The organism is Nonomuraea sp. AD125B, from assembly GCF_041402765.1.
Lineage (GTDB): Bacteria > Actinomycetota > Actinomycetes > Streptosporangiales > Streptosporangiaceae > Nonomuraea > Nonomuraea bangladeshensis.
Genome location: NZ_JBGLOU010000013.1, coordinates 114,305 through 169,035 on the forward strand (window position 1 = coordinate 114,305; position 54,731 = coordinate 169,035).

The window sequence follows — 54,731 nt, forward strand, 5'->3', positions numbered from 1 at the left end:
AGAGCGTCATCGAGGCCATCCAGGAGCTCATCGTCTCCGGCCAGCTCAAGCCCGGCCAGCACCTGGTCGAGAGCGAGCTGGCCGACCTCCTCGGCGTCTCGAGGCAGCCGGTGCGCGAGGCGCTCCAGCAGCTCAGCGGCGAGGGCTGGGTGGACCTGCACCCCGGCCAGGGCGCGTTCGTGCACGTGCCCACCGTGGAGGAGGCCGACCAGCTGCTCGCGGTCCGCGCGCTGCTGGAGACCGAGGCGGCGCGCCTGGCCGCCCAGCACGCCGGCGAGGACGGCGTGAAGCGGCTGCGCGACCTCTGCGCGCGCGGCATCGCGGCCGTGCGGGCCGACGACGTGGACGCCGCCGTGGCCACCAACTCCGAGCTGCACGCCCTGGTGACCGCGCTGTCCGGCAACAAGGTGCTGGCCGAGCTGACCAGCCAGGTGGCCAGGCGGGTGCGGTGGTACCACACGCCGGTGGCCCGCCAGCGCGGCATGGCCTCCTGGGAGGAGCACACGAGCCTGATCGACGCCATCGAGGCCGGCGACGAGCGCCGCGCGGCGAAGGTCATGCGCGAGCACACCGAGCACACCCGCGTGTCCTACATGGAGCAGCGGGAGAAGGAGCCGGTCGAGCCCGCTCCCAAGCCCGTGCGCCGGCGCCGCCGCACGGCCGGCTGAATGCCGTTTGACCTGACGTTCACATCGTGACACCCGCCCGGAAACACCTCCGCCGGAGGATGGGGCGGCACGGATGGGAGGTGCATGACCATGAGAGCGTTCCTCCGCTTTCTCCTCGCGGAACCCGCGGGCTCGCCGTCGGACGGCCGCGCGATCGGCCTCGGGCTGAGCACGGCTCTGCGCAGGCAGGGCTCGGCCGACGACGCCGAGCGCTACCTGCGGCTGTGGGCCACGCCGGGCACGACGTCCGGGCACGACGTCCACGAGAGCCCGCGGCACTGAGCCGCGGCGGAAGCGGCACGCCCCCGCCGCGGCCCGGCGCCGCTACGACTGCCCCGATGACCGGCCCGATGACCGGCCCGAGGACTGGCCCGCCGGCTCCGGCTCGCGAGCTCTCCTGGCGTCGCGGGCCGACTTGACCAGGCTCAGCACCGTCGTCACCGCGAGGGTGCCGACGATGACGCCGAGGGAGACCATGATCGGCACCTCCGGCGCCCAGGACACGCCGTCGTGGTGCAGCGCCTCCATGATGAGCTTCAGCCCGATGAAGGCGAGCACCACCGACAGCCCCTTGCTCAGGTAGACGAGCCGGTCGAGCAGCCCGCCGATGAGGAAGAAGAGCTGCCGCAGCCCCATGAGGGCGAAGGCGTTCGCGGTGAACACCAGGTAGGGCTCCTTGGTGAGCCCGAAGATGGCCGGGATCGAGTCGAGCGCGAACAGCAGGTCGGTGGTCCCGATGGCGACCATCACGATCAGCATCGGGGTCACCAGCCTGCGCCCGTGGTGCACGGTGAGGCGGGCGCCGTGGTAGGTGTCCGTGGTCGGCAGCACCCGCCGCACGGTCCGCAGCGCGAGGTTCTCGGAGAACTCCGCCTCCTCCTCGTGTCCGATGAGCTTCCACGCGGTGTAGACGAGGAAGGCGCCGAACACGTAGAAGAGCCAGTCGAAGCGCTGGACGGCGCCCGCGCCGGCCGCGATGAACGCCCCGCGCATGACCAGCGCCAGCACGATGCCGATGAGCAGCACCTTCTGCCGGTACTCCCGCGGCACCCGGAACCTGCTCATGATCAGCAGGAACACGAAGAGGTTGTCCACGCTGAGCGAGTACTCGGTGATCCATCCCGCGAAGAACTCGCCGCCGTGCGCGGGGCCGGACAGCAGGAGCAGTCCGGCGCCGAAGGCCGCGGCCAGTCCGACGTAGAACGACACCCAGCCGACGCACTCGCGCATCGACGGCTCGTGCGGGTTGCGGGCCACCATCCAGAAGTCGAACGCGAGGACCGCGGCGAAGCCCCCGAGGGTGGCCGCCCAGATCCAGAAGGGCAGGTTCACCGCCTGCTTCCCTTCTTTCCTGCACGCAGCGTCGTGGCGTACCTGACGTAGACGGCGAGCAACTCGGCCGCCAGCGGGTTGACGGCCGCGCGGTGGGACAGCCAGTACGGCATGAACCGCTCGTGCAGCCAGACGAAGCCGATGGCGAAGCCGAGCCCCACCATGGCCTGGTAGGCGAGGAAGGGAAGCACGCCGTCGTGCATGCCCACCCCCGCCACGCTCTCCTGGAGCAGCCGGGACAGCGGGAAGGCCGCCATCCAGTACAGGCCGGCCGGCCCGAAGGTGCCGGGCCGGAGCACGCCGTGGCCGACGAGCACGCCGAACAGCCCGCCGAAGAGGGCGAGCGGCGTGGCCAGCGCCAGGGCCGCCTGCGCGGCCAGTCCGGTGGGCGCCCCCGCGAACAGGGTCAGCCCACCGGCCATGGCGCCGGCGACGGCTCCGATGGACGCCCCTGGCAGGGCGAGCTCGAAACTGTGCCGTCGCTCCATCAGCCCACGACCACGCCGTAGGCGAAGAGGCTGTAGAACAGCATGCCGAGGTAGAACACCGCGCCGAAGCCGATGATCACGTTCGACCACCACCGGGGCCTGATCGGCTTGGGCAGCATGCGGTTGTTGACCAGCAGCAGCGTCACGCAGTACGCCCCCATCGCGAACGTCGACAGGAACGCCAGCGTGTCCAGGATCCCGCTCGGCCCGTCGGCGGGGCCGAAGAGCAGGATCAGGATCCCGAAGAGGATCACTCCCCACAGGAAGATCGCGTACAGCTTGGACATGCCGAGCTTCTTCGCGCCGGGGATGAAGTGGAAGGTCATGTCCGCCTGGCCGCGCGAGAACGAGTCGAACAGGCCGAGCGTCGCGTTCAGGCCGATCAGCGCGATGAACCCGAGGAACACGACCCCGAGAACCGAGCTGCCCGCCGAGGAGACGGCGTTCGACATCGCGGTCAGCGCCACCTCCCGGTCGTCGCCCTGAATGACCTGCCGCACGCCCGGGTCGATCCGCACCGCCGCCTGCGCGATCACCGTGAAGGAGATCGTGACCAGCATGGTGATGCCCCAGAACAACAGCAGCGCGTCGAAGGTGACCCAGCGCCGCCAGCCCTTCCACTTCGCCATCTCGGCCGGGTCGGAGGTGTCGAACATGAACCCGCGGGCGGGCCGCTCCTCCTCCTCGCCGGCGTGCCGCAGCCCGCGGATCTGCGGCTGGTGCGCGCCCATGCCGGCCCCGGAGTCACGCAGGTGCAGCGTGTACCACATCTGCTGCATGCCGGAGGGCCCGGCGAACGCGCACGCCCCGACGATGACCGGGAACCAGGCCGCCGACATCGCCTGCGGCGGCAGGTAGCCGAAGGAGAACATGCCGGTGATCGTGGTGACCACGTCGCTCCAGGAGCCGACCATGGCCGCGACCACGGCCGTGCCGAGCACGAGCGCGCCGATGAGCAGCGACAGCACGTTCTCCAGGAGGTTGTAGATCACCTTGGCGAGGGTGAAGACCACGCCGACGAGGATCAGCCCCGCGATCGCGGTCACCATCCACGGTATGCCGGTGATCTCCTCGAACGCCGCCGCCCCCGCCGACAGGTGCCCCGGCCAGATGTAGACCGCGACGGCGACGACGAAGAAGAACCACATCAGCGGCTTGAACACCCGGGCCGCGCCGGAGAAGATGCTCTCCCCGGTGGCCATGGCGTAGCGCGCCATCTCCAGCATGACCACGGCCTGCAGGGTCACGCCGATCAGGAACAGCCACCTGATCTCCGGCCCGAACAGCAGCACCAGCCGGGGCCACATGTACGACTCGCCCATGCCGACGCCGAGCGCGACCAGGAAGACCGTCGGCCCGAGCAGGTGCACCGAGGGCGGCGCGTCGGGGAGCTTCCTGATGGGCATCGGCTCCAGCCGGCCCGCCTTCCATACTCGTTGATCCTCCACCGGCGGCGTGGCCGTCGCCGGTGGTGTGTTCGATGTGTCCACCTACGGACCTCCTGGGGGGTGTGTTGCCTTCCTCGTGCGCCCCGATCTAGCCCCCTCGCCTCGTCCTGCTCCGCCTGGCTCTAGCGCAGCAGTCCGGCGGCCCTCGCCCAGCGGTACTTGGCGCCGAGGACCGCGACGGGCTTCTCCGTCGTGTACGGGTACGCGACCACGCCGTGCTCGAACAGGTACTCGCTGGCCTCCTCAACCTCCGTGTCCCCGGCCAGGGACGCCACGACGGGCTTGACGTTGCCCTTCTCCCTCTCCTCCGCCACCACCCGCGCGACGAGCTCGGCGAAGACCATCGGCGGCGTCACGATCGTGTGCCAGTAGCCGAGGACGAGCGCGTGGACGCGGTCGTCGCCGAGGCCGAGGCGGATCGTGTTCTCGTAGGTCGCGGGCGGTTCGCCGCCGGTGATGTCGATGGGGTTGCCGGCCGCGCCGAACGGCGGGATGTAGGCGCGGAAGGCGGCGTCGAGGTCGGGCGGGATCTCCATGAGCGTCAGCCCGGCGTCCACGCAGGCGTCGGAGAGCAGCACGCCGGAGCCGCCCGCCCCGGTGATGATGACGACGTTCTCGCCTTGGGGCGCGGGCATGAGGGGCAGCGCGCGGGCGTACTCCAGCATGTCGTTGAGCCCGGGGGCGCGGACCACGCCGGCCTGGCGGAGGATGTCGTCGTAGACCTTGTCGTCGCCGGCCAGCGCGCCGGTGTGCGAGCCCGCGGCCCGCGCGCCCATCGCGGTGCGCCCGGCCTTGAGCACGATGACCGGCTTCTGCCGGACCACGCGGCGGGCCGCGTCGACGAAGCCGCGCCCGTCCTTGAGGTCCTCCAGGTGCATGGCCACGGCCTTGGTGTTGTCGTCCTGCTCGAAGAAGGTGAGCAGGTCGTCCTCGTCCACGTCGGCCTTGTTGCCGACGCCGACGATGGCGGACACGCCCATCCTGGTCGTACGGCTGAAGCCCAGGATGGCCATCCCGATGCCGCCGCTCTGCGAGGTCAGCGCGACGCTGCCGCGCACGTCGTAGGGGGTGCAGAAGGTCGCGCAGAGGTTCTCGGGCGTGTAGTAGTAGCCGTAGATGTTGGGGCCGAGCATGCGCACGCCGTGCCGCCTGGCGATCTCGACGATCTCCTGCTGCCCCTCGACGTTGCCGGTCTCGGCGAACCCGGACGGGATCATCACCGCCCCGGCCACGCCCTTCTCCCCCACCTCCTCCAGCGCGGCGGCGACGAACTTGGCGGGGATGGCGAAGACCGCCACGTCCACCTCGCCGGGCACGTCGGCGACGCTCTTGTACGCCGGCAGCCCCATGATCTCGTCGGCCTTCGGGTTGATCGGCAGGATCCGGCCCCGGTAGCCGCCGTCGATGAGGTTGCGCATGACCGAGTTGCCGATCTTGCCGGTCTCGGCGGAGGCGCCGATGACGGCGACGGAACGCGGCCGGAAGATCCGCGTCATCTGCCGCAGGATCTCTTCCCTGGGCAGCCGGGTGACCTCCTCCGGCCGGTCGCCGACGATGATCCGCACGTCGGCGGCCACGGCTCCCCTGGCGTCGGCGAAGACCGGGTTGAGGTCCACCTCGACGATCTCGGGATGGTCGGTGACCAGCCGGCCGACGCGCTCGATCAGCGCGGCCAGCGCCGCCCGGTCCACGGGCTCGGCCCCGCGCGCGCCGCGCAGCACCTCGGCCGCCCGGATGTCGTCGAGCATCGCGAGCGCGTCGTCGCCCGAGACCGGGGCGAGCCGGAAGGTCACGTCCTTCAGCACCTCGACCAGGACGCCGCCGAGCCCGAACGCGACGACCTTGCCGAACGTCGGGTCGGTGACCGCGCCCACGATCACCTCCAGGCCGCCGCCGACGAGCTGCTGCACCTGGACGCCGTCGATCCTGGCGTCAGGGGCGTGCGCGCGGGCGTTGGCGAGGATGGTGTCGTAGCCCTGGCGTACCTCCTCGGGGGTCCGCAGGCCGACCAGCACGCCGCCCGCGTCCGTCTTGTGCAGGATGTCCGGTGAGACGATCTTCAGGACGACCGGGAGCCCGATCTTCCCCGCGAGCTCCGCCGCCTCCTCCGCCGAGCCGGCCAGCCCCTCGCCGGGGGTGGCGATGCCGTACGCCTCGCACAGCAGCCGGCCCTCGGGAGCGGTCAGCGCGGCGCGCCCCTCGGCGCGGGCCCGCTCGATGACGTGCCTGGGATCCATTCAGATGACTCCGTTCGCCTTGAGCTCGGCCAGCTCCTCGGTGCCGACGCCGAGCCGGCCGTAGATCTCCTCGTTGTGCTCGCCGAGCAGGGGCGGGGTGCGGACCTCCACCGGCGAGTCGGACAGCTGCAACGGGCTGGCGACGGTGACGAAGTCGCCGCGCTCGGGGTGCGGGACCGTGACGACGATGCCCTCCTCGCGCAGGCTCTCGTCCTCCACCAGCTCCCGGGTGGACAGGATCGGCCCGCACGGGATGTTCGCGGCGTTGAGCCGGTCCAGGACCGTCCACTTGTCGTGGCGGATCGTCCACTCCTCGATGAGCTGGAACATCTTGTCCAGCTTGGACAGGCGGGCCTCCGGCGTCGCCCACTCGGGGTCGTCGGCCAGCTCGGGCCGGCCGATGATGCCCGAGAGCGGCTGCCAGCCCACCGGCTGGACGATCACGTAGATGTAGTCGTTCGGGCCGCCGGGCGCGCAGCGCACCGCCCAGCCCGGCTGGCCGCCGCCGCTCGCGTTGCCCGAGCGCGGCACCTCGTCGCCGAACGTCCTGTTGGGGTACTCACGCAGCGGGCCGTGCGCGAGGCGCTGCTGGTCGCGGAGCTTGACGCGGCACAGGTTCAGCACGGCGTGCTGCATGGCCACCTGCACGCGCTGCCCGCGCCCGGTCCGCTCGCGCTGGTAGAGGGCGGCCAGGATGCCGGACACCGCGTGGATGCCGGTGCCCGAGTCGCCGATCTGGGCGCCGGTCGCGAGTGGCGGGCCGTCCTCGAAGCCGGTGGTGCTCATCGAGCCGCCCATCGCCTGGGCGATCACCTCGTACGCCTTGAACTTCGCGTACCGGCCGGCGCCGAAGCCCTTGATCGAGGCGTAGATCAGGCGCGGGTTGAGCTCCTGGAGCCGCTCCCACGGGAAGCCCATGCGGTCCACCGCGCCCGGCCCGAAGTTCTCCACCAGGACGTCGGCGTCCTTCACCAGCTCGGTGAAGAGCTGCTTGCCGCGCTCGCTCTTCATGTTGAGCGTGATGCTGCGCTTGTTGCAGTTGAGCATCGTGAAGTAGAGGCTGTCGACGCCGGGCACGTCGCGCAGTTGCTGCCGGGTGATGTCGCCGGTGGGGGCCTCCAGCTTGACCACGTCCGCGCCGAGCCAGGCGAGCAGCTGGGTGCACGACGGGCCGGACTGCACGTGCGTCATGTCGAGGATGCGGACGCCTTCGAGAGCCTTCATCGTCTGACCGCCCTTCGCGGGTGCGCCGTCACTTGTGCGCCGTCACTTGTACATGGTCTGGTTCATGGTTCCGGGGGCGTAGACCTCCGGATCGACCCAGACGTTGATGAGGGCGGGCTTGCCGGACTCGCGCGCCCGCTCCAGCGCGGGGCGGATCTCGGCCGGGTCGCGCACCTCCTCGCCGTGGCCGCCGAGGAGCTTGGCGAAGTCGCCGTAACGGATGTCGCCGAGGGTGTTGCCGACGCGGGCGCGGTCCTCGCCGTACTTCGCGGCCTGGCCGTACCTGATCTGGTTCATCGAGGAGTTGTTGCCGACGATCCCGATGAACGGCAGGTCGAAGCGGACCATCGTCTCGAAGTCCCAGCCGGTGAGGCTGAAGGCGCCGTCGCCGAACAGGCACAGCACCTCCTTGTCCGGCCGGGCCTTCTTGGCCGCCATCGCGAAGGCCATGCCGACGCCGAGCGTGCCGAGCGGGCCCGGGTCCATCCAGTGGCCGGGCGACTTGGGCTGCACGACCTGGCCGGAGAAGGTCACGATGTCGCCGCCGTCGCCGATGTAGATGGTGTCCTCGGTGAGGAACTCGTTGATCTCGTGGACCAGCCGGTACGGGTCGATCGGCCGGGCGTCGGAGTGCTGGCGGGGCAGGCGCTTCTCGTAGGCCGCGGTCTCGACCGCGCGCAGCTCGTCCATCCACGCCTTGCGCTTGGCGGCGGCGTCGCCGATCCGCCCGCTCGCGGCCTGCGCCGCCGCCGACAGCACGAGACCGGCGTCGCCGACGATGCCGAGGTCGATGTCGCGGTTCTTGCCCACCGTGCGGTAGTCGAGGTCGATCTGGACGACGGTCGCCGACGGGGACAGCCGCTTGCCGTAGCCCATCCGGAAGTCGAACGGGGTGCCGACGATGATGATGAGGTCGGCCTCGGTGAAGGCGTAGCGGCGGCTGAGCTGGAAGTGGTGGGGGTCGCCGGGCGGCAGGGTGCCGCGGCCGGAGCCGTTCATGTAGGCCGGCACGTTGAGCGCCCGGACGAAGTCGATGGCCGCGTCGGTGGCCCGGCAGGTCCAGACCTGGCTGCCGAGCAGGATGCACGGCTTCTCGGCGTGGGCCAGCAGGTCGGCCAGCCGCTCGACGGCCTCCGGGTCGCCCTGCTGGCGGGTGGAGGCCCGGTAGTGGCCCGCCTTCGGGATGCGGGCCCTGTCCAGGGGCACCTTCGCGTCCAGCACGTCACGCGGGATCTCCAGGAACGACGGCCCCGGAGCGCCGTGGTAGCACTCGCGGAAGGCCATCGACACGAGGTCGGCCACCCGTTCGGTGCTCGGCACCGTGGCGGCGAACTTCGTGATCGGGGCCATCATGTCCACGTGCGGCAGGTCCTGCAGTGAGCCCATCTTGTGCTGGCTCAGCGCGCCCTGGCCGCCGATGAGCAGCATCGGGCTCTCCGCCCTGAAGGCGTTGGCCACACCGGTCACCGCGTCGGTCGTGCCGGGGCCGGCGGTGACGACCGCGCAGCCGGGCCGGCCGGTGATGCGGGAGTGCCCGTCGGCGGCGTGTGCGGCGACCTGCTCGTGGCGTACGTCGATGACCTCGATGCCCTCATCGACGCAGCCGTCGTAGATGTCGATGATGTGGCCGCCGCAGAGCGTGTAGATCACGTCCACGCCCTCGGCCTTGAGCGCCTTGGCCACGAGATGACCGCCAGAGATCGTTTCCGACATTCCCTGCCACCCTTCGGAGAGCGCTGTCTTCCGCATACTGCATACCGTATGAAGGCAATGGTTACTCTCTCCCGATCGGCCTGTCCAGCCCCTCAGGGCAACTCGATCAGCTCCACCGGTTCGCCGTCCCAGCCCGGAGAGACCACCGCCAGGGCGTCCGCCAGGGCGGCACCCCAGAGGGATCCCGGCCGGTCATGGCCCACCGGAGCCACGCCTTCCGGCGTGCGGCGGACCGGCACGAGGCGGGTGTCGCGGGGGTGCGCGCGCACGTGGCCGCCCAGCGTGCCGGTCTCGCGGGTGACGGGCGTCCCGGTCAGCCCGCGCAGGGCGGGGACGAGCAGCGTGAGTGCCGCGCCGAGGGCGGCGAACGGGTTGCCGGGCAACCCGGCCACGAGCGGGCCGTGCGGCAGCCGCGCCAGCGCCTGCGGATGGCCCGGCCGGACCGCGACCCCGTCCACGAGCACGTCGGCGCCGAGGGCGGCGAGCACGCCTCGCAGATGGTCGGCGGGGCCCTTCGACGAGGCGCCGCACACCACCACGACGTCCGCTCCCCTTCCCGACAGGGCGGCGTGGAGGGCGGACGGGCCGTCCGGGAGGTGGACGGTGTCGGTGACCCGGCCGCCCGCCCACTCGACCAGGCCGGGCAGGAACGGTCCGATGGCGTCGCGGACGCGGCCCGGGCCGGGACGCCCCTTGTGCACCACCTCGTCCCCGGTGATCAGCACCAGGACACCGGGGCGGGGCCGTACGAGGAGGTCGTCGTGCCCGAGCGCGGCGGCCAGCCCGAGCGCGACCGGCGTCACCGGCGCGCCCGCCTCCAGCACCACGGCCCCCTCGGGGATGTCCTCGCCGCGCCGCCGGATGTGCCGGCCGGGCTCCACGGCCCCGTCCACGGTCCCGGCGCCCGCCACGGCGCGCTCGTACGGCACCACCGCCACCGCCCCCGCCGGCACCGGCGCCCCGGTGGCGATCTCCACGGCCTCCCCCGCCGCCAGCGGGCCGGCATGGGCCCGGCCCCCCGCGAGCACCCGCCCGACGAGCCGCCAGGGCCCGTCACCGGCCACGGCGTAGCCGTCCATCGCGGAGACGTCCACGCCGGGCACCGCCACCAGGGCCCGCAGCGGCCCGGCCAGCCGGCATCCGAGCGCCTCGGCCGCCGGCACCGGCACGGCTCCGAGCGGCTTCACGCTCCCGGCCGCGACACCTCGCGCGGCCTCCCATGACATCGCGTCCACCACTGGATCATGCCGCACAACCGTCATCCGCAAGCTCCTTGACCCGCGTTTTTCCATACTGTATACCGAATGCAAATCCGACGCGAGAACGGAGCGCGCAGCATGAAGGTCGCTGTTCTTGGCGCCGGCGCCATCGGCGCGTACGTGGGAGCCGCCCTCCACCGGGCGGGAGCCGAGGTGCACCTGATCGCCCGCGGCGAGCACCTCCAGGCCATCCGCCGCGCCGGTGTGCGGGTGCTGTCCCCCCGGGGCGACTTCACCGCCCACCCCCACGCCACCGACGACCCCACGGAGGTCGGGCCGGTGGACCACGTCTTCCTGGGCCTCAAGGCGAACAGCTACGCCGCGGCGGGCCCCATGATCGCGCCACTCCTGCACGCGTCCACGAGCATCATCGCCGCGCAGAACGGCATCCCCTGGTGGTACTTCCACCGGCTCAAGGGCCCCTACGAGGGCTACCGCATCGAGAGCGTCGACCCCGGCGGCGCGGTCACGGCCGCGCTGCCCCTGCACCGGGCCGTCGGCTGCGTCGTGTACGCGGCCACCGAGATCGAGAGCCCCGGCGTCATCCGCCACCTGGAGGGCACCCGGTTCTCCATCGGCGAGCCGAGCGGGCTGCTCACCGACCGGTGCCGGACCTTCAGCGAGGCCGCCGTCGAGGGCGGGCTGAAATGCCCCGTCGAGCGCGACCTGCGCCGCGACGTGTGGATCAAGCTCATGGGCAACATCGCCTTCAACCCGATCAGCGCGCTCGCCCGCGCCACGATGGCCGGCATCTGCCGCCACGACGGGGCGCGCGAGCTGGTCGTGGCCATGATGCGGGAGACGGTGGAGGTGGCGGGGCGGGTCGGCTGCGACCCCGGCGTCTCCATCGAGCGCCGGCTGCGGGGCGCGGAGAAGGCCGGCGAGCACAAGACCTCCACGCTCCAGGACCTGGAGAAGGGCAAGCCGCTGGAGCTGGACGTGCTCCTCGCGGCGGTGGTCGAGCTGGCCGACCTGACCGGCGCGGACGTCCCGACGCTGCGGGCGATCCACGCCGTGAGCGACCTGCTGAACGCGAACCTTGTCCGCGCGGTGTAGCTCCGAATACCGTAGCCTGTATACAGAATGGAGGGATCATGAGCTATGACCGCCTGACCCGTCCACTGGTGCGCGAGAACGGCGTGCTGCGCGAGGCGACCTGGGAGGAAGCGCTGGACCGCGCGGCCGAGGGCTTCCGCCGCAACGTCGCCGAGCACGGCCCCGACTGCTTCGCGATGTTGTCGTGCGCCCGCTCCACCAACGAGATGAACTACGTCGGGCAGAAGTTCACCCGCGTGGTCATCGGCACCAACAACGTGGACTCCTGCAACCGCACCTGCCACGCCCCCAGCGTGGCGGGGCTCTCCGCCGTGTTCGGCAGCGGCGGCGGCACCTCCTCCTACCAGGAGGTCGAGGACACCGACGTGATCGTCATGTGGGGGTCGGCGGCCCGCAACGCCCATCCGATCTTCTTCCAGCACGTGCTGAAGGGCATCAGGAACGGCGCCAGGATGTTCGCCGTGGACCCGCGCCGCACCGGCACGGCCCAGTGGGCCGACCTGTGGCTCGGGCTCAACGTGGGCACCGACATCCCGCTCGCCCACGCCGTCGCCCGCGAGATCATCCACGCCGGGCTGCACAACGAGGCGTTCATCGAGCGGGCCACCGTGGGCTTCGCCGAGTTCAAGGAGTGCGTCGAGCCCTGGACGCTCACGACCGCCGAGCAGGTCACCGGCGTGCCGGCCGCGGCGATCAGGGAGCTGGCGCACGCGTACGCCCGCGCCGACCGCGCCCAGCTCTGCTGGACGCTCGGCATCACCGAGCACCACAACGCCACCGACAACGTCCGGGCCCTCATCAACCTGGCCCTGCTGACCGGCCACGTCGGCCGCTACGGCTCCGGCCTGTCGCCGCTGCGCGGCCAGAACAACGTGCAGGGCGGCGGCGACATGGGCGCGATCCCCAACCGGCTGCCCGGCTTCCAGGACATCCTCGACCCGGACCTGCGGGCCCGCTTCGAGAGCGCGTGGGGCGCCCCCATCCAGCCCCGCTACGGGCTCAACCTCACCCAGATGCTGGAGGCCATGGCCGAGGGCGAGGTCACCACCTGCTACCTCATCGGCGAGAACCCTGTGCAGTCCGAGGCCGACTCCCTCGCCTGCGCCAAGCGCCTGGCCATGCTCGACCACCTGGTGGTCCAGGACATCTTCCTCACCAAGACCGCCCAGATGGCCGACGTCGTGCTGCCGGCCAGCGCCGCCTGGTGCGAGGCCGAGGGCACGTTCACCAACAGCGAGCGGCGGGTGCAACGGGTCCGCAAGGCGCTCGAACCGCCGGGCGAGGCCCGCGACGACATCTGGATCCTCTGCGAGCTGGCCCGCCGGCTCGGCCACGACTGGGCCTACGACGGCGCCGAGGAGGTCTGGAACGAGCTGCGCTCCCTGTCGCCGCAGCACCGCGGCATGAGCTACCAGCGGCTGACCGAGCTGCAGGGCATCCAGTGGCCGTGCCCGTCGGAGGACGCGCTGGAGCCGCCGTACCTGCACGGGCGGCTCTGGGAGAGCGACCCGGAGCGGCGGGGCGCGCCGGCGCCGTTCGCGGTGCTGGAGCACTCGCCGCCGGTGGACCTGCTGGACGAGGAGTATCCGCTGCGGCTGACCACCGGCCGCCGCCTCGACTCCTACAACACCGGCGTGCAGTCGTCCGGGTTCGCCTCGCCGCTGCGCCGGGGCGAGACCGTCGAGCTGTGCCCCGAGGACGCCGAACGGCTCGGCGTCGCGGCCGGCGAGGACGTACGGATCACCTCGCGGCGCGGCTCGGTCGTCGCGCCCGTCTTCATCGACCCGGCGCTGCGGCCCGGCCTGGTGTTCATGACCTTCCACTTCCCCGACGACGTGGACGTCAACTCGCTGACCATCGAGGCCACCTGCCCGATCGCGGGCACGGCCGAGTTCAAGGCGGCCGCGGTCCGCGTCGAGAAGCTCGTCAAGGCCGGGTGAGGCATGGACATCCGATTCCGCGACGCAGAACCGTCCGACGAGGAGCGCGCGGCCGTCGACGCCGTGCTCGGCCCGCCCGCCACCGGCTGGGAGGGCGGCGCCAGGTCCGCGGCCGACCTGCGCTTCGCCGCCCGCGCCGAGCCTCGGCGCGACCTGCTGCTGCCCGCCCTGCACGCGGTCAACGACCGGGTGGGCTGGATCAGCGAGGGCGCGCTCGACTACGTCTGCCGGCGGCTGACCGTGCCGCCCGCGGAGGCGTACGGGGTGGCGACGTTCTACTCGCTGTTCTCGCTGCGGCCGCGCCCGGCGCGGGTGCTGCACGTGTGCACCGACCTGGCCTGCCAGGCGAAGGGCGGCCGGCGGCTGCGCGAGCAGGTCGAGGAGCGGCTCGGCCCGCCCGGCGAGACCTGGCAGGAGAGCCCCTGCCTCGGCCTGTGCGAACGGGCCCCGGCCGCGCTCGCCCTGGAGGCGGGGACCACGCCGCGCGCCGAGGTGTACGCCCCGGCCGACGCCGACGCCATGGCGAGGACCCCCGCCGACGCGGTCGCCGGCTCCCCCAGCCCCAACGGCAGCGGGCCGCGCCTCGACGTGGCCGGCGACGCCCCCGCCGTGGCCGCCGTGCCGCAGGCCGGCCAGGACGGTCTCATCCTGCTGCGGCGGGCCGGCCTGGCCGACCCCGCGAGCCTCGACGACTACCGCGCCACCGGCGGCTACACGGCGCTCCGCCGCGCCTTCGAGCTCGGCCCCGCCGGGGTGATCCGCGAGGTGCTGGAGTCGGGGCTGGTCGGCAGGGGCGGCGCGGCCTTCCCGACCGGCCGCAAGTGGGACGCCGCCGCCCGCCAGCCCGACCACCCCCACTACCTGGTCTGCAACGCCGACGAGAGCGAGCCGGGCACGTTCAAGGACCGGGTGGTCATGGAGAACGACCCGTACGCGCTGGTCGAGGCCATGACCGTGGCGGCGTGGGCGACCGGCTGCGCCCGGGGCTACCTCTACGTCAGAGGCGAGTACCCGAGGGCGGCCGCCCGCCTGGCGCACGCCATCGCCACCGCCCGCGCCCGCGGCCTGCTCGGCCCCGACATCCTCGGCAAGGGCTTCTCCTTCGACATCGAGCTGCGCCGGGGCGCGGGCGCGTACATCTGCGGCGAGGAGACCGCGATCTTCAACTCCATCGAGGGGCACCGCGGCGAGCCGCGCAGCAAGCCGCCGTTCCCCGTGGAGAAGGGCCTGTTCGGCAAGCCGACCGTGGTCAACAACGTCGAGACGCTGGTCAACGTGCTGCCGATCCTGGAGCGCGGGGCGCGGGCGTACGCGGCGGCCGAGCCCAAGCTGTTCTGCGTCTCCGGCGCGGTGGAACGGCCCGGCGTGTACGAGCTGACGTTCGGCGCGACCCTGCGCGAGCTGCTGGAGCTGGCCGGGACCACCGGCACCACCCGCGCGGTGCTGCTCGGCGGGGCCGCCGGGGCGTTCGTCACAGACCTGGACATCCCGCTCACCTTCGAGGGCACCAGGAACGCGGGCGCCACGCTCGGCTCCGGCGTGGTCCTCGTCATCGACGACACCGTGGACCTCAAACAGCTGCTCCTCCGGATCGCCGAGTTCTTCCGCGACGAGTCCTGCGGCCAGTGCGTGCCCTGCCGGGTGGGCACCGTACGCCAGGAGGAGGCCCTGCACCGGCTGTCGCGGCGGGTCTCGCACGACGACCTGGTGCTGCTGCGCGACGTGGGGCGGACCATGCGCGACGCCTCGATCTGCGGCCTCGGGCAGACCGCGTGGAACGCCGTCGAATCGGCCATCGACCGCCTGGGAGTGTTCGAATGATCCCGCTGCAGCCGCCCCGGCGGCTCATCGACGTACAGATCGACGACGAGACCGTACGCGTGCCGGAGGGCGCCACCATCCTCGACGCCTGCCGGGCGGCGGGCAAGGACGTGCCCACCCTCTGCCACGGCGACACCCTCACCCCGAAGAACGCCTGCCGGGTGTGCGTGGTGGAGGTCGAGGGCGCCCGTACCCTCGCCCCCGCCTGCTCGCGCAAGGCCGAGCCGGGCATGAAGGTCGGCACCGGGACCGAGCGCGCCCGGCACAGCCGCAAGGTGGTGCTGGAGCTGCTCGGCTCCTCCGTGGACATGTCCACGACGCCGCGCGCCGCCGAGTGGAACGCCGAGTACGGCGCCGACCCCGCCAGGTTCGGCGCGGACGCGGCCACCGTCGAGCAGCCCGCCAAGGTGGACAACGACCTCTACGTCCGCGACTACAGCAAGTGCATCCTCTGCTACAAGTGCGTGGACGCCTGCGGCGAGCAGTGGCAGAACACCTTCGCCATCGGCGTCGCCGGCCGGGGCTTCGACGCGACGATCTCCACCGAGTTCGACGCCCCGCTCACCGACTCGGCCTGCGTCTACTGCGGCAACTGCGTCGAGGTCTGCCCGACGGGCGCGCTGTCGTTCAAGACCGAGTTCGACATGCGGGCTGAGGGCACCTGGGACGAGTCACGGCAGAGCGAGACCACCACCATCTGCAGCTACTGCGGCGTCGGCTGCAACCTCACCCTGCACGTCCAGGACAACAAGATCGTCAAGGTGACGTCGCCGCACGACAACCCCGTCACGAAGGGCAACCTCTGCGTGAAGGGCCGCTTCGGGTACGGCTATGTCTAGGGTCCCCGCCCATGTCTAGGGTCACCGTCAAGCGGCGGATCGTCCGCGTCAAGGACCGGGCCAGGCTGCCGGCCGTCGACTCGCTCGCCGCCGAGGAGCCGCTGGAGATCCGGCTCGACGGCACCCCGCTGACCGTCACCATGCGCACGCCCGGCGACGACTTCGACCTCGCCGCCGGCTTCCTCGTCAGCGAGGGGGCCGTCGGCGCGCCCGGCGAGATCGCCACCATCCGCTACTGCGCGGGCGCCACCGTGGACGGCGGCAACACCTACAACGTGCTCGACGTACGGCTCGCCCCCGGCGTGCCCGCGCCCGAGCCGCGCAACTTCTACACCACCTCCTCCTGCGGCGTGTGCGGCAAGGCGTCACTGGAGGCGGTGCGCACCGTCGCCCGCTGGAGCGCCGCCGACGACCCCGTCACGCTGCGGCCCGCCACGGTGACGAGCCTGCCCGACCGGCTGCGGGCCGCCCAGCGCGTCTTCGACCGGACCGGCGGCCTGCACGCCGCCGGCCTGTTCACCGCCGACGGCGACCCCCTGTGCGTGCGCGAGGACGTCGGCCGGCACAACGCGGTCGACAAGCTCCTCGGCTGGGCACTGCGCGAAGGACGGCTGCCGCTGCGCGGCTGCGTGCTCATGGTGTCCGGGCGGGCGTCGTTCGAGCTGGTGCAGAAGGCGGTGATGGGCGGGGTGCCGGTGCTCGCCGCCGTCTCGGCGCCGTCGTCGCTGGCCGTCGAACTCGCCGCCGAGGAGGGGCTGACGCTGATCGGGTTCCTGCGCGGAAACTCGATGAACGTCTACACGGGTGAAGGGCGTGTCTAATGGCCCGCGCTCCGCGCGGGCGGCTCGGTCGCTCAGATCCGTCGCCTTCCCTTGTCGCTACGGTCGCTTCGCTCCCTGCGCTCCTCAGTCCAGGCGACGGCGCTCCCTCGCAAACCCCTGGCGCGCAGCGCCACCAATCCCGTACGCGCGCAGCGCCCCTCAATCCCATACGCGCAGCGCCCCTCAATCCCCTGTGCGCAGCGCCACCGATCCCGTGCGCGCGGCGCGCCCCAATCCTCTACGCGCCTTCGTAGCTGCGTCCGGGGGACAGATTTTGACAACCGTTTTCATTTTGGCGCATACTGACTCCCATGATGTCAGGATTTTCCCGGCTGGGTGCGCTCGGTCTGTTGACCGCCGGCGCCCTGCTCAGCGCCACGGCCTGCGGCGGCGGTTCCGGTGTGTCCGAGGTCGGCGCGACCTCCGACGGCAAGCCCGAAGTGGTCGCCGCCTTCTATCCGTTGCAATGGCTGACCGAGCAGGTCGGGGGATCCGACGTCCAGGTGACCGGCCTCACCGCCCCAGGCGTCGAGCCGCACGACCTGGAGCTGGGCATCCAGCAGGTCACCGACCTCCAGAACGCCGCGCTCACCGTCTACGTCAAGGGCGTCCAGCCGGCCGTGGACGACGCCGTCGACCAGGAGAAGAGCTTCGACGCCGCCACCGCCGTCACCACGATCCCCGCCGGCGAAGGCCACGAGCACGAGCACGAGGGCGAGGAGGAGCACGGCCACGACGAGGTGGGCTACGACCCGCACCTCTGGCTCGACCCGTCCCGCATGGCCACCGTCGCCGGCAAGCTCGGCGAGCGCCTGGCCGCCGCCGACGCCGCGCACGCCCAGGCGTACCGGGATCGCGCCGCGAAGACGGCCGCCGCCCTGACCACGCTCGACCAGGAGTTCACCAAGGGCCTGACCACCTGCCGGTCCAGGACGATGGTGACGGCGCACGAGGCGTTCGGCTATCTGGCCGACCGCTACAAGCTGAAGCAGGTGGGCATCACCCTCGACCCCGAGACCGAGCCGTCCCCCGCGCGCCTGTCGGAGGTGGCCAAGCTCGCCAGGGCCGAGGGCGTGACCACGATCTTCACCGAGGCCCTGGTGAGCCCGAAGGTGGCCGAGGTGCTGGCGAACGAGGTCGGCGCGAAGACCGCCGTGCTCGACCCGCTGGAGAGCAAGCCCTCCGGTGACTACGTCTCCGCCATGCGCGATAACCTCAAGACTCTTCAAACAGCACTGGGGTGTACGGCATGAGCGAGACGGCCTTCGCGATGACCGGCGGCCGGGTCGCCTACGACGGCAAGCCGATCCTCCGGGGGATCGACCTGACCGTTCACACAGGCGAGGTCGTCGCACTCCTGGGGGCCAACGGCTCGGGCAAGTCGACGCTGGTACGCGCCCTGCTCGGGCTCACGCCGCTCTCGGGCGGCAGCACGCTGATCTACGGCCGGCCACCTTCGCGCTTCCGCGACTGGTGGCGCATCGGCTACGTCCCGCAGCGCCTCCAGGTCGGCGGCGGCGTGCCCGCCACCGTGCGCGAGGTCGTCGCCTCGGGCCGCATCGCCCGCCAGCGCCGCCTGCGCCGCACCAGCGCGGCCGACCGGGCGGCGGTGGCCGCGGCGCTGGAGGCCGTCCGCCTGACCGACCGCGCGGGCGACCCCGTCCAGTCGCTGTCGGGCGGCCAGCAGCAGCGGGTGCTCATCGCCCGCGCGCTGGCGGGTGAGCCGGACACGTACGTGATGGACGAGCCCACCGCGGGCGTCGACGCCGGGACGCAGCACCTGCTCGCCGACACGCTGGCCGGGCTGGTGCTCGGCGGCAAGACCGTGGTGCTGGTCGCGCACGAGTTGGGCCCGCTGGAGCCGGTCATCACGCGCGGCGTCGTCATCGGCGGCGGCCGCATCGCGCACGACGGGCCGCCGCCGCGTCCCGAGGGCGAGTGCGCGCGGCCGGGGCACGAGCACCAGCATCCGCACGCCGCCGAGCCGGTGGCCGGGCCGCTGACCGGGTGGCAGGGGGAACCAAGGTGATCTTCGAACTGCTGGGCGAGCAGCTCTTCCAGCTCGCGCTCGTCGCGGCGCTGCTGGTGGGGCTGTGCGCGCCCGCCGTCGGCACGTTCATCGTGCAGCGGCGGCTCGCGCTGCTCGGTGACGGCATCGGGCACGTGGCGCTGACCGGCGTGGCGCTCGGCTTCCTGACCGGCACGGCGCCGGTGCTGACCGCCGTGCTCGTCTCCGTCGTCGGTGCGGTGGCCATCGAGCTCGTACGCGCGCGCGGACGCACCAGCGGCGACGTGGCGCTGGCGCTGCTGTTCTACGGCGGCATCGCGGGCGGCGTCATGCTCATGGCCGTCGCGCCCGGCGGCAGCAACGCCAAGCTCAACTCCTACCTGTTCGGCGCCATCGCGAGCGTCACCCCGGCCGACATCTGGGTCATCGCCGCGCTGGCCGTGGCCGTGATCGGCGTGGTCGTGATCTTCGGCAGGGAGCTGTTCGTGCTCTGCCAGGACGAGGAGATGGCCCGCGCGAGCGGCCTGCCGGTGCGCTTCCTCAGCCTGCTGATCGCGGTCACGGCCGCGCTGACCGTCGTCATCGCCATGCGGGTGGTCGGGCTGCTGCTGGTCAGCGCGCTGATGGTGATCCCGGTGGCGACGAGTCAGCAGCTCACGCGCGGTTTCCGCGCCACGATGGCGACGGCGATGGTGTTCGGGGTGCTGGCCTCGGTGGGCGGGCTGCTCGCCTCCACCGTGTCCCCGAAGGTGCCGCCGGGCGCCTCGATCGTGCTCATCGCTCTCGCCGGCTTCGTCCTGGCCCTCGCTGTCGGTAAATTCGTACGCCGAGGCCGGAGCGACGAGGAGTCCAGAGTGGGTCCAACAATGCGCGTCGAGGAGGTCGCATGACGACAAGACGCGACGCCGTGCACGACACCCTTCGTCAGAGCGAGGGGTTCCGCAGCGCGCAGGACGTCTACGCGGAGATGCGCCTGCACGGCGCCAAGATCGGCCTGACCACCGTCTACCGTGCGCTGCAGGCGCTGGCCGACAACGGTCAGGTCGACGTGCTGCGCACCGACGACGGCGAGTCCGTCTACCGGGCCTGCGCCAGCGAGGTCCATCACCACCACCTCGTCTGCCGCAAGTGCGGGCGCACGGTCGAGGTGGCCGGTCCCGCGGTCGAGCGCTGGGCCGAGGCCGTGGGCAGCGAGCACGGCTTCACCGAGATCACTCACACGGTGGAGGTGTTCGGCACCTGCGCGTCCTGTTCGCCGTCCGCGCCGCCCGCCGGCTGAGCGCCGCGGCGCGAGCCCCACAGCACGCCGAGCACGATCACCGCGCATCCGGCGAGCTGCCAGGGCGAGGGCCGCTCGCCGAGCGCCACCGCCGACAGCGCCACGGTCGTCAGGGGCTGCACGAGCAGCAGCAGCGCGGTGAGCGCGGCCGGTTGCCGCGGCAGCGTGAACGTGATGAGCGACCACCCCAGCACCTGCGGCCCGAGCGCGAGCAGCAGCAGCCAGCCGTGCGCGGGCCAGCTCGGGGCGAGGTCCGCGCCGCCGAAGGCGGGGCTGAGCGCGGCGATCGCCACCGTGGCCACGACGGTGGCGTGCGCGAGCGGCCCGGCCGCACGGTCCGAGCCGCCCTTCATGAGCAGCAGGAACGCCGCGTACGACACCGATGTGGCCACCCCGGCGAGCACCCCCATGACGGGGTCGTCGCCGTACGCCGCGCTGTCGAACACCCCGGAGATCAGCACCACGCCGCCGAACACCACCGGCGTCGCCACCACGAGCCGCCTCGACGGCCGCTCCCCGAACACCGCCCAGGCCGCGAACGCCACCAGGAACACCTGCAGGTTGCCCAGCACGGTCGCGAGTCCCGCGCCGACGTACGCGATGGCGTGGTGCCAGAACAGCAGGTCGAACGCGAACGTCAGGCCCGCCGCCCAGGCGAGCAGCACCGCCCGGCGCGGCAGCGGGCCGTGCCTGCGCCGCTCCAGCCAGGCCAGCGCCAGCATGGGCGGGATCGCGTACGCGCAGCGGAACAACGCCGACGTCGCCGGCGACACCTCGGCCAGCCGGACCAGCGGCGCGGAGGTGGAGATGACGAGCGCGCCGACGATCGCGATGATCACGATACGACGGTGTGCCCCCATGAAAACCCCCGTGGCCGCAGTAAGAGATACAGTTCGACCACGCTAGGATCCGGCGCGGACAGGAGTCAACATGCCGTTTGGCCATGACATGGTGCATTCTCTGGCCACTGTCGTCGAACTGGTCAACACCTCACCGGCCACGGGCGGCGACGAGGGGCTGCCCGGCCTGGCCGAGCTCCAGGCGTTCGTGGAGTCCCGCGAGGTGAGCGGCATCGGCAAGCTGACGGCCCGCGACCTCGCCCAGGTCCGCGCGGTCCGGGAGGCCTTCCACCGCGTCTTCACCGCGCCCGACCAGCCGACCGCGGTCCACACGCTCAACTCCCTGCTCTCCTCCACCCGCATCACGCCGCGCCTGACCGAGCACGACGGCCACCCCCTGCACGTCCACTACTTCGCCGCCGACTCCAGCCTGGCCGAGCACCTGGCCGCCGACTGCGGGGTGGCGCTGGCGCTGCTGCTGGTGGAGGGCGAGGGCGAACGCCTGCGCACCTGCTCGGCCCCCGACTGCGACCACGTCTTCGTGGACGAGTCACGCAACCGGTCGCGCGTCTACTGCGACAGCCGTACGTGCGGCAACCGCATGCACGTGGCCGCCTACCGCGCCCGCCGCCGCGCCTGACCCCCTTCTGAAGCGCAGGGTCAGTGACCGGGAGCCGTCAGGCAGCCGCCGTCGTTGATGTAGCCGCCCACCTCCACCTTCGACTCACGCTCGTCGTAGAAGCCGGTCAGGCATCCTCCCCGCAGTTCGATGGCGAACACCACGGCGGAGCGAGCGCCCCCCGCCCTGATGATGACGTTCGTCCCCGGTGGAGCGACCGCCCGGACCGCCTTCGCGACGTGGACCTCGCCGTGCAGTTTCCGCTCGCGCAGGCCGGCGAATCTGTCCCGCAGAGCCTCGGCCACCGGCTCGGCCTCCGCAGCCACCTCCGGAGGAAGCGCGGCGCGCTGGCGGTACGCCCTGTTGCCGGCGTGCTTCTGCTCCCAGGAGGGCATCGTCACACAAGGGCTCGGCATCGGCGGCTCAGCGATCTCCGGACAAGGACGTAACGCCGATGGCGACGCCGACGGCCCCGCTCCTCGCATCCGCTCCTCACCGCAACCGCCCAGGACGGCCGACAGCAGGATGGCGACAAAGACGGTCAAGATTCTCATGCCTCAACGGTCGGGCACGACGATCCGGGACACAAGTCGCGTCGGCTCGCCGCCGTTGGGGCGGCGGGCGGATGGTGCCGGCGGTCGCCGCCGACGGGGAGGAGGCGCTGCGCGTGGCCGGGGAGTGCCGTCCGGACGTGGCGCTGGTGGACGCGAGAATGCCCGGGATGGACGGCGTCGAGCTCATGCACCGGGCGGGCCGCGGCGAGACGGTGCTCGCCCCGCCCGTCGCGGACGCCTGATGGCCGAGTCACGGCACCCCTGACCGCACCCGCCTCGCCCTTCATCTCAGGAACCCGGGCGACCGCGCTTGACTCCTTATCGTTCTTCGATACTATCGAGAAACAATAATATCGAGCAACGATATGGAGCTGTGCCGTGTCCCTCGACACATCCGCCTCCCTGAAGTGGACGGCGATCGTCGTCCGCCTCCTCCTGGCGCTGTTCGCCGCCACGCTGGCCTACGAGATCGGGCGTGCGGTCCTGACCGGCGGAGAGAACGCCTCCGGATCCCTCGGCGACCGGAGCCTGGTGTGCGTGGCCTCACCGGGCATCCTTCACGTGGAGGGAAATGTCACCGAAGACCCCCGACGCAGCAAGGCAGTGGCGGAGAGCAGCGGCGCCGACGACAACCCCTATCCCGTGGAGAAGGGAGTCGATTTCGCCCACGGACTGCCCCAGCTCTGCAAGGACGACGCCGGCCTCGGCACGTAGTCGCTCTACCAGACCTCGCGGTTCGCCACCCCGCTCGTCGTGCTCGTCGCCCTCTTCCTCCTCGACCGGCTGATCGCGGACGCCCGGCGGGACAGCGGTTTCGATGAGACGATCGTCCGCAAGCTGCGCTTCCTCGGCGTGTTCCTCATCGCCGGCACGCTCGCGGCGTCGCTTTACACCACAATTGTGGAGACCGGCCTGGCCGTGTCGATGGTGGCCGGGACCGTCAGGGAGGTGGGGTCGATGGCTCTGCGCGGCTGGAGCTTCCCCTGGGCGTACCTGATCGCCGGGCTCGGGCTCGTCGTGATGTCCAAGGTCGTCCGCGTCGGCGCGCACCTGCGCGAGGAACTCGAAGGAACCGTCTGATGTCACCCGCGGAGAACCTCGAGCACGCCATCGAGGTGCATCTGGACCGGCTGCTCGAAGAGCGCGGCATGACGGTGGTCGAGCTGGCCGACAAGGTCGGCATCACCAACGTGAACCTGTCGATTCTCAAGAACAACCGCGCCAAGGCGATCCGGTTCTCGACGCTGAGCAAGATCTGCGAGGTGCTCGGCTGTCAGCCCGGCGACCTGCTGTCCTTCAGGCCCCGCTCCTCGGACTGATCGCGTACGGCCCCGCGCCACCACGCCGGGGCCGTACGCGGCGGTCAGACCTTGTTGGGGAGGGCGCCGCCGTAGCGGCGGTCGCGCTTGGCGTAGATCTCGCACGCCTCCCACAGGTCGCGCCGGTCGAAGTCGGGCCAGAGCCGGTCGAGGAAGACCATCTCGGCGTAGGCCGACTGCCACAGCAGGAAGTTCGAGAAGCGCTGCTCTCCCGACGAGCGCACGAACAGGTCGACCTCGGGGATCTCCGGCTCGTCGAGGTAACGGGCGAAGACCTTCTCGTCCACCTTGCCGGGTTTGACGCGGCCGGCCGCGATGTCCTGGGCGAGTTTGAGCGCCGCCTCGACGATTTCGGCCTGCCCGCCGTAATTGACGCAGAACTGCAATGTGAGCTTGCGGTTGCCGACCGTCATCTCCTCGGCGGTCTGCAGCTCGGAGATCACGCTCTTCCAGAGCCGGCCGGGCCGGCCCGCCCAGCGCACGCGCACGCCCATGGCGTTGAGCTCGTCGCGCCGCCGCCTGATCACGTCGCGGTTGAAGCCCATGAGGAAGCGGACCTCGTCGGGCGAGCGCTTCCAGTTCTCCGTGGAGAAGGCGTAGGCGCTGAGGTAGGGGATGCCCAGCTCAAGCGCGCCCTCGATGACGTCGAACAGGGAGGACTCGCCCGCCTTGTGCCCCTCGGTGCGCGGCAGGCCGCGTGCCTTGGCCCAGCGGCCGTTGCCGTCCATGACGATGGCCACGTGCCGGGGCACCAGCTCTCGCGGGATCGGCGGCGGCGTGGCGCCGGACGGATGAGGGGTCGGAGGACGGACGTTCACACTGGCTCCCTTTCGACGTGTCGGAGAGAGCGTATTCCGTGTTCGAGGTGCCATTGCAGGTATGCGGCGACCAGCCCGCTGCATTCGTTGCGGTGGCGCGAGTCGGAGGCGTCGGCGGTGACCCAGTCGCCGCGCAGCAGCGCCGCCATGAGCCCGATCGTCTCCCCGGCGGGGACCGCCGCCCCGGGCGGGCGGCACGACCCGCACACCACGCCACCCGCGACGATGGCGAACGCCCTGATCGCCGGGGTCTGGCAGCGGGCGCACGCCTCCAGGGCGGGCGCGTAGCCGGCGACCGCCAGCGAGCGCAGGAAGTAGGCGTCGAGCACCAGCCGGGGCTCGTGGGTGCGCTCGGCGAGCGTGCGGAGCCCGCCCACGAGCAGCAGGAACTGCCGCAGCGCCGGCTCCTTCTCCCCGTGCGTCAGCCGGTCGGCGGTCTCCAGCATGGCGCTGCCCGCGGTGTAGCGCGGATAGTCGGCGGCCAGCGCCTCGCCGTAGGGCCTGAGCGTCTCGGCCTGGGTGACGACGTCGAGCGTGCGGCCGGTGTGGAGCTGCAGGTCGACGTGGGTGAACGGCTCCAGCCTGGCCCCGAAGCGCGAGGTGGTCCTGCGCACGCCCTTGGCGACGGCGCGGATCTTGCCGGTGCGCTTGGCCAGGACCGTGACGATGCGGTCGGCCTCGCCGAGCTTCTGCGTACGCAGAACCACGCCTTCGTCACGATAGAGACTCACTCCGACATCTTACGGCCGCCTTGTGTGCCGAGGAGTCCGGCGTTACGGGCATGCTCGGATGACGCGACTTTGCGTGACTCTCACTAGACTTTGACGCCTGTCCCCGCATTACCCGTTGTTCAACCCCCCGCTACCGCCTCGAAAGGGAGTCATGACCCGCGTGGTCCTGCTGGGCGCCTCGCCCGGCCCCGACACCTCTCCGACCGGCCTGAGGCTGGCCGCGCTGCCCGGCAATCCCACCGTGGCCGAGCGGCTGCGCGGCCAGTTGGCTTCTTACGACCCGAGGCCCGCCACCATCGCCGCCGGCGACGTGGCCGCCGCCCTGCGCGCGCTGGCGGAGGTCGCCGAGTCGGCGACGGAGAGCCTGCTCATCATCCCCGAGAACTCGGTCACCCACGACGAGCTGATCTACCAGATCACCAAGACCAAGCGCGGTGCGCTGGCGCTCGTCGCCAAGGAGCCGCGAGCGGGCAGCACGGACGAGGAGGCTCCGGAGGACCCCGCCGAGGCCGAGTCCGAGCTCGTCCCCATCGACGAGGCCGATCCCGAGATCGGCCTCAACCGGCTGGAAGGGCTGCCGGTGCGCGCCCGCATCGGCAAGTCACGGGTGGTCTCGGTCGGCACCGCGACCCACGCCGTGACCCGCCCCAACGGCGCGCTGCTCGGCCCGCTGCACGTCAGCGCGCGCAACGCGCCGGTGCTCGCGGAGACCTGCCGCGAGCTCGCCGCCATGGCCCACACCTTCGGCCCCGACGACGACCTGGTGCAGCTCGTCGTGTTCGGCCTGGTGCGCAACGGCGTGTCGGTCGGCATCAGGGGCCGCCGCGACCTCTTCTACCGCCGGGTCACCACCCAGGAGGAGGTCAACGAGGCCGGCCCCGAGATGGCCGCCATGGACGAGGACCGCGCCCGGCTCAACAACGCGGTCAAGGGCGCCGACGGCTTCTTCACCACCTACTTCGTCTCCACCTACTCCCGCTTCATCGCCCGCTGGGCGGCCCGGCGGGGGCTGACGCCCAACCAGGTCACGCTGATCTCGATCGCGCTGGGCGTGGCCGCGGCCGCCTGCTTCGCGACGGGCGACCGGCCGTGGATGGTGCTGGGCGGGGTGCTGATCTACTTCGCGTTCGTCTTCGACTGCGTCGACGGCCAGGTAGCCCGGTACGCCCGCAAGTTCGGCGTCCTCGGCGCCTGGCTGGACGCCACGTTCGACCGGTTCAAGGAATACGTGGTCTTCGCCGGCCTCGCCCTCGGCTACGTGATCGCGGGCAACGGCGAGGACATCTGGATCCTCGCGCTGGCCGCGCTGGGCCTGCAGTCCATTCGCCACCTGCTCGACTTCTCCTTCGGCGCGGCCAACCGCCGCAAGCCGCCCGCGAAGCTGCCCACGCTGGCGCTCGACGCCCCCGACGACCGCGAGCTGCGGGCCGCGCTGTCGCGCCGCCGGGAAGAGCGCAGCCAGGGCCTGCGGGGCGTGCTCAAGATGTGGACCAGGGCCGGCAGGTTCCGGGCCGTCCACTGGGCGCGCAAGATGATCGTTTTCCCCATCGGTGAGCGGTTCGCGGCCATCGCGATCACCGCCGCCCTCTTCGACGCCCGGATCACCTTCCTGACGCTGGTGATCTGGGGCTCCGTCGCCGCCGCCTACTCCCTCACCGGACGCCTCATGAGGTCGCTCGTATGATCACCCAACCGCAGGCCATGGCCACCCCCACGCCGGACCCCGACGAGGAGCGCCGGCGCATCCAGACCGCCCGCCTGCTCGCCTACCGCGACGACGGCCCGCTCGTCCAGGCGCTGGCGCCCCGGCTGGGGCGGGGCCTGCCGCCCGTGCCGGCCGCGCTCGTCGCGCTGCTCGCCGTGGCCGGGGTCACGGTCGCCGGGCTGCCGGAGTCCGGCCCCATGCTGCTCGTGCCCGTCGCCATCGCCCTGCTGCTCATCCTGCCGACGGCGCCGCGCGACCACCTGGGCCGGCTCGACTGGCTGACGCCGCCGCTGCTGCGCGGCACCGAGTTCCTGGCCACGATCGCGATCGGCCTGGCCGCCGACGCGCCGAAGTGGCTGCTGTTCGTGCTGGTGTACGTGGTGGGCTACCACACCTACGACACCGTCTACCGGACGCGGCAGAGCATCTGGCCGCCCGCCTGGGTGTTCCGGGCGGGGCTCGGCTGGGAGCTGCGGCTGCTCATCATCGGCGTGGGCGCGGCGGCCGGTTTCCTGACGCCCGTGCTGGCGGTGCTGACGGCCTACCTGTTCGTGCTGTTCGCGGTCGAGAGCGTGACGAGCTGGGTGCGTCTCGACAAGGCGAGCGCGCAGGCGGGGGCCGACGCCGAGCAGGACCTGGAGGCGTCCCCCGAGGAGGCCATGGAGCAGGCCACCGGCGAGGCCGAGAAGGCCTGACTCCTGTCGTCGGTCCGGACCCCGAAGCGGAGAGCGCTCTCACCGATTGCTTGACGGGAAGTGAGCCGTGTGCTCAGATCATCCCAGAGAGCGCTCTCTGGCTTTCCCGCCTCCCCGCACCCCCTAGGAGAGACGCGCCATGACAACCTCAGCAAGCAGGCCACGACGCCGTCTGGCGCCCGTGGCCACGGTGCTCACCGCGCTGGTCGCGCTCACCGGTCTCCTGGTCAACGCCGCGGTCAGCGCCTCCGCCGCCGTTCCGGCCACCCCCTCGGGCTGGTCGCTCGTCTGGTCCGACGACTTCAACGGCTCCGCGGGCACCCTCCCGTCCTCCAGCAACTGGATCATCGACACCGGCCACGCCTACCCCGGCGGCCCGGCCAACTGGGGCACCGGCGAGATCCAGAACTACACCTCCAGCACCTCCAACCTCAGCCTCGACGGCTCGGGCAACCTGCGCATCACACCCCTCCGCAGCAGCTCGGGCGAGTGGACCTCGGCCCGCATCGAGACCCGGCGGGCCGACTTCAAGCCCGCCGACGGCCGCATCCTGCGCATCGAGTCCCGCCTCCAGATGCCGAACGTCACCGGCGAGGCCGCCCTCGGCTACTGGCCGGCGTTCTGGGCGCTCGGCGCGCCCTACCGGGGCAACTACTGGAACTGGCCGGCCATCGGCGAGTTCGACATCATGGAGAACGTCAACGGCATCAACTCCGTCTGGGGCGTCCTGCACTGCGGCGTCAACCCGGGCGGACCGTGCAACGAGACCACCGGCCTCGGCGCCAGCCGCGCCTGCCCCGGCTCCACCTGCCAGTCGGCCTTCCACACCTTCCGCTTCGAGTGGGACCGCAGCGTGAGCCCCAACCAGCTGCGCTGGTACGTGGACGGCCAGCAGTTCCACGGCGTCAACCAGTCCCAGTTCGACGCCACGACCTGGGCCAACATGACCGGCCACGCCGGCTACTTCCTGCTGCTGAACGTGGCCATGGGCGGCGCGTTCCCGAACGCGCTCGGCGGCCAGACCCCGACCGCGGCGACCGTGCCCGGCCGTCCCATGGTCGTGGACTACGTGGCCGTGTGGCAGAGCGGCACCGGCAGCACGCCGGACCCGACCATCACCCCGACCTCACCGGGCGGCGTGGACGCCCGCTCCACCATCCAGGCCGAGCGCTACCAGGCCCAGTCGGGCACGATCGTCGAGACCACCACCGACAGCGGCGGCGGCCAGAACGTCGGCGCGATCGGCAACGGCGACTGGCTCCGCTACGACGGCGTGAACTTCGGCTCCACGGCGGCCACCCAGTTCAAGGCCAGGGTGGCGTCGGGCGCGGCGGCCGGGGTCAGCGGCCTGGTGCAGGTACGCCTCGACAGCCCCACGGCCACCCCCATCGGCGACTTCGCGCTCGCGAACACCGGCGGCTGGCAGAGCTGGCGCACCATCCCGGCCAACATCTCCGGGGTGACCGGCACGCACACCGTCTACCTGACCTTCAGCAGCGGCCAGCCCGCCGACTTCGTCAACGTCAACTGGTTCACCTTCTCCACCTCCTGACCGGCGGCCGCGCCCGCGCAGGGGGGCCCGCGCGGGCGCGGCATCCGTCCATCTGGGCAACAATGGGGCGATGAGCGAACTGCCGGTCATCGACATCGCGCCCCTCTTCGGGGAGGACGAGGCGGGCAAGGCCGCCGTCGCCGCCGCCATCGGGGCCGCCTGCCGGGACAACGGCTTCTTCTACGTCGCCGGCCACGGCGTGCCGGCCGGGCTGATCGCCGACCTGGACGCCGCCGCCCGCCGCTTCTTCGCGCTGCCCGAGCCGGTCAAGAACGAGATCGCGATGGACCGGGGCGGCCGGGCCTGGCGGGGCTTCTTCCCCGTCGGCGGCGAGCTGACCTCGGGCCGGCCCGACCTCAAGGAGGGCGTCTACTTCGGCGCGGAGGAGCCGCCGGGCCCGCTGCCGCTGCACGGCCCCAACCTGTTCCCCGCGCAGGTGCCGGAGCTGCGCGAGGCGGTGCTGGCCTACCTGGACCGGATGACCGAAGTGGCGCAGACGGTGATGTCCGGCGTCGCGCTCAGCCTGGGGCTGGCTGAGGACTACTTCCGCACCGGCTATACCGCGGACCCGACGATCCTGTTCCGCGTCTTCCACTACCCGCCCGCCCCGCCGGACCCGGAGAGCTGGGGCGTCGGCGAGCACACCGACTACGGCCTGCTCACGCTGCTCCTCCAGGACGCCAACGGCGGCCTCCAGGTCCGCACCCGGGACGGCTGGATCGACGCGCCGCCGCTGGAGGGCACGTTCGTGTGCAACATCGGCGACATGCTCGACAAGCTGACCGGCGGCCACTACCGCTCGACCCCGCACCGGGTGCGCAACCTCAGCGGGAACGAGCGGCTCAGCTTCCCGTTCTTCTTCGACCCCGGCTGGGACAGCGAGGTGCCGCCGCTCCCCTACGCCCCCGGCCACCGCTGGGACGGCCAGGTGGACTTCACCGGCACCTACGGGGAGTATCTGCTGGCGAAGGTCTCCAAGGTCTTCCCCCGCCTGTTCCAGACCCTCGACGAGCGGCCCGACTAGGCGGACTCCCGCACGACCAGCCGGACCGGCAGCGCCACCGACTCGGTGTGGCGGCCCTCCAGCCGCGACAGCAGCAGCCGGGCCAGCGCCAGCGCCTGCTCGGCCACCGGCACCCTGACCGTGGTGAGCCCGGGGACGACCGCCGAGGCGGCGTCCACGTCGTCGAAGCCCACGACCGCCAGGTCCTCGGGCACCCGCCGCCCGGCCTCCCGCGCCGCCTGCAGCGCTCCGAGCGCGAGCTGGTCGGTGGCGGCGAAGACCGCGTCGAGCGCGGGCTCGTCGCCGAGGAGCCGGCGGGTGGCGGCCGCCCCGGAGGAGCGGGTGAGCTCGGCGGGCGCGAGCAGCGGCTGCCGGCCGGCCCGGCGCATCGCGTCGCGGTGACCGGCCAGGCGGTCCTGCATGGCGACCAGCTCCAGGGGGCCGGTGATCATGCCGATTCGGCTCCGGCCGCCGGCCAGCAGGTGCTCGGTGGCGGCCGCGGCGCCGCCCGCGTTGTCGACGTCCACGTACGGCACCAGCGAGGCGATCGCGGGCTTGCCCAGCAGCACGACCGGCACCCCGGTGCGCGAGAGCCGCTCGGCCAGGGTGTCGCCGCGGTCGGGCGGCAGCAGCACGACGCCGTCCACCAGCCGGGCCTCGACGTGCTGGACGATGCGCCGGTGGCTCTCGGCGGTGTCGGCCAGCATGAGCGTGATCTGCTTGCCGGCGCCTTCCAGGACGCTGGTGACGTACTGGACGACGGCGGCGGTGAGCTGGTCGCCGCCCTGGCGCGGCACGGACAGCACCAGCGCGACGGAGTTCGTGCTGCGGGTGACGAGGCTGCGGGCGGCGGCGTTGGGGACGTACCCGAGCTCCTTGATCGCCAGCAGCACCGTCTCGCGGACCTCGGGGCGGACGGACGCCTCGCCGTTGACCACCCGGGAGACGGTGGCGCGGGAGACGCCGGCGCGGGCGGCCACGGTCTCCAGGGTGGGCCGCTTCGGGCGCGACTCCAGCAGGCCGTTACGCCGGATGACGTCGCGGTACCAGAGCGCGCTGTCCTTCATCCGCCGCCGCTGGGTGGCGAAGTCGACGTGCACGAGGCCGAACTTGCGCCGGTAGCCGTCGGCCCATTCGAGGTTGTCCAGCAGCGTCCAGACGAGGTAGCCGCGGACCGGCACGCCCTCCTGGACGGCCGCGCGCACGGCGCGCAGGTGCTCCTCGATGAAGCTGATGCGCTCGACGTCGTGGATGCCGTCGCCGGTGACGACGTCCACGAAGTCGGCGCCGTTCTCGGTGACCATCAACTCGGTGCCGGGGAACTCGGCGGCGAGGCGGCGCAGCACGAGTGACAGGCAGCCGGGGACGATGGGCCAGCCCATGGCGGTGACCGCCGTGGGAACGGTGCAGAACAGCACGCCCTCGCTGCCCGGGTAGGTGGGGTCGGCGGGCTCGCTGGGCTGGGCCTGCACCACGAGCGGGGTGTAGTAGTTGACGCCGAGCAGGTCGATCGGCCGGCCGATGAGCTCCAGGTCGCCGTCGCGCACATGGTCGAGCCCGGCCGTGCGCTCGACGATGGGCAGCAGCTCGGCGGGATAGGAGCCGCGCAGCATGGGGTCCAGGAACTGCCGGTTGACCAGGGCGTCGATGCGGCCCACCGCCTCGGCGTCCTCCTCCGACAGCGGCCGGCCGGGGTCGCCGACCTGGCCGGGGGTCAGCACCGGCGAGATGTTGAGCACGCCGCCGACCTTCGCCGCGCCGGCCGCGCGCAGGGCCTGGACGCCGAGTCCGTGCGCGAGCAGCAGGTGGTGGGCGGCGCGGAAGGCGTCGGCGGGCGAGGTGCGGCCGGGGGCGTGGATGCCGGAGCCGTAGCCGAGGAAGGCCGCGACCCAGGGCTCGTTGACGGTGAACCAGGTGTCCACGCGGTCCCCCAGCCGCGCGGCGACGGTCGCCGCATAGTCGGCGAAGCGGTGTGCGGTCTCGCGCTCCGGCCAGCCGCCCGCGTCCTCCAGCGCCTGCGGCAGGTCCCAGTGGTAGAGGGTGGCGTACGGGGTGATCCCCGCCTCCAGCAGCGCGTCCAGAAGCCGGTCGTAGAAGTCGAGCCCGGCGTCGTTGGGCTTGCCCGAGCCTTCGGGGAAGACCCGCGCCCAGCTCACCGAGAAGCGGTACGCGGCGATGCCCAGGTCCTTCATCAGCCGCACGTCTTCGCGGTAGCGGTGGTAGTGGTCGCACGCCTCGGCGCCGTCGGCGGAGAAGGTTTCCCAGATGGACCGGCCGCGCCCGCCGGCCGTCGTCGCTCCCTCGATCTGGTAGGCCGAGGTGGACACTCCCCAGACGAAGCCCTCGGGGAAGGCTGCGGTGCTCATTACGGCGGAAACCCTTCGTCATCGATCGCGAGGGACCAGTCTCCCGCGCGCCGCTCGTCGCGCGCCAGCCTGGCCAGGCGGTATACAGGGCGCGTGGAACTGGACCGGCTCGATCGTGACATCATCGCGGCGCTCGTGGACGACGCCCGCGCGACCTACGCGGAGGTGGGGCAGCTCGTGGGCCTCAGCGCCTCGGCGGTCAAGCGGCGGGTCGACCGGCTGCGCGAGAGCGGCGCGATCACCGGGTTCAGCGCCAGGGTGGCGCCGGAGGCGCTGGGCTGGACCACCGAGGCGTACGTCGAGCTGTTCTGCCAGGGCAAGACCAAGCCGTCGGACATCGCGCTGGCCGTGGCCAAGTTCCCCGAGGTGGTGGGGGCGGCCACGATCACCGGCGAGGCGGACGCCTTACTCCACATCAGGGCCACCGACGTGCGGCACGTGGAGCGGGTGATCGAGCGCATCGCGGCGGAGACGTTCGTGGTCCGCACCAAGAGCGCGATCGTGCTGTCGCGCCTGGTGGACGCCCCTTCCGGGGTGCTGCGCAACGAAACGCGGCTGATCGGGTGAAACTCGCAACAGACCCGCGCGACGACGCAATGCCACCCGCTTGGCCTGCGCAAATGTGATTCCTAGGCTGTGTCCGTCCCCCTGTGCCCGCATAAGTGCGACGGAGAAGCCGCATGCCCAAACACTTCCTGATGTGCCGTCCGGACTACTTCACGGTCGAGTACGCCATCAACCCGTGGATGCATCCCGAGGCCGGCGCGGACCGCGACGTCGCGGTCCGCCAGTGGGAGGGCCTGAAAGCGGCCTACGAGGAGCTCGGGCACCGGGTCGACCTCATCGACCCGATCGACGGCCTGCCCGACATGGTCTTCGCCGCCAACGGCGCGCTGGTCGTCGGCGGCCGCGTCTACGGCGCCCGCTTCGCCTTCCCGCAGCGCGGCCCGGAGGGCCCTGCCTACCTGCGGTGGTTCGCCGAGCGCGGCTACCCGGTGCTGGAGCCCGCGCACGTCAACGAGGGCGAGGGCGACTTCCTCACGCTCGACGAGGTCGTGCTGGCCGGCACCGGGTTCCGCACCGACGTGGTGGCCCACAAGGAGGCGCAGGAGTTCCTGGGCCGCCCGGTCGTCTCGCTGACCCTGGTGGACCCGCGCTTCTACCACCTCGACACGGCGCTGTTCCCGCTGGACGGCCGCAACGTCGCCTACTACCCGCAGGCGTTCTCGCCCGGCAGCCAGGAGGTGCTGCGCCGGATGTTCCCCGACGCCGTGCTCGCCGGGGCCGAGGACGCCGAGGTGCTGGGACTCAACGCGGTCAGCGACGGCAGGAACGTGGTGATCAACGCCGAGGCGTCCACGCTGCAGCTGGAGCTCAAGCGCCGTGGGTACGAGGTGATTCCGGTCGACCTGTCGGAGTTGCGCAAGGCGGGCGGCGGGCCGAAGTGCTGCACACTGGAAATCAGGGGGGAAAACTGACATGACCAGCAGCGCAGAGCTGATCGAGCTGAGCGAGCGCCGCAGCGCGCACAACTATCACCCGCTTCCCGTCGTGGTCCACGAGGCCGAGGGGGCCTGGGTCACCGACGTGGACGGCAAGCGATATCTGGACTGCCTGTCCGGCTATTCGTCGCTGAATTTCGGCCACCGCAACCCGAAGATCATCGAGGCGGCCCAGGAGCAGCTCCAGCGGCTGACCCTGACCAGCCGGGCGTTCTACCACGACCAGTTCGCGCAGTTCTGCGCCGGGCTGGGCGACCTCACGGGCAAGGACCTGATCCTGCCCATGAACACCGGCGCGGAGGCCGTCGAGACCGCCATCAAGGTGGCCCGCAAGTGGGGTTACGACGTCAAGGGCGTCGAGCCCGACCAGGCGAACATCATCGTGATGGAGAACAACTTCCACGGCCGCACCACCACGATCATCAGCTTCTCCACCGACCCCGACGCGCACGACGGCTTCGGGCCGTACACCCCGGGCTTCCGGATCGTGCCGTACGGGTCGGTCGAGGCGATCAGGGCGGCGATGGACGCGAACACCGTGGCCGTGCTGGTCGAGCCCATCCAGGGCGAGGCCGGGGTGCTGGTGCCGCCGGACGGCTACCTGAGCGACGTGCGCGACCTGTGCACCGCCGAGGGCGTCCTGATGATCGCCGACGAGATCCAGTCGGGGCTCGGGCGCACCGGCCAGACGTTCGCCTGCGACCACGAGGGGGTCGTGCCGGACATCTACGTGCTGGGCAAGGCGCTCGGCGGCGGCGTCGTCCCTGTGTCGGCCATCGCCGCCAACCGCGACGTGCTCGGCGTGATCCACCCGGGGCAGCACGGCTCCACCTTCGGCGGCAACCCGCTCGCCTGCGCGGTCGCCAACGCCGTCATCGAGATCCTCGCCACCGGTGAGTTCCAGGCCAGGGCCGCCAAGCTCGGCGAGGTGCTGCACACCCGGCTGCGCGAGCTGGTCGGCAAGGGCGTGGTCGAGGTGCGCGGGCGCGGCCTGTGGGCCGGCGTGGACATCGACCCCGAGCTCGCCACCGGGCGCGAGGTGTCGAAGGCGCTGATGAAGCGGGGCGTGCTGGCCAAGGACACGCACGGCTCCACGATCCGGCTGGCCCCGCCCATCGTGATCAGCGAGGACGACCTGGTCTGGGCGGTGGACCAGCTCGCCGACGCCGTCTACGAGTTCAGGAACAAGGGCTAGCGGGCGCACCCTGCGCCGGCGGCTCAGCGCAGCCGCACCGAGTCGATCCGGCGCAGGGTGTCGTTGCGGGATTCGTACCAGCTCACCTCGTCGGGGAGGGCGAGCTCGGCGATGGCGTTCTGGAAGAACGGCCCCTTGGTGATCCGCCAGCGGAACGGCGGCCGACGGACACCCGCCAGGCGGGCCAGCAGGCCGCCCACCAGTGTGGCGACCGAGAACTGCGTGACCACATTGGCCCAGCGCAGCAGGCGGCTGAGCGGGTTGCGGATGGGCGAGCAGACGATCTGGAAGATCTGCCCCCTGTTGGTCCTGGCGAGGTAGGAGTAGTGGACGTCGCCGGAGAGGATCATCACCGGCTTGCCGGTCCTGACCAGCAGCCTGGCGAGGTCCTCGAACGAGCGCCGGAACGCCGCCCAGTGCTCCAGGTCGATCGCCTGCCTGAACCGCTCCGACCACTCCCGCACCCGCGACCCCCACTTGCCGTCGGCGAGGGCCTCGTTCCAGTTCTGGACGCCGTGGACGCCCTCGGGCAGCAGGAACGGGATCGACGAGCCGATGATCAGGCGCTCGGCCGGCGCGGCGAGCTGCTCCTCCAGCCAGGCCCACTCGTCGGGGTCGAGCATGCGCCGGTCGCCGGGCGTGAGCTGCCTCGCGCACCGGGTGTCGACCATGATCAGCCGGGCGTCGCCGAGGTCGCGCGCGTAGCTCCAGCGGTTGCTGCTCGGCTCGGCGTCGGCCTTCTCGGCGAAGGCGTCGAGCTCGGCGGCGCCGTCACGGCCGCCGAGGTCGAGCAGCGTGCGCATGAGCGGGTCGGCGGCCCGCTCGGCGGGCGAGAGGTTGCCGAGGTGCTGGTAGACCCAGTAGGCCCCGAGCCCGGCGACCACCCGCCGCTGCCACCAGGTGGTGCGGGCCATCTGCTCGCGCCAGGGCTGGGAGGTGTTCCAGTCGTCGCGCAGGTCGTGGTCGTCGAAGATCATCGCGGTCGGGACGGTGGACAGCAGCCACTGGATGTCGGGCTCGGTCCAGGCCTGGCGGTAGAGCTCGGCGTACTCCTCGAAGTCGGCGATCTCGTCCTGGGGCGCGGTGTCCCTGCGGGCCCGGATGAAGGCCAGGATGTCCTGGGAGGGGGCGTCGGCGTAGACCTGGTCGCCGATGAGCAGCAGCAGGTCGGGCCACTCCTCGTCGGGCGCCTCGTAGAGCCGGCGGCCGTAGGAGCGCAGCACGTCCTCGCCGTGGACGCGCACGGTGGCGGGGTCGTGCGGCACGCTGGTGCGGCACGAGCCGAACGCCAGCCGCCGGGCCCCGCTCTCGGGCATCAGCCGGATCCGGCTCGGCGGGCGACCCGCCAGCGGCCATACGCGCTCCCCCTCGAGGGTGACGGAATACGACGGGATATCCTGGGTGAGCTCGACGAGATCCACGATCGCATAGTGGTGTCCGTGCACGGTGAAGGTAGGCGACCGGTAAGTCCTGCCCTCCGCCTCGATGGCGACCGTGCAGGGTTCGGCGGTCTCCACCCAGATCGAGGCGCTATGGGAATCGACGTGTCTGAGCATCGGCCCCACCACGAGTGCGGGCATCCGACCCTCCGTTTCGATGTTTCGGCACATTGTCGCGGCCCAGCCTGCCAGAGTGGCAGGGTCACGGCATCTCGATCATCGGCTTGGATTTCTACCAACGGCTAGGCAACCTGAAACGCCCCGCCCTAGGATGATCGTGACAACCTCGCCCTAAGTGGAAAGCAATGGCGCTTTCTACGCAAAACGGGCGTATATACCAGGAGGACACTCTTCCATGAGCATCATGGTGCCGTCAAAGACGCCGGCCCTGATCACCCCGGGCCAACAGGCCCTCGACTCCGCCCTCCACCAGCTCCACCAGGCCGCCGAGCACCTCGGGCTCGACGACGGGCTGCGTACGGTGCTGGCGACGCCGCGCCGCTCGCTGACCGTCTCGGTCCCGGTGCGGCGCGAGGACGGACGACTCGACGTCGTGCAGGGCTTCCGCGTCCAGCACAACGTCTCCCGCGGCCCCGCCAAGGGCGGCATCCGCTTTCATCCCGGCACCGACATCCACGAGGTGACCGCGCTCGCGATGTGGATGACCTGGAAGTGCGCGCTGGTCGGCATCCCGTACGGCGGCGCCAAAGGCGGCGTCGCCGTGGACCCGGCCACGCTCACCGTGGTCGAGCAGGAGCGGCTCACCCGCCGCTACGTCAACGAGATCCTGCCGCTGATCGGCCCGGAGAAGGACATCCCGGCGCCCGACGTCGGCACCGACGAGCAGACCATGGCCTGGATCATGGACACCTACAGCGTCAGCGCCGGCTACTCCGTGCCCGGGGTGGTCACCGGCAAGCCGATGACGCTGGGCGGCTCGCTCGGCCGCGCCGGCGCGACCTCGCGCGGCGTGCAGATCGCCACGCTGGCCGCGCTCGGCCGCTCGCCCGAGGGCGTGAGCGTGGCCGTGCAGGGCTTCGGCAAGGTGGGCGCGCTCGCCGCCCAGTACCTCGCCGACGCCGGCTGCAAGGTCGTCGCGGTCTCGGATGTCGGCGGCGCCGTGTACGCGAGCGGCGGCCTCGACGTCTCCCGCCTGCGCGCCTTCGCGGCCGAGCACGGGACCGTGCGCGGCTACCCGCACGCCGACGAGCTGCCGCTCGACGACCTGCTGGAGCTCGACGTGGACGTGCTGGTCCCGGCGGCGCTGGAAGGCGCGATCACCGAGGCCAACGCGCCCCGCGTGCGCGCCCGCCTGATCGTCGAGGGCGCCAACGGCCCGCTCACGCCCGAGGCCGACGAGATCGTGAACGCCAACGGCGCCACCGTCGTGCCGGACATCCTCGCCAACGCCGGCGGGGTGATCGTCTCCTACCTGGAGTGGGTGCAGAACATGCAGGCCTACTCCTGGAGCTCCGGCGAGGTCGAGGTCAAGCTGCGCGACCTCATGGAGAACGCCTTCGCCGAGGTGCGCTCGCTCGCCGGGGCCCGCGGGCTCACGCTGCGGCAGGCGGCGCACGTCATCGGCGTCGGCCGGGTGGCCGAGGCCCACCAGATGCGCGGGCTCTACCCGTGAGCTGACATTCGAAAGGCTCCGGCCGCCCTCGGCGGGCGGCCGGGCCGTCGTGATCGGGCGGGTCAGACGCGCAGCTCGGCGTAGTCGAGCGCGGCCGTGAGGGTCTCCAGGTCGCGCATCAGCCGCTCGGTCCGCTCGTGGCCGAAGGCGTCAGCGATGAGCCGGTGGTGCTCGGCCACCGCGCCGTCGGTGCGGGCCAGCAGCTCGGCCCCCCGGTCGGAGACGAACACCGCCACCCTCCGCCGGTCGCCCTTCGACGGCCCCCGGTAGACCAGCGCCCGGTCGATGAGCCGGTCCACCGCCTTGGTCAACGTCGGATGCGGCATCAGCACGGCCTCGGCCAGCTCGCCCATGGAATGCCCGCGGCCCTCGGCCAGCGCCCGCAGGATGCGCCACTGCTCGACGGTGACGTCCTCGCCGGCCAGCACGGCGGCGAGACCGCGGGTGACGCTCCGCTCCGCACAGCTCAGCAGGTAGGCGAGTGAGGACCCGAGACCGGAGTCGTTCATGGACAAGGTCCTTTCTTAGGGGAGCTATTCCGGAGGATACTCGTCGGCGTGGCGGCGGTCGTCGATCCCTTAGAAGCGCGGCTCCTCCCCTCCGACTCGCTCAGGATCGGCCTCGTCGTGCCGGTGTCCGGGGTGCTCGGGCTGGTGGGCCCCTGCGCGATCAACTGCGCCGTGCTGGCCGCTGAGGAGCTCAACGCGGCCGGCGGGGTGCTCGGCAGGCCGGTGGAGCTGGTCCTGGTGGACGGCGGCCGGCCGGCCCGCGAGGTGGCCGCCGAGGTCGCCGGGCTGGTCGCCTCGGGCACGGTCCAGGCGGTCGCCGGCACGCACGCCAGCGACGTGCGGGTGGAGGTGGTGGCGGCGCTCGCCGGGCGGGTGCCGTTCGTGTACGCGCCCCCGTACGAGGGCGGCGGCCACGCCCCCGGCGTCTACTTCCTGGGCGAGACCCCGCGCCGCCAGCTCGAACCGGCCATCGACTGGCTGATCCGCACCCGCCGGGCCCGCCGCTGGTTCCTGCTGGGCAACGACTACGTCTGGCCCCGGCTGGTGCACGCGGCCGCCCGCGTCCGCCTGGGCGCGGCCGGGGCGAGCGTCGTGGGCGAGGGCCTCGCCGGCTACGGGCAGGCGACGCGCTGGCTGGACCGGGTCGCCGGGGCCCGGCCCGACGCGATCCTGCTCACGCTGATCGGCAGCGACCTGGTGGCCTTCAACCGGGCCTACGCCGCCGCCGGGCTGGGTGCGGCCCGGCTCTGCGGGGCGCTGGAGGAGCACGGCCTGCTCGGCATCGGCGGCGACGGCACCGGCGAGCTGTACGCGTCCATGGGCTACTTCCGCGACCTCACGACCGAGCCGGCGCTGGACTTCGCCGAGCGGTACGCGGCCCGCTTCGGCCCCGACGCCCCCATGCTCAACGCGCACGGCCACGGCTGCTACGAGGCGGTCGCCATGCTGGCGGCGCTGTGCGGGCGGGCGGGCTCGCTGGCGGTGCCCGCACTGGACGCGGTGGCCGAGGGCGCCACGATCACCAGCGGGCGGGGCCGGCTCACGCTGCGGGACCGGCAGGTGGCCCACCCGGTCCACCTGGCCCGCGCGGACGGCCTCCAATTCTTTCTGGAGAAACCTTTTCTCTAGAAAGCTTTGGCTCTAAGGTGCCAATCGCCCCCTGACGCAGCTAGGAGCCACGTCCATGAGCACCGTCGAGCAGTTCGGCTACCGCCAGGAACTACAGCGGTCCCTGGGTTTCGCCGACCTCATGATCTACGGCCTGATCTTCATGGTGCCGATCGCGCCGTTCGGCATCTTCGGCAACGTCTTCGCCGTCTCGCACGGCATGGTCGCGCTGGCGTACCTCATCGGCCTGGTGGCGATGGCGTTCACCGCGCTGTCGTACGCGCAGATGGCCCGCGCCTTCCCGATGGCCGGGTCCGTCTACACCTACGCCGGGCGCGGGATCGCCGCGCCGGTCGGGTTCATCGCCGGATGGGCGATCCTGCTCGACTACGTGCTCGTACCGTCCCTGCTCTACCTGGTCGCGAGCGTGGCCATGAACTCCTTCGTGCCCGCCGTCCCCGTCGTGGCCTGGCTGGCGGCGTTCGTGGTGCTCAACACCGTCGTCAACTACCTCGGCATCCAGATGACCGCGAGGATCACCCGGATCATGCTGGCCGCCGAGCTGGTCGTGCTGGCGATCTTCCTGGTGGTCGGCGGCGTCGCCCTGGCGCAGGGCAAGGCGCAGACCGGCGCGCTCACGCCGCTGTTCGACTCGGCCGGGTTCAGCTGGAGCGTGGTGCTGGCCGCGGCGTCGGTCGCGGTGCTGTCGTTCCTCGGCTTCGACGGCATCTCGACGCTCGCCGAGGAGAACCGCGAGGACGCCCGCAGGCTCGGCCGGTCCATGCTGGCCGCCCTCGCCGTCGCCGCCGTGCTGTTCGTGGTGCAGACGTGGGTGGCCGCGCTGCTCACCCCCGGCCGGGCCGACCTCATCGCGAACGGCGACGAGGCCGGCAACGCCTTCTACGACACCGCCGAGTTCGCCGGCGGGCCCTGGCTGGCGGCGCTCACCGCCGTGGCCACCGCCGTCGCGTGGGGGTTCGCCAACTCGCTGGTCGCGCAGGCGGCCACCTCGCGGCTGCTGTTCGCGATGGGCCGGGACCGGATGCTGCCGTCGTTCCTCGCCAAGGTGCATCCCAAGCACAAGGTCCCGGTCAACGCCACGCTCGTGGTGGCCGCCATCTCGCTCGTCCTCGGGATCTTCATGAGCACCCGGGACAACGGCATCGGGGAACTGGCCTCGCTGGTCAACTTCGGCGCGATGTTCGCGTTCCTGATGCTGCACGTCTCCGTCATGGTCCACTACCTGATCAGGAAGCGCAGCGGTAACCTGCTGGCGCACCTGGTCGTGCCCGTGGTCGGCTTCCTCGTGCTGGCCGCCGTCGTCATCAACCAGAACGTCGCGGCCCAGTGGGTCGGCGGCCTGTGGCTGCTGCTCGGCCTGGTCGTGCTCGGCATCACCTATCTGGCGGGCCGCCGGCCCGAGCTTCCCAAGGAGGTCGTGTGAACGTCGTTTCCTACCGCCCGAAGCCCGAGGAGCTGAGCTACACCTTCGGCGGCCGGCCGCCGGTGGGCAAGGTGCGCCCGGGCACGATCCTGGAGATCTTCACCGAGGACTGCTTCGGCGGCCTGGTGCGGACGGTGGACGACCTGCCGTCGCGGGTGTGCGAGTTCCCCTACCTCAACCCGGTGACCGGGCCGTTCCACGTGGAGGGGGCCGAGCCCGGCGACACGCTGGCGCTGCACTTCGTACGGATCACCCCGGCGCGGGACTGGGCGGTGTCCACGACGTTCCCGCACTTCGGCGCGCTGACCGGCACCCACACCACGGCCATGCTCCAGCCGCCGCTGGAGGAGCGCGTCTGGCGCTACGACCTCGACCTCGACAAGGGCGTGGCCGTCTACCACGCCCGTTCCAGCGACTTCAGCGTGGAGCTGCCGCTCGACCCCATGCACGGCACGGTCGGCGTCGCCCCCGGCGCGAACGAGGCCCGCATGACCATCACCCCCGACGCGCACGGCGGCAACATGGACACCCCCGAGCTGCGCGCGGGCGTCACCGTCTATCTGGGCGTCAACGTCGAGGGCGGCCTGTTCGCGATCGGCGACGGGCACGCCAGGCAGGGCCACGGCGAGGTGTGCGGCACCGCGGTCGAGTCCGCCATGAACACCGTGGTCGCGGTCGAGCTGATCAAGGGCGTGGCCACGCCGTGGCCGCGGCTGGAGGACGACCTGCACCTGATGTCCACGGGCTCGGCCCGGCCGCTGGAGGACGCCTACCGGATCAGCCAGCACGACCTGGTCACCTGGGCCGCCGAGCTGACCGGGCTCGACACCCTGGACGCCTACCAGCTCGTCAGCCAGGCCGGGGAGGCGCCGGTGGGCAACGTGTGCGACACCAACTACACGATGGTGGCCAAGCTGCCCAAGGCGTACCTCGGCGGGCCGGGCGTCTACGAGTCCGCGCACGAGCGGCTGCGCGCGCTCGGTTCCCAGTACACGAGTTAGTAAACCCGGATGTCGCAGGTCGGGGCGCTGATCATCTTCTGCTACCTGTTGGAGGGTGCTCAGGTTGGTGCTGTCCCTGCTCCTGCTCGATCCAAGCGCCGTCATCGAGGTGTCCCAACGCAACATCCCCGCCCCGCGCGTGCTCACCCCCGACGGCGACCGCCTCGGCTACGCCCCGGTGCCGCGCCCCTTCACGGGGGCGCGGCAGCTCACCGGCGTGCTGGTCGGGCGTGACGCGGCGACCGGCCAGGACATCATGTGCGGCGGCACCGTGATCGGCTCGCGCAGCCGCAGCCTGGTGCTGACGGCCGCGCACTGCCTCTACCACCAGGGGCGGCAGCTCGGGCGGCTGACCTTCCTGCCCGGCTACGACCGGGGGCGGGCGCGGCACGGCGTGTGGCCGGTGGTGCGCTCGTGGGTGCCGGCGCGGTGGCGGCACCGGCCGTACTCGACGGAGCTGCTGCCGTACGACGTGGGGCTGGCCGGCGTCACCCGGCGGGGCCGCCCGCTGGAGGCGGTCACCGGGCGCGGCCTCGCGCCCATGCCGACCAGGCGCGGCACCGCGCTGCGCGGCCTGGAGCTGCTGGGCTACCCCGCCGGCAAGGGCTATCCGGGGGTGCGGCTGCACCGGTGCCTGGGCGACACGACCGAGGGCGTCTCGGAGGGGCCTGGGCTCATGGTCACCCGCAACTGCCACGCCGCCGCGGGCGGCAGCGGCGGGCCCGCGCTGTACGGCGGCGCGGTCGCGGGCGTGGTGTCGTCGTCGAGCCCGCTGAGCGACGCCAAGGGCTACACGGTGCTGACCCGGCTGGGCGGCCGGCCCTTCGAGCGGATGCTGGCGAGGGCCGACCGGGAGATGCGCGCCGAGCGCGAGGACTGACCTCAGCCGGCCCGCGCCACGATCTCCTCGCACAGGGCGTGGGTGGCGAGCGCGTCGCCCGCGTCCAGCACCCGGCCCGCGCGGACCGCGTCCAGGAACTCCACGCAGACCTGCTCGATGCCGCGCTGACGGGACACCGGCACCCAGTCGGGCCGCCGGGTGAGCGTCTCGCCGCCGCGGTAGTCGACCACGTCGCCGAGGTTGACCACCCGCCGCTTGACGCCGTCGCCCATGACCTCGCAGGACTCCTCGCTCGCGCCGCTCACCCTGTTCATGATCCCGAGGGCGGTGCAGCCGTCGCCGGACAGCTCCAGCACGATGTGCTCGATGCGGCCGTCCCTGACCCTGGCCCTGATCGTGGTGTCCGTGACCGGGCCGGGCAGCAGGAACCTCAGCGTGTCGGCGACGTGGATGAAGTCGTCGAAGACCGCCCTGCGCGGGTCGTCGGGGTGGTTCTCCCTGTTCTTCTCCATGACGACCAGGTGCCGGGGCAGCTCGGCGAGCGCGGCGTAGCCGGGGGCGCGGCGGCGGTTGAAGCCGACCATGAGCGACCTGCCCTCGGCCCGCGCCAGGCGCACCAGCCGCTCGGACTCGGCCAGCGTGTACGCGATCGGCTTGTCGACGTAGACGTGCACCCCGGCGGCCAGCAGCGGCTCGACGATCTCCGGATGGGCCTCCGTGGCCGCGTGCACGAACGCCGCCTCCACCCCCGCCTTGATGACCTCGTCCACGCTGGTGGAGCGGCGGGCGACGCGGTAGGCGTCGCCGAGCCGGTCCAGCCGGGCGGTGTTGCGGGTGCACAGGTGCAGGTCGAGGCCGGGCTGGGCGGCGAGCACGGGCAGATAGGCCTTCTCCGCGATGTCGCCCAGGCCGATGATTGCTGTCTTCACAGGCCGAGCGTAGCCTTCAGCGCCTCGTCCACCGGCGTGGGCGCGACGCCGAACGTCCGCTGGAAGGCTGAGGAGTCCAGCACGTACGGCGCCGTGAACTGGTGACGGACGTGCCCCAGCTCCCGCATCATCGGCGAGAACAGCCCGCCCGCCCGCAGCACCGGCCACGGGATCCGGACGAGCCGCGGCGCGGGCCTGCCGAGCAGGGCGGCCATCCGCTCCCCCATCTGACGGAAGGTCAGCGGCTCGGCGGTCGGCACGTGCCAGGGCCGCCCCCAGGCCCGCTCGTCGCCCCCGGCAACGATGAGCGCGTCGGCCACGTCCGGCAGGTACGTCCAGGCGTGCGGCACGTCGGCCGGCCAGACGATCGGGACGGCCCGGCCGGCGCGCAGCGGCTTGATGAAGCGGTCGCCGAGGTAGGACTGGTCGGTGGCGCCGGGGCCGTAGTAGTCGGAGCCGCGCACCTCGGTGACCCTGATCCGGCCCGCCCGGTGGGCGGCGAGGGCGTCCTCCCACATCGTGGCGCGTACCTGGAACTTGGGGTCGGTGGAGGCGAGCGGCAGGTCCTCGGTCATCGGGCCGGCGACCGGGCCGTAGGGGTAGAGGTTGCCGAGCATGACGTACACGGCACCGCTCGACTCGGCGGCGGCCAGGAACGACGCGGCCATCGGCGGCCAGTCGGTCAGCCAGCGGTGGTAGGCGGGGTTGACGCAGTTGTAGAGGACGTCCGCGCCCTGGGCGACCTGGACGAGCCTGGCCTGGTCGGCGATGTCGGCCGCGACCTTGACCGCGCCCTCGGGGCCGCGGCCGGAGCGGGTCACGACGACGACCTCGTGCCCCTGGTCGAGGAGCTTGGCGGCGAGATGGCCGCCGACCTGCCCGGATCCGACGACGACGTGCTTACCCATGATCAGACCTGCTTCCATGCGAGACGGAGGACGGCGTTGACGACGAAGAGAACGGCGAGGACGGCCGCGGGGGTCGCGGCGCCGGCGGCATAGAACGCGAGCGCGCCGCCGCCGAACCAGACGATCTCCAGAGCGGCGCGGGCCAGGCCGGTGAGCGGGTAGACGGCGTTCGCGCCGCCGCCCGCGCCGAACAGCGCCCACGTCGCGATGAACAGCGCCGGGGCGCCGAGCCCTGCCAGCAGCTTCAGAGCCCAGTTCGGGCTGACGGTGAAGCCCCAGTAGCCGGCGCCGAACAGCACGGCCAGCTCCAGGAAGAACATCAGGGCGGCGTTGGCATGCTTGGCGAGGGTGAGCATCGGGGACTCCAGCGGTCGTTACTGCCGTTCACTTACGAGAGCAATGCTCTCTCAAGAGAGCGACAATCGTCAAGAGCAGTGCTCTCGTATTTTCGCACCGCTCTGATAACCTGACGTCATGACCGCAAGCCGCACCGCCAGAGAACGTGTCCGGGCCGAGCTCACCAGGGAGATCACCGACATCGCACGCCGCCAGCTCGCCACCGAGGGCGCGGGCGGGCTGTCGCTGCGCGCGGTGGCACGGGAGATGGGCATGGTCTCCTCGGCCATCTACCGCTATTTCCCGAGCCGCGACGACCTGCTGACCGCCCTCATCATCGACGGCTACAACGCGCTCGGCGAGGCCGTCGAGCAGGGCGAGGCCGCCTGCCCGCGGGAGGACCACCTGGGGCGGTGGCTGGCCGCCTGCCACGCGGTGCGGGACTGGGCGCTCGCGCACCCCCACGAGTACGCCCTGCTCTACGGCTCCCCCGTGCCCGGCTACCACGCTCCGCAGGACACCGTGGCGGCTCGGGCGCGGGACGTCACCGTGCTCGGGGCGCTCATCGCCGACGCCTGGCGGGCCGGGACCGTGCGTCTGCCCGACCGCCTGCCCGCGCCGCCGCCCGAGCTGGCCTCGCAGGCGGGGGCGTTGAGCCAGCTGATGCCCGGCGTGCCGGACGAGGTCGTGTGGGCGTCCGCCGCGGCGTGGACGACGTTGTACGGGTGGGTCAACTTCGAGGTGTTCGGCCAGTTCAACAACGTCATCGACGACCGCCGCCCCGCCTTCGACCACGCCATGCGCCTCACCGCCGCCACCATGGGTCTCACCCTTCCGTGAGCGGCGGCACCGGGCAGTTGGCCGGGGGGTGCCCCTCACCCTCTCGTCAGGAGCGGCACCAGCACCTCGTCCACGATCTGCACCACCAGCTCGTCGGGAATGGGGGTGCCGTCGAAGAGGAAGTGGTGCCGCAGCAGCGCATGCCCCGCGTCCAGCCGCCTAGGGGTGATCACCCCTGGATCGACCTCCCCCCGCTCGACCGCCCGCCGCACGACCTCCTCCATGGCCTTCCTGCCCATCCCCTGCGACGTCCTGCGCATCGCGCCGAGCTGCGAGCCGCTGCTCAGCGCCTCCCCGAGGAGCCCGCGCAGCGCCTCCCCCGCCGGCCCCGACAGGGCCCGCGCGGCCTGACCCAGCATGGCGATCAGGTCGCCGCGCAGCTCCCCGGTGTCGGGGACGGACTCGGGCGTGGGCAGGACGGTCCGCACGGCCTCGGCCACCAGCTCCAGGCGTGACGGCCAGCGCCGGTAGAGCGACGCCTTGCCGGTTTTCGCCCGCTCGGCCACCCGTTCCATGGTGAGCCCGGCGTAGCCGCTCTCGGCCAGCTCGTCGAGCGTCGCCCGGTGGATCGCGGCGTTGAGCGCCTCCCCTCTGCGGCGGGGCAGCTTGCGGTGGTCGGTGACCATGACAGCCATCCTAGGCAGCGGGGACGACCGTGCCCGCGTCGCCGTTCACGGTCACGACCTGGCCGTCCGCCAGCACGGACGTCCCGGTGCCCGTGCCCATGACGGCGGGGACGCCGTACTCCCGCGCCACGATCGCCGCGTGCGAGGCCGTCCCTCCGCTGTCCACGACCACGGCCGCGGCCCGCTGGAACAGCGGCGTCCACGACGGGTTCGTGTAGGGGCAGACGAGCACGTCGCCCGCCGCCAGCCGGCCGAACTCGGCGGGTTCCCTGATCACCTTCACCGGCCCGGTGGCGGTGCCCGCGCTCGCCGGGGCGCCGGTCACCAGCGCGTCCCCGTCCGCCGCCGCGGGAGGGAAGACGGCGGCGGGGTCGATGAGGCGTACGCCGGCCAGTTCCTCCCGTTTCGCCGCCCGCGCCCGCGCGAGCTCGCGCAGCCGGGCCCCGTCGGCACCGCTCAGCGCGGCCTCGCCGCCGATCGACTCCAGCTCCTCCAGCCGCAGGTGGAAGACGTCCTCGGGGCGGTCGAGCAGGCCGGCCGCGCACAGCCGCCGGCCCAGCTCGACGAGCGAGCGGCGCAGGACGGGCTGCGGCAGCGTGAAGTAAAAATGGCTGTCCTCGCGGAAGGCGATCCCGGCGCGGGCGGCGGCCACCCAGCGCCGCATCCGCTCCCGCCGCCTCGGGGCACGCAGGAGCGGGTGGCCGAGCAGCCGGTCGAGGGCGTCGCCCGGCTCCCCGGCCGCCGGCGCGGGGTGCGCGGCCAGCATCCGGACCAGGCCGAGCACGGTCTCCGGCGCGTCCGCCCAGGTGGGCGGGGTGACGAGGATGGGGCTGGCGGTCTCGCGGTGGCCGTACTCGCGCAGGAACTCCTCGAACGCGGCCAGGAACTCGGCGGGCTTCGGGCCGTCGTCGAGCGCGCCGGTGCGGACGGCCAGCTCGGCCAGCCGTTCCAGCGCCCAGTTGGTCTCGCTCGTCCGGGTGACCGCGCCGGCCAGCAGCCCGGGGAAGAGCGCACCCCGGCGCAGCAGCTTGACGGCCGCCAGCAGCCGCAGCAGCGCGAGCCCGGTGCCCGGCAGGTAGTCGATGCGCAGGTCGGCCACCGGGGCGACCAGGTCGAGCGCCTTCCTGGGCACGCGGATCAGCTCCTCCCACGGCAGCGTCCCGAGATCCAGGGCGGCCAGGTCACGCGCCGCCGCCAGGTAGCCGGTGAAGCGGCGGTCCTCGGTCCAGCGGGCGGGGTCGTACCGTCCGGCCTTGGCCGCGAGGCGGAACGGCGCGGTCAGCGCCCTGGCCGTCGGGCGGGGCCTCGGCGGGACGAGCGCGACGACGACGCCGTCCTCCTCGCGCAGGAACCCCTCGAATCCGCCCCGGATCACGAACGCGCCGGTCACCTTGCCCATCAGCCCCGCAGGCCCGTACGGCAGCCAGGTCGTCATGTCGATCGGGTACGGCCGGACCGGCAGGTATTCCATCAGGATGCCGGTGAGCCGGCGCCGCACCGGGTTGAGCCGGCCGGGCGGGGGCGGCGGCAGGGCCGTCATGGGCCGCGCCTGGAGCAGGTGGAGGCGGCCGGCGGCATAGGCCCACTCGATGTCCTGGGGGCGGCCGTAGTGGGCGGCGACCCGGCGGGCCAGCCCGGCCAGCTCGGCCACGACGGCGTCCGGCAGCCGTGCCGTCCGGCCGTCGGGGCGGGTCTCGTGGACGACGCCGCCGCTGGGAGCGCTCCGGACGACGACCTCGCCCCGGCCGGGCCGGTAGGCGATGCGGCCCCGGCGGTCCACCTCGTAGTGGTCGGGCGTGACCAGGCCAGAGACGACGGCCTCCCCGAGACCGGCGCCCGCGTCGACGACGATGCGCTCCCGGTCGCCGGTGACCGGGTCGGCGGTGAACAGGACGCCCGCCGTGTCCGCCTCGACCATGCGCTGCACGACCACGGCGATGCTCACCCCGGCGTCGTCGATGCCGAGCCTGGCCCGGTAGGCGACGGCCCGTTCGGTGTGGAGCGAGCCCCAGCAGCGGCGTACCGCGTCGAGCAGCGCCTGCTCGCCCACCACATTGAGGTAGGTGTCCTGCTGCCCGGCGAACGCGGCCCCCGGCAGGTCCTCGGCGGTCGCGCTCGACCGCACGGCCACCGGCCCTGCGCCGAGCGCCTCGTACCCGGCGGCGATCTCCCGCCGCAGCTCGGCGGGCAGCTCGCCGTCCCGGCCCGCGAGGTCGTAGGCGTGCGTGGTGACGACGAAGCCGGGCGGCACGGGGAAGCCGTTCCTGACCAGCTCGCCCAGGTTGGCGCCCTTGCCTCCGGCCAGGGGCAGGTCGGCACGGCCGACGGCGTCCAGGGGCGCGACGAGTCTCACGAGTTCTCCTTCACGGGGATGTCATCGGCGTGCGCCGTGGTGCGGAGCGGGCGCGCCGGCAGCGCCAGCGCCAGCCCGAACGCCACGACCAGCAGCGGCGCCATGGCCCCGAACACCGGGGGCACGGCCGTCGCGAACGACTCGCGCACGCCGTCGGGCAGCGCGGCCGGGGTCTCGGTGGCGGAGATCCCGGACCGCAGGGTGATGAACGCGCCCACGACCGCGACCCCGGCCGACGCCCCGATCTGCCGGACGAACGTGACCGACGAGGTGGCCGTGCCGAGGTCGGCGTAGGGGACGGCGTTCTGCGCGGCCAGCAGCATGACCTGCATGACCAGGCCGACCCCCAGCCCGGTGACCAGCATGGACACGGCCAGCGCGGGCGGCGAGCCGGCCGTGAGCCCGACGAGCGCGAGCCCGGCCGCCGCGACGGCGGTCCCGGCGACGGGGAACGGTTTGTACCGGCCGGTCCTGGTGATCAGCCGCCCGGAGACGATCGTGGCGGCCAGCACCCCGCCCATGAGCGCGGTCACGAGAAGCCCGGCCTGGGTGGCGCCGGCGCGGTGCGCGATCTGGAGGTAGGCCGGCATGTACGTGATCGTCCCGAACAGCGCGAACCCGATGAGCAGGCTGATCGCCACGGGCACGGCGAAGGCCCGCTCGCGGAAGAGCCGCAGCGGCATGATGGGGTCGGCCGCGCACCTGGCGCTGACCAGCCAGCCGGCCAGCCCGCCCGCGGCCACCAGCAGGTGGACCGGCTCGCGGGTCTGCCCGACCAGCACCACGCCCACGACGAGGGCGCCCAGCGCGAGCGCCCCGGCCACGTCGAGGGGCCGCCGCCCGCCCTCGGGCCGCGGCAGCCGCAGCGCCACGGTGAGCAGGACCAGCGCCAGCACCCCGAGCGGCGGGTAGATCGCGAAGATCCACCGCCAGCTCACCCGGTCGATGAGGAACCCGCCGATCAGCGGACCGCCGACGGCGGCCACGACGTACGCCGAGCCGAAGTAGCCGAGGAAGCGCCCCCGCTCGCGCGGGCTGACCAGCTCGCCGATGGTCGCCTGGGCGCCGATCATCAGCCCGCCGCCGCCCAGCCCCTGCACCACCCGGAACGCGATGAGCTGCGGCATCGACGTGGCGAGCGCGCACAGGACGGCCCCGGTCACGAACACGACGACGGCGGCCTGCAGCGTCGGCTTGCGGCCGTAGCGGTCGCCGAGCTTGCCGTAGACGGGCATGGAGACGGTGGCGGCGACGAGGTAGGCGGTGACGACGCCGGGCATCTGGTCGAGCCCGCCGAGGTCACCGGCCACGACGGGCAGCGCGGGGGCCATGATCGTCTGATCGAGCGCCGCGAGCAGCATGGCCAGGATCAGCCCTGTCACCACCAACCCCATGACGCCTCCCTTAGTGAACGAACCGTTCTCTAAGGAGCGTAAGTCTGCCGTCGCCTGAATTCAACACCTCATGAATATCCGCTGTGGGAGGGCGGCCGATCCGACGGGATCGAGCCGATAACCCTCGGCTCCGCACCGACCCTTGGCTACATTGTGTAGCCGATTGACTTCACGACGCCATCAACCGTTTCGACAAATATCCTGTCGGAACGGCGGTGACCCCCCAGGAGGTCAGATGCCAAAGGAAAGCGAGCTATGTCCCTCTGACTCGCCGACCGCGCTCTTCGGCTTCGAACTGCGGCGCCATCGCAAGGCCCGAGGCTGGTCCCAGATCCGCCTGTCGAAGGCGGTGCCGTACTCCGTCGGAACGATCAGCATGATCGAGACGGCCAGACGGTCACCGACCGAGGAGTTCGCCCGCCACTGCGACGAGGCGCTGGAAGCGGAAGGCGCGCTGATGCGGCTCTGGCCGATGGTCAGCCACGCGTCGGCGCCCCCATGGTTCCGGCCCTGGCTCGACGCGGAGGCCACGGCGGAGGCGATCCGCACATGGGAGCCCCTGATCGTCCCCGGCCTGCTCCAGACCGAGGACTACGCGCGAGCGATCCTCAGCGGCGAGCCCGGCGTGACGACGCAGGAGATCGAGGCGAACGTCACGGCGCGCATGGAGCGCCAGTCCATTCTCCGCCGGCCCAAGCCCCCGATGCTCTGGGCGGTTCTCGACGAAGGAGTCCTGCACCGCCCGATCGGCGGTCACGCCGTGATGGCCGCCCAACTCGCCCACCTCGCCGAACTCGGCACGGCGCCGCGGATCACCATCCAGATCCTTCCGCTCAGCGCGCGCTCCACGACCGGGCTCCTCGGCGGCTTCGCCATCAGCCAGGCGCACGGAGCCCCCGACACGGCGTACGTCGAGGCCGCTTGCGACGCCCAGGTGACCGACGGGACAGAGAGCGTAAGGATCCTGGCATTCAGGTACGAAGGAATCCGCTCCGAAGCTCTGTCTCAACGGGAATCCATCAGATTGATCGAGGAGACGATGCAACGATGGACGAGCTGACCCACGAACTGCGCGCAGCCACGTGGACCAAGTCTTCTCACTCGGGCAGCAACGGCGGCAACTGCGTCGAGATCGCCACCCTCTCCGGAGGGCACCGCGGCGTACGCGACAGCAAGAACCCCACCGGCCCGGCCCTGGTCTTCACCCCGGGCGAATGGGACGCCTTCGTCAACGGGGTGAAGGACGGTGAGTTCGACTAGCCACCTCGAACGATCCTCCGAGAAGGCCCTTCGACTCGCTCGGGGCCTTCTCGGAAGTCTCGCCGTCCGTTGTCCAAGCGATCGTCCGTTCCCAGAAGCCCCGTACGAATGCGAGCGCCGACGACAGGTCTGCGGGCACAATCGTCAGTCCCTGTGCCTGAGTTGGATAGTCGATGTCCCATCGAGGAGGCAGGTCGGGAATCTCCTCGGGAAGAGCATGTGACGCCCTGACCGCGAAGACATGGCGACAGACGTCGACAAGCTCGCCATCGGGGACCAGGCCGTTCTCGATCAGCAGGACCAGATCCACCAGGTCCTTCACGCGGGTGTTCGGCCGGTCTCCGTAGTCTCTGGTCAGCGCGTGCAGCTTCTCGGCGAAGTGCTGACGAGGGTGAACCGCCTCGACACTGCGCGACGGGACCTCGGCGAAAGCGAGCGTCCCCGGCAGCATGAGCTGGTCAGTCTGCGCGATCTCCTCCGGGCGCATGACTGCGTCCAGCCTGAACAGGGCGAACTCCTTACCTGCCAACCGGCCCTGGATCCCGAAGCGGTACGCCCGGCGACCTTCGCCGTCCGGTTTCAACTCGGTGGGAGGGGCCACCTGGAAGACGAAGTTGTCGCCGTCGGGGTCCGAGCCGAGAGCCTCGATGAGTTCGTCCCGCAGGCCGTCGCCATCGAGCTGGCCGGAGCGGATCGCCATGTCGAGATCTTTGGTCGACCTCGCCCGATCCAGCAGCCGGAACTCCATCGCCATGCCGCCTTTGAGAATCCACCGCCCCGGCTGGGACGCGGACAAGCGCGCCAAGGCCCGCTCGAAGAGAACCCTGCGGCGGAGCCTGCCGAGGTCGGTGCCGTTCTCATCCGCCTGCCTCTTGAGCCTGCTCTCCAGTGCCTGGCGCAGCGCGACCGCGTTCCGGTAGCGGGTCATGTCCGCTCCGCCCTCAGCGCCCGCTCGACCCCTAGCTCGGCGCGGCTTCCGAGGCGCTGTGCCGCTCGAATGAGCTGGCCTCGGGTGGCTCCCCCGCGCTGCAGCAGTTCGGAGACGGCCGAATCGATCACGTCCTGGTCCGCCCCGTCTGCGGCGGACTCGCTGATCGCTCGCACCGGCGTGGTCACTCTGAACCCTTCGCGATCCTCGACGTCGTCCGCAGGCAGCTCCGCGCGATGCAGGACGACTCGGTCGTTCTTCTGCCGGAACCCTCGTCCGACGGTCAGGTGGATCTCAGCCGGATTGGCGATCCCGAGATCGTGAACTGCGAGCGCGCTGAGATGTGAGACAACGGCCCGTTGGCCGCTCCAGAGCCACCAACGGACAAAATGATCATGATCTCCCCCCGGCAGTATGGCGAATTCCCGAAGGCGGTAGAGCGCGCGTCCGATGCGCAGCCAGTTCCCCTGCTGGGCGTGGAAGTGTTGAGCCTGGTGGGAGTAGCCCAGTTCGACGGCTTGAGCTGCAGTGAAGTAGCCACGCTGGCTCGCGGCGAGTTCCCAGAGCCTGTCGCGGCGTACGTGTCCGGACCGCCGATGCCGTTCGATCGACATGCGGCAAGTCTAGGCCACTGGAACTACAAGTCGCTTTTAGTTCCGCGCACATCTCTGCACGAAACTAAAGTTTTCTTGTAGTCAGGCCGCATCATAGGCTCCTACGGGCGTTCTGCAGAAAGACCAAGACCGCGCCACGATCGTCCGTGAGGCGCGGTCTTGGTACGGCGTCAGCGGGAGGCGCGGTTGACCGCCGAGATGATGGCCTTCAGCGAGGCGGTGGTGGTGTTGGCGTCGATGCCGACGCCCCACAGCACCTCGCCGTTGACGTCGCACTCCAGGTAGGAGGCGGCCTTGGCGTCGCTGCCCGAGCTCATGGCGTGCTCGGAGTAGTCGAGCACCCGTACGTCGATGCCGACACCGCCGAGCGCGTCGATGAAGGCCGAGATCGGGCCGTTGCCGGTGCCGCCGACCTCGCGGATCTCGCCGTCGAGGCGGATGTCGGCGCTGATGCGGTCCTTGTCGTCGACCGTGGACTCGCTGCGGTGCGCCAGCAGGCTCAGCCGGCCCCAGCGGTTGGCCGGGTTGGGGAGGTATTCGTCGCGGAAGATCTCGTACATCTCCGCGGGGCTGACCTCGCCGCCCTCGCTGTCGGTGCGGGCCTGCACGACCTTGGAGAACTCGATCTGCAGCCGGCGCGGCAGGTCGAGCTGGTGGTCGGACTTCATGATGTACGCCACGCCGCCCTTGCCGGACTGGCTGTTGACCCGGATCACGGCTTCGTACGTGCGCCCGATGTCCTTCGGGTCGATCGGCAGGTAGGGGACCGCCCACGTGAACTCGTCCACCGGCGTCCCGGCGGCCGCGGCGTCGCGCTCCAGGTGCTCGAAGCCCTTCTTGATGGCGTCCTGGTGGGAGCCGGAGAAGGCGGTGTAGACCAGCTCGCCGCCCCACGGGTGGCGCGGGTGCACGGGAAGCTGGTTGCAGTATTCGGTGACGCGGCGGATCTCGTCGATGTCACTGAAGTCGATCTCGGGGTCGACGCCCTGGGAGAACAGGTTCATGCCGAGCGTGACCAGGCAGACGTTGCCGGTGCGCTCGCCGTTGCCGAACAGGCAGCCCTCGATGCGGTCGGCGCCGGCCATGTAGCCGAGCTCGGCGGCGGCGACGGCGGTGCCGCGGTCGTTGTGCGGGTGCAGCGACAGCACGATCGAGTCGCGGTGGCGCAGGTTGCGGCTCATCCACTCGATCTGGTCGGCGTAGACGTTGGGGGTGGCCATCTCGACCGTGGCGGGCAGGTTGATGATGACCTTGCGGTCGGGGGTGGGCTGCCACACCTCGTTGACGGCGTCGCAGACCTCGACGGCGTACTCCAGCTCGGTGCCGGTGAACGACTCCGGGGAGTACTCGAAGAAGACGTCCACGTCGCTCGCGTCGGCGAGCTTCTTCACCAGCTTGGCGCCCTCGACGGCGATCGCGGTGATGCCCTCCTTGTCCTGGCCGAAGACGACCCGGCGCTGCAGCGTGGAGGTGGAGTTGTAGAGGTGGACGATGGCCTGCTTGGCGCCCTGCAGCGACTCGAAGGTGCGCTCGATGAG

The 54,731-nt window shown here is 71.8% G+C and carries 54 protein-coding genes (2 of these 54 running past the window's edge); 31 read left to right on the top strand and 23 right to left on the bottom strand.

What is annotated here, in order from left to right; genetic code table 11:
* Together ACBR40_RS31340 and ACBR40_RS31345 are read left to right on the top strand one after the other, a co-directional pair.
* Positions 1-668 carry the 3' portion of a GntR family transcriptional regulator gene (locus tag ACBR40_RS31340; protein WP_371251210.1) on the top strand. It extends 67 nt beyond the left edge of the window, so the window shows 668 of its 735 coding nt (coding positions 68-735); its start codon lies off the left edge, out of view; the stop codon is at positions 666-668.
* A gap of 90 nt (positions 669-758) precedes the next feature.
* On the top strand, positions 759-950 hold the full coding sequence (locus tag ACBR40_RS31345) for a hypothetical protein (RefSeq protein WP_344204760.1): 192 nt from the start codon (positions 759-761) through the stop codon (positions 948-950).
* Positions 951-992: 42 nt separating this feature from the next.
* On the opposite strand, the gene ACBR40_RS31350 is transcribed toward ACBR40_RS31345, so the two are convergent.
* The 7 genes from ACBR40_RS31350 to ACBR40_RS31380 form a co-directional block, all read right to left on the bottom strand.
* Positions 993-2,000, bottom strand: a complete 1,008-nt coding sequence (locus tag ACBR40_RS31350) for a TerC family protein (protein ID WP_364451337.1) — start codon at positions 1,998-2,000, stop codon at positions 993-995.
* Positions 1,997-2,488 carry a hypothetical protein gene (locus ACBR40_RS31355; protein ID WP_344204763.1) on the bottom strand — a complete coding sequence of 164 codons (492 nt, stop codon included), beginning with the start codon at positions 2,486-2,488 and terminating at the stop codon, positions 1,997-1,999. The genes ACBR40_RS31350 and ACBR40_RS31355 overlap by 4 nt, the downstream gene beginning before the upstream one ends.
* Complete coding sequence (locus ACBR40_RS31360) at positions 2,488-3,978, bottom strand: Nramp family divalent metal transporter (protein WP_245774958.1); 1,491 nt, start codon at positions 3,976-3,978, stop codon at positions 2,488-2,490. Before ACBR40_RS31360 ends, ACBR40_RS31355 begins: the two co-directional genes overlap by 1 nt.
* 80 nt (positions 3,979-4,058) lie before the next feature.
* Positions 4,059-6,173: an acetate--CoA ligase family protein gene (locus ACBR40_RS31365; RefSeq protein WP_371251085.1), complete on the bottom strand. Its 2,115-nt coding sequence runs from the start codon at positions 6,171-6,173 to the stop codon at positions 4,059-4,061.
* Complete coding sequence (frc, locus tag ACBR40_RS31370; RefSeq protein WP_344204767.1) at positions 6,174-7,397, bottom strand: formyl-CoA transferase; 1,224 nt, start codon at positions 7,395-7,397, stop codon at positions 6,174-6,176.
* Positions 7,398-7,439: 42 nt separating this feature from the next.
* Entirely contained in the window at positions 7,440-9,110 is a 1,671-nt protein-coding gene (locus tag ACBR40_RS31375) for a thiamine pyrophosphate-binding protein (protein WP_344204768.1), read from the bottom strand.
* A 92-nt stretch (positions 9,111-9,202) separates the two neighbouring features.
* Positions 9,203-10,372 (bottom strand): molybdopterin molybdotransferase MoeA, encoded by a 1,170-nt coding sequence (locus tag ACBR40_RS31380; protein ID WP_371251086.1) that lies wholly within the window; start codon positions 10,370-10,372, stop codon positions 9,203-9,205.
* A gap of 75 nt (positions 10,373-10,447) precedes the next feature.
* On the opposite strand from ACBR40_RS31380, the gene ACBR40_RS31385 reads away from it, so the two are divergent.
* The 9 genes from ACBR40_RS31385 to ACBR40_RS31425 all read left to right on the top strand — a co-directional run bounded on the left by ACBR40_RS31385 (position 10,448) and on the right by ACBR40_RS31425 (position 20,133).
* Positions 10,448-11,425 carry a 2-dehydropantoate 2-reductase gene (locus tag ACBR40_RS31385; RefSeq protein ID WP_344205290.1) on the top strand — a complete coding sequence of 326 codons (978 nt, stop codon included), beginning with the start codon at positions 10,448-10,450 and terminating at the stop codon, positions 11,423-11,425.
* A gap of 38 nt (positions 11,426-11,463) precedes the next feature.
* Positions 11,464-13,365, top strand: coding sequence for a molybdopterin-dependent oxidoreductase (locus ACBR40_RS31390; RefSeq protein WP_364451318.1), 1,902 nt, complete (start codon positions 11,464-11,466; stop codon positions 13,363-13,365).
* A 3-nt stretch (positions 13,366-13,368) separates the two neighbouring features.
* Entirely contained in the window at positions 13,369-15,186 is a 1,818-nt protein-coding gene (locus tag ACBR40_RS31395) for an NAD(P)H-dependent oxidoreductase subunit E (RefSeq protein ID WP_371251087.1), read from the top strand.
* A complete protein-coding gene (locus ACBR40_RS31400; protein WP_371251088.1) occupies positions 15,183-16,025 on the top strand; it encodes a 2Fe-2S iron-sulfur cluster-binding protein in 843 nt (280 codons plus the stop codon). Before ACBR40_RS31395 ends, ACBR40_RS31400 begins: the two co-directional genes overlap by 4 nt.
* An 11-nt stretch (positions 16,026-16,036) precedes the next feature.
* Positions 16,037-16,846 (top strand): formate dehydrogenase accessory sulfurtransferase FdhD, encoded by an 810-nt coding sequence (fdhD, locus tag ACBR40_RS31405; protein WP_371251089.1) that lies wholly within the window; start codon positions 16,037-16,039, stop codon positions 16,844-16,846.
* A 311-nt stretch (positions 16,847-17,157) separates the two neighbouring features.
* Positions 17,158-18,099 (top strand): metal ABC transporter substrate-binding protein, encoded by a 942-nt coding sequence (locus tag ACBR40_RS31410; RefSeq protein WP_371251090.1) that lies wholly within the window; start codon positions 17,158-17,160, stop codon positions 18,097-18,099.
* Positions 18,096-18,875: a metal ABC transporter ATP-binding protein gene (locus ACBR40_RS31415; protein ID WP_344204778.1), complete on the top strand. Its 780-nt coding sequence runs from the start codon at positions 18,096-18,098 to the stop codon at positions 18,873-18,875. The genes ACBR40_RS31410 and ACBR40_RS31415 overlap by 4 nt, the downstream gene beginning before the upstream one ends.
* Entirely contained in the window at positions 18,875-19,744 is an 870-nt protein-coding gene (locus ACBR40_RS31420) for a metal ABC transporter permease (RefSeq protein ID WP_344205292.1), read from the top strand. Before ACBR40_RS31415 ends, ACBR40_RS31420 begins: the two co-directional genes overlap by 1 nt.
* A complete protein-coding gene (locus tag ACBR40_RS31425) occupies positions 19,741-20,133 on the top strand; it encodes a transcriptional repressor (protein WP_344204779.1) in 393 nt (130 codons plus the stop codon). The genes ACBR40_RS31420 and ACBR40_RS31425 overlap by 4 nt, the downstream gene beginning before the upstream one ends.
* Here the strand turns inward: ACBR40_RS31425 and ACBR40_RS31430 are convergent.
* Complete coding sequence (locus tag ACBR40_RS31430) at positions 20,070-20,972, bottom strand: DMT family transporter (RefSeq protein ID WP_371251091.1); 903 nt, start codon at positions 20,970-20,972, stop codon at positions 20,070-20,072. The genes ACBR40_RS31425 and ACBR40_RS31430 overlap by 64 nt on opposite strands.
* Before the next feature lie 91 nt (positions 20,973-21,063).
* On the opposite strand from ACBR40_RS31430, the gene ACBR40_RS31435 reads away from it, so the two are divergent.
* Entirely contained in the window at positions 21,064-21,612 is a 549-nt protein-coding gene (locus ACBR40_RS31435; RefSeq protein WP_344204782.1) for a CGNR zinc finger domain-containing protein, read from the top strand.
* A gap of 20 nt (positions 21,613-21,632) precedes the next feature.
* Here the strand turns inward: ACBR40_RS31435 and ACBR40_RS31440 are convergent, their stop codons facing one another.
* Positions 21,633-21,986, bottom strand: coding sequence for a hypothetical protein (locus ACBR40_RS31440; protein ID WP_371251092.1), 354 nt, complete (start codon positions 21,984-21,986; stop codon positions 21,633-21,635).
* A 230-nt stretch (positions 21,987-22,216) separates the two neighbouring features.
* On the opposite strand from ACBR40_RS31440, the gene ACBR40_RS31445 reads away from it, so the two are divergent.
* The 4 genes from ACBR40_RS31445 (at position 22,217) to ACBR40_RS31460 (ending at position 23,464) form a co-directional block, all read left to right on the top strand.
* Positions 22,217-22,387: a response regulator gene (locus ACBR40_RS31445; protein WP_371251093.1), complete on the top strand. Its 171-nt coding sequence runs from the start codon at positions 22,217-22,219 to the stop codon at positions 22,385-22,387.
* A gap of 136 nt (positions 22,388-22,523) precedes the next feature.
* Positions 22,524-22,859, top strand: coding sequence for a hypothetical protein (locus ACBR40_RS31450; protein WP_371251094.1), 336 nt, complete (start codon positions 22,524-22,526; stop codon positions 22,857-22,859).
* A gap of 39 nt (positions 22,860-22,898) precedes the next feature.
* Positions 22,899-23,225 (top strand): DUF2975 domain-containing protein, encoded by a 327-nt coding sequence (locus ACBR40_RS31455; RefSeq protein ID WP_371251095.1) that lies wholly within the window; start codon positions 22,899-22,901, stop codon positions 23,223-23,225.
* Complete coding sequence (locus ACBR40_RS31460) at positions 23,225-23,464, top strand: helix-turn-helix domain-containing protein (protein ID WP_371251096.1); 240 nt, start codon at positions 23,225-23,227, stop codon at positions 23,462-23,464. Before ACBR40_RS31455 ends, ACBR40_RS31460 begins: the two co-directional genes overlap by 1 nt.
* Positions 23,465-23,508: 44 nt before the next feature.
* On the opposite strand, the gene ACBR40_RS31465 is transcribed toward ACBR40_RS31460, so the two are convergent.
* Both ACBR40_RS31465 and recO read right to left on the bottom strand, forming a co-directional pair.
* A complete protein-coding gene (locus ACBR40_RS31465) occupies positions 23,509-24,282 on the bottom strand; it encodes an isoprenyl transferase (protein WP_371251097.1) in 774 nt (257 codons plus the stop codon).
* Positions 24,279-25,013, bottom strand: a complete 735-nt coding sequence (gene recO, locus ACBR40_RS31470; protein ID WP_344204789.1) for a DNA repair protein RecO — start codon at positions 25,011-25,013, stop codon at positions 24,279-24,281. Before recO ends, ACBR40_RS31465 begins: the two co-directional genes overlap by 4 nt.
* 151 nt (positions 25,014-25,164) lie before the next feature.
* On the opposite strand from recO, the gene ACBR40_RS31475 reads away from it, so the two are divergent.
* The 4 genes from ACBR40_RS31475 to ACBR40_RS31490 all read left to right on the top strand — a co-directional run bounded on the left by ACBR40_RS31475 (position 25,165) and on the right by ACBR40_RS31490 (position 29,989).
* The gene (locus ACBR40_RS31475) at positions 25,165-26,697 is read left to right on the top strand and encodes a CDP-alcohol phosphatidyltransferase family protein (RefSeq protein WP_344204790.1); all 1,533 of its coding nucleotides are present in this window, start codon (positions 25,165-25,167) and stop codon (positions 26,695-26,697) included.
* On the top strand, positions 26,694-27,413 hold the full coding sequence (locus tag ACBR40_RS31480; RefSeq protein ID WP_329582716.1) for a DUF5941 domain-containing protein: 720 nt from the start codon (positions 26,694-26,696) through the stop codon (positions 27,411-27,413). Before ACBR40_RS31475 ends, ACBR40_RS31480 begins: the two co-directional genes overlap by 4 nt.
* A gap of 139 nt (positions 27,414-27,552) precedes the next feature.
* On the top strand, positions 27,553-28,965 hold the full coding sequence (locus ACBR40_RS31485) for a glycoside hydrolase family 16 protein (RefSeq protein ID WP_371251098.1): 1,413 nt from the start codon (positions 27,553-27,555) through the stop codon (positions 28,963-28,965).
* A 70-nt stretch (positions 28,966-29,035) separates the two neighbouring features.
* Complete coding sequence (locus tag ACBR40_RS31490) at positions 29,036-29,989, top strand: isopenicillin N synthase family dioxygenase (protein ID WP_371251099.1); 954 nt, start codon at positions 29,036-29,038, stop codon at positions 29,987-29,989.
* Here ACBR40_RS31490 and ACBR40_RS31495 read toward each other — a convergent pair.
* Positions 29,986-32,334: a GH1 family beta-glucosidase gene (locus tag ACBR40_RS31495; RefSeq protein ID WP_371251100.1), complete on the bottom strand. Its 2,349-nt coding sequence runs from the start codon at positions 32,332-32,334 to the stop codon at positions 29,986-29,988. The two genes, ACBR40_RS31490 and ACBR40_RS31495, sit on opposite strands and share 4 nt — an antisense overlap.
* Positions 32,335-32,427: 93 nt before the next feature.
* Here ACBR40_RS31495 and ACBR40_RS31500 point away from each other — a divergent pair, with 93 nt between their 5' ends.
* The 3 genes from ACBR40_RS31500 to rocD all read left to right on the top strand — a co-directional run bounded on the left by ACBR40_RS31500 (position 32,428) and on the right by rocD (position 35,031).
* Positions 32,428-32,901 carry an Lrp/AsnC family transcriptional regulator gene (locus ACBR40_RS31500; protein ID WP_329582728.1) on the top strand — a complete coding sequence of 158 codons (474 nt, stop codon included), beginning with the start codon at positions 32,428-32,430 and terminating at the stop codon, positions 32,899-32,901.
* Between the two features lie 113 nt (positions 32,902-33,014).
* Positions 33,015-33,812, top strand: a complete 798-nt coding sequence (gene ddaH, locus ACBR40_RS31505; protein ID WP_344204796.1) for a dimethylargininase — start codon at positions 33,015-33,017, stop codon at positions 33,810-33,812.
* Position 33,813: 1 nt separating this feature from the next.
* Entirely contained in the window at positions 33,814-35,031 is a 1,218-nt protein-coding gene (gene rocD / locus ACBR40_RS31510) for an ornithine--oxo-acid transaminase (protein WP_371251101.1), read from the top strand.
* Between the two features lie 23 nt (positions 35,032-35,054).
* Here the strand turns inward: rocD and ACBR40_RS31515 are convergent, their stop codons facing one another.
* Positions 35,055-36,611 (bottom strand): alkaline phosphatase D family protein, encoded by a 1,557-nt coding sequence (locus ACBR40_RS31515; protein ID WP_371251102.1) that lies wholly within the window; start codon positions 36,609-36,611, stop codon positions 35,055-35,057.
* Positions 36,612-36,825: 214 nt separating this feature from the next.
* Between ACBR40_RS31515 and ACBR40_RS31520 the strand changes: the two genes are divergently transcribed.
* Positions 36,826-38,103, top strand: coding sequence for a Glu/Leu/Phe/Val dehydrogenase (locus tag ACBR40_RS31520; protein ID WP_371251103.1), 1,278 nt, complete (start codon positions 36,826-36,828; stop codon positions 38,101-38,103).
* 62 nt (positions 38,104-38,165) lie between these two features.
* On the opposite strand, the gene ACBR40_RS31525 is transcribed toward ACBR40_RS31520, so the two are convergent.
* Entirely contained in the window at positions 38,166-38,612 is a 447-nt protein-coding gene (locus tag ACBR40_RS31525) for a MarR family winged helix-turn-helix transcriptional regulator (protein ID WP_091083688.1), read from the bottom strand.
* 48 nt (positions 38,613-38,660) lie between these two features.
* On the opposite strand from ACBR40_RS31525, the gene ACBR40_RS31530 reads away from it, so the two are divergent.
* The 4 genes from ACBR40_RS31530 (at position 38,661) to ACBR40_RS31545 (ending at position 43,044) form a co-directional block, all read left to right on the top strand.
* Complete coding sequence (locus ACBR40_RS31530) at positions 38,661-39,740, top strand: substrate-binding domain-containing protein (protein WP_371251104.1); 1,080 nt, start codon at positions 38,661-38,663, stop codon at positions 39,738-39,740.
* Positions 39,741-39,795: 55 nt separating this feature from the next.
* A complete protein-coding gene (locus tag ACBR40_RS31535; protein ID WP_344204805.1) occupies positions 39,796-41,163 on the top strand; it encodes an APC family permease in 1,368 nt (455 codons plus the stop codon).
* Entirely contained in the window at positions 41,160-42,164 is a 1,005-nt protein-coding gene (locus tag ACBR40_RS31540) for an acetamidase/formamidase family protein (protein WP_344204807.1), read from the top strand. The genes ACBR40_RS31535 and ACBR40_RS31540 overlap by 4 nt, the downstream gene beginning before the upstream one ends.
* A 67-nt stretch (positions 42,165-42,231) precedes the next feature.
* Positions 42,232-43,044: a serine protease gene (locus ACBR40_RS31545; RefSeq protein ID WP_371251105.1), complete on the top strand. Its 813-nt coding sequence runs from the start codon at positions 42,232-42,234 to the stop codon at positions 43,042-43,044.
* Between the two features lie 2 nt (positions 43,045-43,046).
* Here ACBR40_RS31545 and ACBR40_RS31550 read toward each other — a convergent pair whose 3' ends face one another.
* Genes ACBR40_RS31550 through ACBR40_RS31560 form a run of 3 tightly spaced genes read right to left on the bottom strand, consistent with a single transcriptional unit; the run spans position 43,047 to position 45,198 of the window.
* Positions 43,047-43,934 carry a Gfo/Idh/MocA family protein gene (locus ACBR40_RS31550; RefSeq protein ID WP_371251106.1) on the bottom strand — a complete coding sequence of 296 codons (888 nt, stop codon included), beginning with the start codon at positions 43,932-43,934 and terminating at the stop codon, positions 43,047-43,049.
* On the bottom strand, positions 43,931-44,842 hold the full coding sequence (locus ACBR40_RS31555) for an NAD-dependent epimerase/dehydratase family protein (protein ID WP_371251107.1): 912 nt from the start codon (positions 44,840-44,842) through the stop codon (positions 43,931-43,933). Before ACBR40_RS31555 ends, ACBR40_RS31550 begins: the two co-directional genes overlap by 4 nt.
* A 2-nt stretch (positions 44,843-44,844) precedes the next feature.
* On the bottom strand, positions 44,845-45,198 hold the full coding sequence (locus tag ACBR40_RS31560; RefSeq protein WP_371251108.1) for a YrdB family protein: 354 nt from the start codon (positions 45,196-45,198) through the stop codon (positions 44,845-44,847).
* A 118-nt stretch (positions 45,199-45,316) separates the two neighbouring features.
* On the opposite strand from ACBR40_RS31560, the gene ACBR40_RS31565 reads away from it, so the two are divergent.
* Positions 45,317-46,018, top strand: coding sequence for a TetR/AcrR family transcriptional regulator (locus ACBR40_RS31565; protein ID WP_371251110.1), 702 nt, complete (start codon positions 45,317-45,319; stop codon positions 46,016-46,018).
* 35 nt (positions 46,019-46,053) lie between these two features.
* Here the strand turns inward: ACBR40_RS31565 and ACBR40_RS31570 are convergent, their stop codons facing one another.
* Genes ACBR40_RS31570 through ACBR40_RS31580 form a run of 3 tightly spaced genes read right to left on the bottom strand, consistent with a single transcriptional unit; the run spans position 46,054 to position 50,391 of the window.
* Positions 46,054-46,653: a TetR/AcrR family transcriptional regulator gene (locus tag ACBR40_RS31570; RefSeq protein ID WP_371251111.1), complete on the bottom strand. Its 600-nt coding sequence runs from the start codon at positions 46,651-46,653 to the stop codon at positions 46,054-46,056.
* Position 46,654: 1 nt separating this feature from the next.
* The gene (locus ACBR40_RS31575) at positions 46,655-48,997 is read right to left on the bottom strand and encodes a PEP/pyruvate-binding domain-containing protein (RefSeq protein ID WP_371251112.1); all 2,343 of its coding nucleotides are present in this window, start codon (positions 48,995-48,997) and stop codon (positions 46,655-46,657) included.
* Positions 48,994-50,391 (bottom strand): MFS transporter, encoded by a 1,398-nt coding sequence (locus tag ACBR40_RS31580; RefSeq protein ID WP_371251113.1) that lies wholly within the window; start codon positions 50,389-50,391, stop codon positions 48,994-48,996. The genes ACBR40_RS31575 and ACBR40_RS31580 overlap by 4 nt, the downstream gene beginning before the upstream one ends.
* A gap of 235 nt (positions 50,392-50,626) precedes the next feature.
* Between ACBR40_RS31580 and ACBR40_RS31585 the strand changes: the two genes are divergently transcribed.
* Together ACBR40_RS31585 and ACBR40_RS31590 are read left to right on the top strand one after the other, a co-directional pair.
* Complete coding sequence (locus tag ACBR40_RS31585; protein WP_371251114.1) at positions 50,627-51,451, top strand: helix-turn-helix domain-containing protein; 825 nt, start codon at positions 50,627-50,629, stop codon at positions 51,449-51,451.
* Entirely contained in the window at positions 51,439-51,651 is a 213-nt protein-coding gene (locus ACBR40_RS31590) for a DUF397 domain-containing protein (RefSeq protein WP_344204824.1), read from the top strand. The genes ACBR40_RS31585 and ACBR40_RS31590 overlap by 13 nt, the downstream gene beginning before the upstream one ends.
* Here ACBR40_RS31590 and ACBR40_RS31595 read toward each other — a convergent pair.
* From ACBR40_RS31595 to leuA, 3 genes are all read right to left on the bottom strand, one after another.
* Positions 51,620-52,579 (bottom strand): nucleotidyl transferase AbiEii/AbiGii toxin family protein, encoded by a 960-nt coding sequence (locus ACBR40_RS31595; protein WP_371251115.1) that lies wholly within the window; start codon positions 52,577-52,579, stop codon positions 51,620-51,622. The genes ACBR40_RS31590 and ACBR40_RS31595 overlap by 32 nt on opposite strands.
* On the bottom strand, positions 52,576-53,193 hold the full coding sequence (locus tag ACBR40_RS31600; RefSeq protein ID WP_371251116.1) for a hypothetical protein: 618 nt from the start codon (positions 53,191-53,193) through the stop codon (positions 52,576-52,578). Before ACBR40_RS31600 ends, ACBR40_RS31595 begins: the two co-directional genes overlap by 4 nt.
* Positions 53,194-53,363: 170 nt before the next feature.
* A protein-coding gene (gene leuA / locus ACBR40_RS31605; protein ID WP_371251117.1) for a 2-isopropylmalate synthase crosses the window boundary here: on the bottom strand, positions 53,364-54,731 show its 3' portion. The gene runs 339 nt beyond the window's last position; 1,368 of the gene's 1,707 nt are visible here — the last part of the coding sequence; the start codon falls outside the window, past its right edge — the gene reads right to left on this strand; its stop codon occupies positions 53,364-53,366.

What these genes read in the sequence shown, in the direction of transcription:
- ACBR40_RS31345 (WP_344204760.1), top strand. Translation starts at nt 759, where the DNA reads ATGAGAGCGTTCCTCCGCTTTCTCCTCGCGGAACCCGCGGGCTCGCCG.
- ACBR40_RS31445 (WP_371251093.1), top strand. Translation starts at nt 22,217, where the DNA reads ATGGTGCCGGCGGTCGCCGCCGACGGGGAGGAGGCGCTGCGCGTGGCC.
- ACBR40_RS31365 (WP_371251085.1), bottom strand. Translation starts at nt 6,173, where the DNA reads ATGGATCCCAGGCACGTCATCGAGCGGGCCCGCGCCGAGGGGCGCGCC.
- ACBR40_RS31380 (WP_371251086.1), bottom strand. Translation starts at nt 10,372, where the DNA reads ATGACGGTTGTGCGGCATGATCCAGTGGTGGACGCGATGTCATGGGAG.
- ACBR40_RS31600 (WP_371251116.1), bottom strand. Translation starts at nt 53,193, where the DNA reads ATGTCGATCGAACGGCATCGGCGGTCCGGACACGTACGCCGCGACAGG.
- rocD (WP_371251101.1), top strand. Translation starts at nt 33,814, where the DNA reads ATGACCAGCAGCGCAGAGCTGATCGAGCTGAGCGAGCGCCGCAGCGCG.
- ACBR40_RS31565 (WP_371251110.1), top strand. Translation starts at nt 45,317, where the DNA reads ATGACCGCAAGCCGCACCGCCAGAGAACGTGTCCGGGCCGAGCTCACC.
- ACBR40_RS31560 (WP_371251108.1), bottom strand. Translation starts at nt 45,198, where the DNA reads ATGCTCACCCTCGCCAAGCATGCCAACGCCGCCCTGATGTTCTTCCTG.
- ACBR40_RS31590 (WP_344204824.1), top strand. Translation starts at nt 51,439, where the DNA reads ATGGACGAGCTGACCCACGAACTGCGCGCAGCCACGTGGACCAAGTCT.
- ACBR40_RS31390 (WP_364451318.1), top strand. Translation starts at nt 11,464, where the DNA reads ATGAGCTATGACCGCCTGACCCGTCCACTGGTGCGCGAGAACGGCGTG.
- ACBR40_RS31585 (WP_371251114.1), top strand. Translation starts at nt 50,627, where the DNA reads ATGCCAAAGGAAAGCGAGCTATGTCCCTCTGACTCGCCGACCGCGCTC.
- ACBR40_RS31415 (WP_344204778.1), top strand. Translation starts at nt 18,096, where the DNA reads ATGAGCGAGACGGCCTTCGCGATGACCGGCGGCCGGGTCGCCTACGAC.
- ACBR40_RS31375 (WP_344204768.1), bottom strand. Translation starts at nt 9,110, where the DNA reads ATGTCGGAAACGATCTCTGGCGGTCATCTCGTGGCCAAGGCGCTCAAG.
- ACBR40_RS31435 (WP_344204782.1), top strand. Translation starts at nt 21,064, where the DNA reads ATGCCGTTTGGCCATGACATGGTGCATTCTCTGGCCACTGTCGTCGAA.
- ACBR40_RS31400 (WP_371251088.1), top strand. Translation starts at nt 15,183, where the DNA reads ATGATCCCGCTGCAGCCGCCCCGGCGGCTCATCGACGTACAGATCGAC.
- ACBR40_RS31495 (WP_371251100.1), bottom strand. Translation starts at nt 32,334, where the DNA reads ATGAGCACCGCAGCCTTCCCCGAGGGCTTCGTCTGGGGAGTGTCCACC.
- ACBR40_RS31410 (WP_371251090.1), top strand. Translation starts at nt 17,158, where the DNA reads ATGATGTCAGGATTTTCCCGGCTGGGTGCGCTCGGTCTGTTGACCGCC.
- ACBR40_RS31555 (WP_371251107.1), bottom strand. Translation starts at nt 44,842, where the DNA reads ATGGGTAAGCACGTCGTCGTCGGATCCGGGCAGGTCGGCGGCCATCTC.
- ACBR40_RS31425 (WP_344204779.1), top strand. Translation starts at nt 19,741, where the DNA reads ATGACGACAAGACGCGACGCCGTGCACGACACCCTTCGTCAGAGCGAG.
- ACBR40_RS31525 (WP_091083688.1), bottom strand. Translation starts at nt 38,612, where the DNA reads ATGAACGACTCCGGTCTCGGGTCCTCACTCGCCTACCTGCTGAGCTGT.
- ACBR40_RS31535 (WP_344204805.1), top strand. Translation starts at nt 39,796, where the DNA reads ATGAGCACCGTCGAGCAGTTCGGCTACCGCCAGGAACTACAGCGGTCC.
- ddaH (WP_344204796.1), top strand. Translation starts at nt 33,015, where the DNA reads ATGCCCAAACACTTCCTGATGTGCCGTCCGGACTACTTCACGGTCGAG.
- ACBR40_RS31385 (WP_344205290.1), top strand. Translation starts at nt 10,448, where the DNA reads ATGAAGGTCGCTGTTCTTGGCGCCGGCGCCATCGGCGCGTACGTGGGA.
- ACBR40_RS31475 (WP_344204790.1), top strand. Translation starts at nt 25,165, where the DNA reads ATGACCCGCGTGGTCCTGCTGGGCGCCTCGCCCGGCCCCGACACCTCT.
- ACBR40_RS31440 (WP_371251092.1), bottom strand. Translation starts at nt 21,986, where the DNA reads ATGCCCTCCTGGGAGCAGAAGCACGCCGGCAACAGGGCGTACCGCCAG.
- ACBR40_RS31595 (WP_371251115.1), bottom strand. Translation starts at nt 52,579, where the DNA reads ATGACCCGCTACCGGAACGCGGTCGCGCTGCGCCAGGCACTGGAGAGC.
- ACBR40_RS31490 (WP_371251099.1), top strand. Translation starts at nt 29,036, where the DNA reads ATGAGCGAACTGCCGGTCATCGACATCGCGCCCCTCTTCGGGGAGGAC.
- ACBR40_RS31460 (WP_371251096.1), top strand. Translation starts at nt 23,225, where the DNA reads ATGTCACCCGCGGAGAACCTCGAGCACGCCATCGAGGTGCATCTGGAC.
- ACBR40_RS31515 (WP_371251102.1), bottom strand. Translation starts at nt 36,611, where the DNA reads ATGCCCGCACTCGTGGTGGGGCCGATGCTCAGACACGTCGATTCCCAT.
- ACBR40_RS31520 (WP_371251103.1), top strand. Translation starts at nt 36,826, where the DNA reads ATGAGCATCATGGTGCCGTCAAAGACGCCGGCCCTGATCACCCCGGGC.
- ACBR40_RS31570 (WP_371251111.1), bottom strand. Translation starts at nt 46,653, where the DNA reads ATGGCTGTCATGGTCACCGACCACCGCAAGCTGCCCCGCCGCAGAGGG.
- ACBR40_RS31485 (WP_371251098.1), top strand. Translation starts at nt 27,553, where the DNA reads ATGACAACCTCAGCAAGCAGGCCACGACGCCGTCTGGCGCCCGTGGCC.
- ACBR40_RS31580 (WP_371251113.1), bottom strand. Translation starts at nt 50,391, where the DNA reads ATGGGGTTGGTGGTGACAGGGCTGATCCTGGCCATGCTGCTCGCGGCG.
- frc (WP_344204767.1), bottom strand. Translation starts at nt 7,397, where the DNA reads ATGAAGGCTCTCGAAGGCGTCCGCATCCTCGACATGACGCACGTGCAG.
- ACBR40_RS31355 (WP_344204763.1), bottom strand. Translation starts at nt 2,488, where the DNA reads ATGGAGCGACGGCACAGTTTCGAGCTCGCCCTGCCAGGGGCGTCCATC.
- ACBR40_RS31395 (WP_371251087.1), top strand. Translation starts at nt 13,369, where the DNA reads ATGGACATCCGATTCCGCGACGCAGAACCGTCCGACGAGGAGCGCGCG.
- fdhD (WP_371251089.1), top strand. Translation starts at nt 16,037, where the DNA reads ATGTCTAGGGTCACCGTCAAGCGGCGGATCGTCCGCGTCAAGGACCGG.
- ACBR40_RS31480 (WP_329582716.1), top strand. Translation starts at nt 26,694, where the DNA reads ATGATCACCCAACCGCAGGCCATGGCCACCCCCACGCCGGACCCCGAC.